This window comes from Streptomyces sp. NPDC058620 (assembly GCF_042717135.1).
GTDB lineage: Bacteria > Actinomycetota > Actinomycetes > Streptomycetales > Streptomycetaceae > Streptomyces.
In genome coordinates this window covers 170,911-220,324 of record NZ_JBHXQO010000008.1, presented here as the reverse complement: position 1 = coordinate 220,324, position 49,414 = coordinate 170,911, and the positions used below count along the sequence as shown (strand labels likewise).

The following is a 49,414-nucleotide window of genomic DNA, read 5'->3' as shown; positions in this document are numbered from 1 at the left end:
CATAAAACCACAAAAAATCTCGCCGCCCGCTCATTTTTTTTAAACCACACCCCCCCCCGCTGACCCCCCCGCCACGCCCCCGCGCGCCGGGGCCCCCCCTGGGGGGGGCGCGGGCCCCGCGGCCGTTCTAGCGTGTGCGCATGATCGAGCTGGAGGGCCTCACCAAGCGATTCGGCGACAAGGTCGCAGTCGACCACCTGTCGTGCCAGGTCAGACCCGGAATGGTGACGGGTTTCCTCGGTCCCAACGGGGCGGGCAAGTCGACCACGATGCGCATGATGCTCGATCTCGACAACCCCACCAGCGGCACGGTCCGCATCGACGGCAAGCACTACCGCGAGCTCGACGAACCCCTCAAGTACATCGGTGCGCTGCTCGACGCCAAGTCGATGCACGGGGGCCGCAGCGCGTACAACAATCTGCTCTGTCTCGCCCAGAGCAACCGCATCCCCACGAGCCGGGTCGCGGAGGTCCTCGACATGGTCGGGCTCAGCGCGGTGGCGCGGAAGAAATCGAAGGGTTTCTCGCTCGGCATGGGCCAGCGTCTGGGAATCGCTTCGGCGCTTCTCGGCAACCCCGAGATCCTGATGTTCGACGAACCCGTCAATGGTCTGGACCCCGAGGGAATTCACTGGATCAGAAATCTGATGAAGGCCCTCGCGGCAGAGGGCCGGACGATCTTCGTCTCGTCCCACCTGATGAGCGAAATGGCACTGACCGCAGATCACTTGATCGTCATCGGCCAGGGCAGGCTGCTCGCCGACACCTCGATGGCCGATTTCATTCACGACAACTCCCGCAGTTATGTACGGCTGCGTTCGCCGCAGCAGGAGCGACTGCGCGATGTGCTGCACGGGGAGAGCATCGTCGCCACCGAGTCGGGCAACGGCACCCTGGAGATCGACGGCGCCACCACGGAGGCGATCGGCGAGCTCGCCGCCCGGCACCAGATCGTGCTGCACGAACTCAGTTCCCAGCGGGCCTCGCTGGAAGAGGCGTTCATGCAGATGACCGCCGGTTCCGTGGAGTATCACGCGCATTCGGAACGCGACGGCGCACCACCGCCTCCCGCGGGTCCGCAGTGGGGCGGCGAGTGGAACCGGTCCGCGGGCGGCGTTTCCGATCACGGCAAGGGAGCATGACCACGATGGCATCGGTACCCGCGGTCCTGACCTCGGAGTGGACCAAGATCCGTACGGTCTCCTCGACCACCTGGACGCTCATCTCCGCGTTCGCCGTCACCGTCGCCATGGGCGCGGCGCTCTGCGCGTTGCTGAACTCCCAGTTCGACGATCTCTCGGACGCCGAGCGTGCCACCTTCGACCCGACCTTCGTCAGCTTCTCCGGGATGATTCTCGGTCAGCTCGCGATGGTGGTCTTCGGCGTGCTGGTGGTCGGTACGGAGTACAGCTCCGGCATGATCCGTACGTCGCTGGCGGCCGTGCCCCAGCGCGCGACGTTCCTCTTCAGCAAGATCGCGGTGGCGGGCGTCCTCGCCCTGGCGGTCGGCCTCGCGACCAGCTTCATCACCTTCTTCCTCGGCCAGGCACTGCTCGGCGACCACCGCACGGACCTCGGCGCGGACAACGTCCTGCGCGCGGTGTTCGGCGGTGGCATCTACATGGGTCTGATCGCGATCTTCTCGATGGGCGTGGCCACGATGCTGCGCAGCTCGATGCTCTCGCTCGGCATCCTGATGCCCTTCTTCTTCCTCGTCTCGCAGATCCTGTCGGCGGTCCCGGGCGCCAAGAACGTGGCCCGTTACTTCCCCGACCAGGCCGGATCGAAGATCATGCAGGTGGTTCCCGACGCCATGAACAGCGACCCCGCGCCGTACGGACCATGGGGAGGACTCGGCATCCTGCTGGTCTGGGTGGTGGCCGCGCTGGTCGGTGGATACGTCGTGCTGAAGAAGCGGGACGCGTAACAACTTGGCTGGAACCGGCAAGGCGTGGTTATCCTCCTAACTCTTACGGGGGCGTGCGGCCGGGTGGCCTGTGCCCCGACGACAGATAAGTCGATGGGGCTGGAGAATGATCGAGGCAGTCGGCCTGACCAAGCGCTACGGCGCCAAGACGGCCGTGCACAACCTTTCCTTCCAGGTGCGGCCGGGAGCCGTCACCGGGTTCCTCGGTCCCAACGGGTCCGGTAAATCCACCACCATGCGCATGATGCTCGGTCTGGACACTCCGACCGCGGGCCATGTGACGATCGGCGGCCATGCCTTCCGCAGCCTGCCGAACGCACCGCGCCAGGTGGGCGCGCTGCTCGACGCCAAGGCCGTGCACGGCGGCCGCAGCGCCAGGAACCACCTCCTCTCGCTGGCTCAGCTGTCCGGTATCCCCGCAGCCCGCGTCGACGAGGTCCTCGGCGTCGTGGGTCTCCAGGACGTGGCACGCAAGCGGTCCAAGGGCTTCTCGCTCGGCATGGGACAGCGGCTCGGCATCGCGGCGGCCATGCTCGGCGATCCGCAGGTGCTCCTCTTCGACGAGCCGGTCAACGGTCTCGACCCCGAGGGCATCCTCTGGGTGCGCAACCTCATGAAGATGCTGGCCTCGGAGGGGCGTACGGTCTTCGTCTCCAGCCACCTGATGAGCGAGATGGCGCTGACCGCCGATCACCTCATCGTGATCGGCCGCGGCCAGCTGCTCGCCGACATGAGCGTCACGGACTTCATCTCCGCCAACTCGGCCGACTTCGCCCGCGTCCGGGTCCCTTCGGACCTTCCGGAGCAGCGCGAGAAGCTCATGGCCTCGCTCACCGAGGCGGGCGGCCAGGTCATGTCGGAGCCGGACGGGGCCCTGCGGGTCACCGGTCTCCAGCTGCCCCGGATCAGCGATCTGGCGCACGGCGCCGACGTGCGGCTGTGGGAGCTCTCGCCGCACCAGGCGTCGCTGGAGGAGGCGTACATGCGGATGACGCAGGGCGCCGTGGACTACCGCTCGACCGTGGACGCCAAGGCCGCGCTCCAGCAGCAGGCTCCGACGGGCTACGGACAGCAGCCCGGCTACGCGCAGCCGCAGCCGCAGCCCGAGATGGCGCAGCAGGGCTGGTACGCCCCGCCGCCGCCCGGACAGAACCCGTACGCGGCCGCTCCGGCGCCCGCCGCGCCTCCGGCCCAGGCCCCCGCACCGGCCGCGCCCGCCGCCGCCCCCGCAGAACCGACCAAGCGCGAGACCAGCGAGGACTCCCGATGACGACGCCGGCGCCCCAGGCCCCGTACCAGCCCCCGCAGCAGGCCCCGGCGCCGCAGAACTGGCAGGGCGCTCACGGGGGCCTCTACAACTCGCCTATCCCGGTGCGCCGCGCGAGCCTCGGCGACGCGATCGCCTCCGAGTGGACGAAGATCCGCTCCGTACGGTCCACGATGTGGACGCTCGGCGTGATGATCGTGCTGCTGCTCGGCATCGGGCTGCTGTCCGCGATCGCCGTCAGCGCGTCGGACGCCGATCTCGGGAACACGCCGGTGCTCAGCCTCGGCTTCTTCGGGGTGCTCCTCGGCTCGATCTGCGTGATCACGCTCGGCGTGCTGACCATCGCGTCGGAGTACGGCACCGGCATGATCCGTACGACGCTGACCGCCTGCCCCAGCCGTTCCCGGGTGCTGACCGCGAAGGCGATCGTCTTCTTCCTGCTGTCCTTCGTGATCACCACGGTGACGACCGCGGTCGTCGGCGTCCTCCAGACGGCCATGCTGGACGGCGTGGAGCCCACGGGCGACGACTGGCTGCGCTCCACGGTGGGGGTCGGCCTCTACGTCGCGACACTCGGACTGCTCTCGCTCGCGCTCGGCGCGCTGATCCGGCACTCGGCCGGCGCGATCACCATCATGATCGCCGTGGTGCTTCTGCCGCTGGTGCTGGCGATGTTCATGTTCTCGGAGACGCTGGCCGACCTGCAGAGGGCGCTCTTCGAGTACTCGATCCCCAACCAGCTCGGCGCCTTCTACGACGCCTCGGTCACCACCTCGGGGCCGTCCGGCTGGGAGCCGCTGTGGATCATCCTCGGCGTGACCACCGTGACCATGGCCGCCGCCTACTTCACGCTGGACCGCCGCGACGTGTGATGTCCGGTGTCCTGCCCGTCGTTCAGTAGCGCGGAGCGTTCCTGGACCGCTGTACCCGTGTGGTGCGGCGGTCCCTCGCGTTCCAGCAAGCCTTGTGCCAGTGCCTGCGGTCGTCGATGCCGCCGAACTCGGGCCAGGCGACGAGATGCGGGACGCCGGACGGGATCTCCTGGTCGCAGCCGGGGCAGCGGTACCGTTTCCCCGCCGCGCTCGCTCCGCTCACCGGGCGCACCGACCACTCCTCGCCCTGCCAGCTCTCGGTGGCGCCACCTCCGCCGTACCGCTCCCCCTCAGCGAATGGCCTGCTGGTGGGGCTCTCCCCGCCTCGGGGGCGGTTGCGGCGCGGGGACACGTGACACCTCATGGGGGCAGAACGGGCGGCTTACCGTCCAGCGTAGGCCCATCGGGCCCGCCGACCGGCCCGTACGGCAGGAGACCGCGGCCCGCACCGGGAGGGAGTTACCGGAAAATCGCAACAACTTCTGCGTGGACCGTGCCTTTGGCACGTGTCAGACGTTGTTGCCTACGGGGGAGAACCGCGTCGGCCGCAAGGAGGTAACAGGCGATGCGCGTCGGAACGTTCGTACTGGCAGCCCAGTTTCCGGGCCAGGGGCAGGGTGAGGCACTGCACCGTGCCATCCGCTCCACGGAGGTCGCGGAGGAATCCGGACTCGACTCGGTCTGGCTGGCGGAACACCACTTCGTGCCGTACGGGGTATGCCCCTCCGCCGTCACACTGGCCGCGCTGCTGCTCGGCCGCACCCGCAGAATCCGGGTCGGCACGGCGGTGAGCGTGCTGCCGACCCAGCACCCCGTCGCCCTCGGCGAGCAGGCCGCGCTGCTGCACATCACCAGCGGAGGCCGGTTCTCCCTCGGGGTGGGGCGGGGCGGCCCCTGGGTGGACCTGGAGGTGTTCGGCGGGGGCCTCGCGGCGTACGAGCGGGACTTCCCCGAATCGCTGGAGCTGCTGCTCGACTGGCTGCGCAAGCCCCGGGTGGCAGGCACCGGGGAGCGGTTCGGCTTCCGCGAGGTGGCGGTCGTGCCGCGCTCCGACGAGCTCCTCACCGAGGGCCCGGCAGGCCCCGGGGGGCCGGAGGTGATCGTGGCGTGCACCTCGCCGAAGAGTGTCCGGCTCGCCGCAGCGAAGGCGCTGCCGATGCTTCTGGGCATGCACTGCGGGGACGAGGAGAAGGCCGAGATGGTGGCTCTGTGGCGTACGGCCGCCCGGGAGGCCGGTCATTCGCCCGACGTCGTGAACAGCGTCGGACATGTGTCCGCAGGGGTGGCCCAGATCGCGGACAGGCCGGCCGACGCCATGGAGACGCTCGTGAAGGCGATGCCGGGCTGGCTCAAACAGGGGCTGGACGCCCATGTGACGGTCGACGGCAGACACCGGGTGATGCGCGACCCCGTCGCCTATACGGAACTGCTGTGCGGCATGCATCCGGTGGGCCCGCCCCGCCTCGCGGCCGACCGCCTCGCGGCGACCGCGGAGCGGACCGGCATCACCCGCTTCGCGCTCCTGGTCGAGGGCTCGGGCGACCTCGCCGCGACCGAGGAGAACGTGCAACGGCTGGGCACCGAGGTACTGCCGCTGCTGACGTGATGCGTTCATTCCGGTGGTCCCGGTGGTCCAGGTAGTTCTGGTGGTGCTCATGGTGCCGGTGTGCTGGTGGTACGGGAGCTGCCGCCCCGGAGCCTGTCGCACCTCCCGCGGCCCGGAGCGGCAGCAGAAGCGTTCAGCAGTCCCGTAGTTCCGGCGACTGGTTGAGCAACTGGCCCCTCACCGAGGTGAAACGGGCCAGACGCTCGTCGACCGAAGCGTCCAGGGGGAACACCGCCAGGCGGTGGCAGTTCTGGAAGGCCAGACGCACTCCGAAGTGCCGCTGAAGTGCGCCACGTATCGCATCACTCGCGAGTGCACGCAGCAGCTGACCACGTGCCTGCTCGTCCGGCGGCGGCGTCTGGTTGTCGGCGAACTCTCCGCCGTCGACCTTCAGCTGGGCCACCAGAGAGCTGACCATCTCCCATGCGTAGGGCAGGGAGGTCCGGACGCAGTCGACGAAGTCGGCTTCGTCGACCTCGCCTCGCTCGGCCTGTTCCAACAGCGCCGGTGAGACGTCGAGCGACATGGGTTCTCCTCTCGCGACCCCGACGGTTGGCCGGGGCCTTACGGGCAGGGAAGGAGGACGGCGACGCAGCGTACACAGACGGCGACCTCCTGCTTACACGGTAAGCGCGCAGTCCGGGCCGCACCAGGAGATTGGGAACACAACCGGCCAATAACGAAGGCTCCTAAAGAGGGGCAAGACCGATGGGGCGGGTCGTGCGCATGGGGCGGACAGCCGGGGGAATCGCGTGGAGCACCCGTCGTCGAGTAGCGTTGCCGACCATGCGTCTCGTCATCGCCCGTTGCTCCGTCGACTACGCGGGCCGGCTCACCGCCCACCTGCCCTCCGCCCCCCGTCTGATCCTGGTGAAGGCGGACGGCAGTGTGTCGATCCACGCCGACGACCGGGCGTACAAACCGCTCAACTGGATGTCCCCGCCGTGCTCCCTGAAGGAGGGCGCCGACGGTGACGAAGGCATCTGGACGGTGGTGAACAAAGCGGGCGAGAAACTGATCATCACGATGGAGGAAATCCTCCACGACTCCTCGCACGAACTGGGCGTCGACCCCGGCCTGATCAAGGACGGCGTGGAAGCGCACCTCCAGGAGCTCCTGGCCGACCGGATCGAGATCCTCGGCGAGGGCCACACGCTGATCCGCCGCGAGTACCCCACCGCCATCGGCCCCGTGGACATCCTGTGCCGCGACGCGGACGGCGGGACGGTGGCCGTGGAGCTGAAGCGCCGCGGCGACATCGACGGTGTGGAGCAGCTGACCCGCTATCTGGAGCTGCTCAACCGCGATCCCCATCTCGCCCCGGTGAAGGGCATCTTCGCGGCCCAGGAGATCAAGCCGCAGGCGCGGGTCCTGGCGACGGACCGCGGCATCGGCTGCGTGGTCCTGGACTACAACGCGATGCGGGGCATCGAGGACGACAAGCTGCGCCTGTTCTGACCGACGGTTCCTGCGTCCTCAATCGCCGGACGGGCTTGATTTTGCGCCCGTCCGGCGATCTGACGACGAGGTTCAGGCAGCCCCGTCTTCGGCAGTCGTGTCCAGCGTCGGCCCACTCGCCGAGTCGGAGTTGGACGGCTGTGTCTGCGTCTCCGTATCCGTCGGGGTCGGAGTCGGTGATTCCGAAGCCGTTTCGGACGGAGTCGGGGACGACGGCGAGGGGCTGCTCGGAGACTCGGTCGGTGACTTAGTAGGCGACTTCGTCGCTGACTTGGTCGGCCCGCTCGGCGTACTCGGCTCCCCGCTCGCCGGGTCGTCCGTAGTCGGGGTCGAGCCCGGGTCCGGTTCGCCCGCGGACGGGGTGGCGTCAGCGGACGGAGTGGCCTGGCCGGACGGGCCCGGTGACCCGGTGCCCTCGGCGGGCTTACCGCTCTTGGCGGGCGCGCCGTCCGTCGGCTCCTCCGCCGGAAAGCCGTTCTCGCCGTCGTCCTCGTCGGCGGACTGCTCGGTCGTCACGTTCCGGCTGTCCGGCTCCTCGCCGCCCGAGGTCGTCCCGAGCGCGACGACCGTGCCGAGCACCGCGACCAGCAGTGCTCCCGCACCGGCCCCGACAAGATTGCGCCGGGCGCCACGAAGGAACGCGGGCCCCCGGCGCACCGGGGTGTCCTCGCGGGAGACGACCGCGGTCGTCTCGGCGGACACGGGCTGCCGGGGAAAGAGCGGCAGTGCCGCGGGGATGCCGGCGGGCGGCGAAGCCGCCTCCTCGTACCGCGCGGCCGCGAGCTCCTCGCCCGCCGGGGCACGGCCACCGGGCAGCGGTCCGCCGGAGCGGTCCGCGACGAGGGCGAGCGCCCTGCGCCCTGCCACCGCTCCGGACTTGTCGGCGAGCGCGCCGCGCATGCCGATCGAGGCTTCCAGTTCGGCCCTGGCCCGTTCGAGATGGCCGGTACAGAGCGCGAGTACGCCCAACTCGTGGTGGAAGTAGGCTTCCTCGGCCACCTCACCGGCGATCCTGGCGCCCTCCTGGCCCATCCTGAGGGCCTTCTCCCAGGCTCCCCACTGCATTCCGGCGGCGAAGGCCGGAGAGGCGCTGCGGGCCAGCAGCACGGCGACGCTGGCCTGTCCGGCACGGTCACCGGGCACCAGCTGTGCCAGCGCGGCGAGCATGGCATCGGCCTCGGCGACCACCCGCTCGGACGTGACCGAAGGATGTCCCGCCCACCAGGCGTAGTGCTGGGCGGCGGTCCTGGCGCGGTCGGCGACGCCCTCGCCGTACCCGCCGGCCTCCAGCTGGGCGACGACGCCGGCCGCGAGCCGGTAGCGGGGGCCGGCCGGGGAGAGCAGACCGCATCCGGCGAGCTCGCCGAGGGCGGCGTCCGCGTGGGTGTCCCCCACGAGCGCCGGCAGATGCGCCTGGTGCGGCACCTCACCGCCGAGCGCGACGGCGAAGCGCAGGGTTTCGCGCGCGGCCTCGCTCAGCCGGGAGGCGAGCAGCACCGCGGGGGCCGCGCCCTCTCCCAGGCTGGGCAGCGGCGGCGCGGGCACGTCCTCGGGCGCGGGGGGCGCCGCGGAGCCGTACGCGTCGAAGGCTTCGGGATCGCGCTGGAGGTCCCGGTGGCGCAGCAGCGCGCCTGCCTGAACGAAGCGCAGGGGCAGCCCCTCGGACTCGAACCAGAGGTCGCCCGCCCAGTTCGCCTCGTCCTCGGTGAGCGATCGTTCGACGACCTTCTCCAGCAGATCGATCGAGGCGCTGCGGCCGAGCCCGGTGAGGAAGAGCTCTTCCAGGTGCGAGTCGGGGCCGGGCGCGGCGACATCGGGTGTCGTGGCCAGGACGAACGCGCACTCGGGCGTGGCGTCGAGCAGTTCGTCGAGCCCGGTGCCGCCGAACTCCAGGTCGTCGAGGACGACGACGGCGCCGATGCCCCGGATCAGTCCGAGGAGTTCTTCGCGGCCTGGGCGGTGCGAGGGCGCGCGGTGGACGGCCTCGAAGAGTGCGTACTGGAGGTCCGTGGCGGTGCGCTTGTGGCCGCTGAGCCGTACGACACCGTCGGGCGCCAGGTCGGCGCAGTCGGCGGCGACGGCGTTCAGCAGGGCGGTGCGACCCGATCCGGCGGGGCCGGTCACCCGTACCGACCGTCCGCGCGCCAGCAGCCGTACCAGTCGCTCGCGGAGCTCCTGGCGTTCCAGGAGCGGGAGTTGCGGGCCGGGCGGTCCCGGCGGTACGGACGGAGCGGCGGCGCGTTCGCGGTCCGCGCGCTCGGTGGCGGTGTGCCGTACGGGTGCCTCGGGCTGCCGGCCCGGCGGGCAGGGTTCGACCTCGCTGCCGTCGACGGGATTGACCGTGAGGAGCAGGTCGCCCGCTATGAGCTGGACCGTGCGGGCCTGCTGCGGTTTCTGGAGCCCGAAGTCGGGTGTCAGCGGTTCACGGGACTGCCGTTGCGGCATGCCGTCCTCTTCGAAGCCGTCGTGGTCCCGGCCGTTCTCCTCGGGTCCCCGGTTGTTCGGGTCCATTGCAAAGTCCCCCAGATGCGTCGCGTGTCCCTCCCGGCCTCGCACGCCTCGCTGTCGCTTCTGGTCCGGTGTCCGCCCATGGGTCCGTCAGTCGGCAGACGGCCGAACCCTAAACCTTCGCACAGTATCTACGAACGGGCGGGGTGCCGCGCCGCCCGGGACATCACGGTCTCGTGAGGATTGTGCGTGCGACTCCGTCGGGTCCTGCCGGAGGAGAACTCAGACGCGCGGCAGTGACTCCGCCGCGATTCCGCCCTCGATGGCCAGGATGCGGTGCAGCCTGGTCGCGACGAGCAGGCGCTGCATCTGCGGCGGTACGCCGCGGAGCACGAGCCGGCGGCCGGCCCGGCCGGCCCGTCGGTGTGCGCCCATGATGACGCCGAGTCCGGTGGCGTCCCAGGAATCGAGCTCGGTCAGGTTCAGCACGAGATCGCCGACGCCGTCGTCGACGGCCGAGTGCAGGACCGTACGGGCGTCCGCCGCGCTTCGGACGTCGAGGCGGCCCCCGACGACCAGCTCGGCGTGGTCGCCCCTGATGTGCATATGCGCTCCCCGGGAATGCTCCGTAGCAAGGTCCGTCTGTCTTTTCTGTCTCTGCCACAACTGACTGCCGCAACGACAAGGAGGTTGCCGTCTGTAAGCGAACCGATACCGAATTCACTCCGTGGAGTGACGTCGGCCCGCTCGATGCTGACTGATCCCGGTGAACCGGACTCCTCCGGTTGACCGGGGCCCCGGGCCCGATCGACGGCAGATCGGGCGGCCCGGGACATGATCGATTCTCAGTAGGTGTAGAAGCCCTGCCCGCTCTTGCGGCCGATGTCACCTGCATCGACCATCCGGCGCATCAGCTCCGGAGCCGCGAACTTCTCGTCCTGCGACTCCGTGTAGATGTTGCCGGTGGCGTGCAGCAGGATGTCGACGCCGGTCAGGTCGGCTGTGGCGAGGGGGCCCATGGCGTGACCGAAGCCCAGCTTGCAGGCGGTGTCGATGTCCTCGGCCGAGGCGACGCCCGACTCGTACAGCTTGGCGGCCTCGACGACCAGCGCCGAGATGAGGCGCGTGGTGACGAAACCCGCGACGTCGCGGTTGACGACGATGCAGGTCTTGCCGACCGACTCGGCGAACTCCCGTGCGGTGGCGAGGGCTTCGTCGCTCGTCTTGTAGCCGCGTACCAGCTCGCAGAGCTGCATCATCGGGACCGGCGAGAAGAAGTGCACGCCGACGACCCGCTCGGGGCGCTCCGTCACGGCGGCGATCTTGGTGATCGGGATGGCGGAGGTGTTGGAGGCGAGCACGGCGTCCTCGCGCACGATCTTGTCGAGCGCGCGGAAGATCTCGTGCTTGACCTCCAGCTTCTCGAAGACGGCCTCGACGACGACATCCGCGTCGGCGACGCCGTCGAGGTCCGTGGTCGTCGTGATGCGGGCGAGCGCGGCCTCGGCGTCGGCCGCCTCCAGCTTGCCCTTGGAGACGAACCGGTCGTACGACGCCTTGATGCCGTCCAGGCCGCGGGCCAGTGCCGCGTCGGTGACGTCGCGCAGGACGACGTCCCAGCCCGCCTGGGCGGAGACCTGCGCGATCCCGGACCCCATGAGTCCGGCCCCGATGACGGCGAGCTTCCTGGCCACGTTTGCACCCCTTTGGATAACGGTTGTTCACACGCTCTCCGGCGGAGATTAGTACCCGTGAGGGGCCCTGGGGAGACGAAGAGATGCGCGTCACGTCTCAAATGACGGACATCACACTGGTACGCCTCATTCGGTGGCGCCCGACGTGCAGTTGGCCACCTGCGTCCCCACGGGGGCGGGTACGTATCTAGGCTGGCCCCATGGTCAATCTGACGCGCATCTACACCCGCACCGGCGACAAGGGCACCACGGCACTCGGTGACATGAGCCGGACCGCCAAGACCGATCTGCGGATCGCGGCGTACGCCGACGCGAACGAGGCCAACGCCGTCATCGGTACGGCCGTCGCGCTCGGACAGCTGCCCGAGGACGTGGTGAAGGTCCTCGTCCGTGTCCAGAACGACCTCTTCGACGTCGGCGCGGACCTGTCGACGCCGGTCGTCGAGGACCCGAAGTATCCGCCGCTGCGGGTCGAGCAGTCCTACATCGACAAGCTGGAGGCGGACTGCGACAGCTTCCTGGAGGAGCTGGAGAAGCTGCGCAGCTTCATCCTGCCGGGCGGTACGCCGGGGGCGGCGCTCCTGCACCAGGCGTGCACCGTCGTCCGGCGGGCCGAGCGGTCCACCTGGGCGGCGATCGAGGTGCACGGGGACGTGATGAACGCCCTGACCGCGACGTACCTCAACCGGCTGTCCGACCTCCTGTTCATCCTCGCGCGGACGGCTAACAAGGAGGTCGGGGACGTGCTGTGGGTGCCGGGCGGCGACCGCTGAGCACGGCCGGCCGGGCTTGAGGATCAGACCCCCTTGGGTGCCTGCTTCGGGAACAGGGTGTAGCTCCCGGCGACGATCAGGTTGATCCCGATCACCCACACCATCTTCTGCTGCCACATCTCCAGCGATCCGATGTCCCCGTCGTCCCCGACGTACCAGATCGCGGCCTGGAGCAGTGCCATGGCGGTCACCGCGGCGGTGGTCCAGCGGGCCGCCGTGCGCCACTCGTGGGCGGCCCGCGCCATGCCGTACTTCGGCGGCTTCACCGGCGGCGGACCGCCCGCGAAACGGTGGGCGAACCGGGCGTCCGCCCACTTGATCGCCGAGTGGCCCAGTCCCACGGTGAACCCGATGTAGACCGCGGCCAGCCCGTGCTTCCAGTCGGGTTCGGCGCCGTTCTTGAGGTCGATGGCCGTGACGACCAGCAGCACGACCTCCAGCAGCGGTTCGCACAGCAGCACCGCGGCGCCGAGCCGGGGCTTCTTCGCCAGGTAACGCAGCGCGAGTCCCGCGGCCAGCAGCACCCAGAAGCCGACTTCGCAGAGCACGATCAGAATGACGATCACGGTTCTTCTCCTCCCGGTCCCCTCCAGACTCGCGGGTGAGAGGCGCCGGGTCGTCGTCGCCAGTGACGAAGCCCGACTGCATCCTTCGATGTACCCACGGCTCCCCCGCCGCGCGGAGGTCCGCCGCGCGGCGGCCGTGTTGGATGGGAGGGTGCTCACTGTCTCCCGCCCCCACCGCCACGACGTACTGATCGCGGCCGTCGGGCTGTCCGGCGGTCTGGCCCTCTGGCTGATCGGTCTGCACATGCAGGGCCCGCGGCCGTTCGACGAGCCCTGGATGGCGCTGGTGCCCCTCGCCGTGATGGCCGGGCTCGAACTGCTGCGCAGAAGCGCCCCGCTGACGGCTCTGCTCGTCGCCGTACCGGCCCTGGTCGCCGACCAGTTCACGGTCGGGAGTCTGGCCACCGTGCTGATGTTCACGGACGTCGTGTACGCGGCCGTGGTGTACGGGTCCCCGGCCGTGGCCCGTCGTATCCCGGTGACCTCGTTCCTGGTCACGGTCGGGGTGACGATCGGCTTCCTGGCCTGGTTCCGTACGGCGGAGGCGCTGTTGATCGGCGTGGTCACCGGCCTCGTGTCCTTCGCGCCCGCCATCACCGGCGTCAGTGTGCGCAACCACCGCGACGCGGCGGAGACCGCCCGGCTGCGGGCCGACCAGACCGCGCTGCTCGCCGAGATGGACCGCGCCCAGGCGGTGACCGCCGAGCGGGCGCGGATGGCGCGCGAGCTGCACGACATGGTGGCCAACCACCTCTCCGCGATCGCCATCCACTCCACCGCGGCGCTCTCCATCGACGACCCGGGCACCTCCCGCGAGGCGCTCGGGGTGATCCGTGAGAACAGCGTCGAGGGGCTGGCCGAGATGCGACGGCTCATCGGGCTGCTCCGGCACAGCGGGACGGAGGACGGACCGAGCGCGGCACCGACCCTCGCCTCGCTGGACGTCCTCGTCGAGCAGGCCCGTACCAACGGTGCGACGAGCGGCCTGACCTGCACGCTGGAGGACGCGCGCGGAAAACCGGAACGGCTGCCCGCGCCGGTCGAGCTGGCCGCGTACCGCATCGTCCAGGAGTCCCTGACGAACGCGCTGAAGCACGCCGCTCCCGGTCCGGTGGTGGTGCGGCTCGCGCGCGAGGACGACGTGCTGTCGGTGGACGTCACCAGCGAGTTCGGGAGCCGGCCGGGGCCGCGTGCGCCCGGTTCGGGAGCGGGCCTGGTGGGCATGCGGGAGCGGGTCGCCCTGCTCGGCGGCACGATCGCGGCGGGCCCGGAGCCCGCGGCGGACGGCCGGAAGACCTGGCGGGTACGGGCCGAACTGCCCGTCGGCGAAAGGACGATGAGGTAATGACGATCCGGGTACTGGTCGCGGAGGACCAGTCGGCCGTACGCGCGGGGCTGGTGCTGATCCTGGGCAGCGCGCCGGACATCGAGGTCGTCGGGGAGGCGGGCGACGGCGAGGCGGCCGTGCGGCTGGCCAGGGAACTGCGCCCGGACGTCGTGCTGATGGATGTGCAGATGCCCCGGCTCGACGGGGTGTCGGCGACCCGGGAGGTGGTGGCGGAGAAGCTCGCGGACGTACTGGTCCTGACGACGTTCGATCTGGACGAGTACGTCTTCGGGGCACTTCGGGCCGGGGCGGCGGGCTTCCTGCTGAAGAACACCGACGCGCACGATCTGCTCCAGGCGGTCCGTACGGTGGCGCGCGGCGAGGGACTGATCGCCCCGGCGGTGACGCGCCGGCTGATCGCGGAGTTCGCCGGGGCCACCCCCGTACGCCGGGCGGACACCCCCGCTCCCCCGGGCCTGGAATCGCTCACTCGGCGGGAACGCGAGGTGCTCGGATGCCTGGGCGGGGGGCTGTCGAACGCGGAGATCGCGGTGCGGCTGTCGATGGCGGAAGCGACGGTGAAGACGCACGTCAGCAGGCTTCTGGGGAAGCTGGAGCTGCGGAGCCGGGCCCAAGCGGCGGTGATCGCTCAGGAGTTGGGCCTGTGAGGTTTGGTCCGGATCTTTGGTCTGGACCTCTTGACGATTGGTCCAGACCTTCCTAATCTCACCGAACACACTGCGGTGAGTACGCCATGACAAGGCGCACTCCGGGCGGCGCAGGGCTTGCAGTCCACGGACCACCCCCGTTAGTCGTACCTCACCCGAGGAGCACCGTTGAGCACTGAGACCCCCCCACGCCGGGCCGGATTCAGACAGAGACTCAGTACCGGCACCACCCTCCGTTCCAAGGCCGTAGCGGGCGTCACCGCTCTGCTTCTGCCGCTCGCGGCGATGGTGGGCCTGGCCAGCCCCGCCGAGGCCGCCACATCGGCGACCGCCACCTACGTCAAGAAGTCCGACTGGGGCACCGGCTTCGAAGGCCAGTGGACGGTGAAGAACACCGGCACCACCGCGCTCTCCTCCTGGACGATCGAGTGGGACTTCCCCTCCGGCACCGCGGTCGGCTCCGCCTGGGACGCCACCGTCACCGGTTCCGGCAACCACTGGACCGCCAAGAACCTCAGCTGGAACGGCTCCGTCGCCCCCGGCGCCAGCATCAGCTTCGGCTTCAACGGAACAGGCTCCGGCTCCCCCAGCGGCTGCAAGCTGAACGGCGCCTCCTGTGACGGCGGCAGCGTCCCCGGCGACAACGCCCCCTCCGCGCCGGGCACCCCCACCGCGAGCCTGATCACCGACACCTCGGCGAAGCTCACCTGGACCGCGGCGACCGACGACAAGGGCATCAAGAACTACGACGTCCTGCGCGGCGGCGCCAAGGTCGCCACGGTGACCGGTACGACGTACACGGACACCGCCCTCACCGCGGGCACCGACTACTCGTACACCGTGCAGGCCCGCGACACCGCGGACCAGACCGGCCCGGTCAGCGGCTCCGTCGCGGTCCGCACCACCGGTGGCGGCACCACGCCCCCGCCCGGTGACAAGATCAACCTCGGCTACTTCACCAACTGGGGCACCTACGGGCGCAACTACCACGTGAAGAACCTGGTCACCTCGGGCTCCGCCTCGAAGATCACGCACATCAACTACGCCTTCGGCAACGTCCAGGGCGGCAAGTGCACCATCGGTGACGCCTACGCCGACTACGACAAGGCGTACACGGCCGACCAGTCGGTCGACGGTGTCGCGGACACCTGGGACCAGCCGCTGCGCGGCAACTTCAACCAGCTGCGCAAGCTCAAGGCGAAGTACCCGAACATCAAGGTCCTCTGGTCCTTCGGCGGCTGGACCTGGTCCGGCGGCTTCGGTGCCGCGGCCCAGAACCCGGCCGCGTTCGCCCAGTCCTGCCACGACCTGGTCGAGGACCCCCGCTGGGCCGATGTCTTCGACGGCATCGACATCGACTGGGAGTACCCCAACGCCTGCGGTCTCACCTGTGACACCAGCGGCCCGGCCGCACTGAAGAACCTCGCCTCCGCGCTGCGCACCAAGTTCGGCGCGAACAACCTCGTCACCGCCGCCATCACCGCGGACGGCTCCGACGGCGGCAAGATCGACGCCGCCGACTACGCGGGCGCCGCGCAGTCCATGGACTGGTACAACGTGATGACGTACGACTTCTTCGGCGCCTGGGCGGCCAAGGGCCCGACGGCCCCGCACTCGCCGCTCACCTCGTACACCGGCATCCCGCAGGCCGGCTTCACCGCCGCCGACGCGATCGCCAAGCTCAAGGCCAAGGGCGTCCCCGCCAAGAAGCTGCTGCTCGGCATCGGCTTCTACGGACGCGGCTGGACCGGAGTCACCCAGTCCGCCCCGGGCGGCACGGCGACCGGAGCGGCCCAGGGAACGTACGAAGCGGGCATCGAGGACTACAAGGTCCTCAAGAACAGCTGCCCGGCCACCGGCACCATCGCCGGCACCGCCTACGCCCACTGCGGCACCAACTGGTGGAGCTATGACACCCCGGCCACCGTCGTCTCGAAGATGACGTGGGCGAAGAACCAGGGCCTCGGTGGCGCCTTCTTCTGGGAGTTCAGCGGTGACACCGCCAACGGCGAACTGGTGAGCGCGATCAACAGCGGTCTCCGGTAATCCCCACGCCGTAGCACCACCGCACGACCCGCACAGCCCCGGAAATACGACCGGGGAGACAGGTCCGCCCCCTGTCTCCCCGGTTTTCCGCTGTCCGCGTGGGGGCCCTCTCAGGCCACGTTCACCCGCTGGCCGGGCGGCGCCGCCTCCAGCCAGGCGAGGAAGCCGGTAAGGGCGTCCTCGCTCATCGCCAGCTCAAGGCGGGTCCCGCGGTGGAGACAGCCGAGCACGACGGAGTCGGACAGGAGTGCGAGCTCTTCCTCGCCTTCGGGCAGCCGGCGGGCGACCACCTCGATCGAGGCGCGCTCCAGGGCCCGCCGCGGACGGGGATCGTAGGAGAAGATCCGGAACCAGTCGACCCGGTCACCGCTGTAGCGGGCCACGCCGTACACCCAGCCCTTGCCGGTGGGGTCGGGTTCCTTGGAGACGTCCCAGCGCAGACTGCAGTCGAAGGTACCGCCGGAGCGCTGGATCAGCCGGCGGCGCAGGCCGAACACGAACAGACCCAACAGGACCAGTACGACGACCAGACCGCCAACCCACAGAGCGAGGACCATCTCCACCGACCTCCTCGCATCGTCGATTACGGATATCCGGGCCGAACTGCATCTGCATTGCCTCAGCCGCGGCACGGTCTGGAGAATTCCAGATCGGGCCGCGGCTGAGTAAAAACATCTGTCGGCGGGGGTGCTAGCGCACCGCCACCGCACGCAGTCGCACATCGGCGCGCCGCTCGGCGGCGGCGTCCGTGTCCGACTTCGCGCGCTCCAGCGCACGCTCGGCGCGCTGGACATCGATCTCGTCCGCCAGCTCGGCGATCTCCGCCAGCAGCGACAGCTTGTCGTCCGCGAACGAGATGAATCCACCGTGCACAGCGGCGACGACGGTGTCGCCCCCACTGGTACGGATAGTCACCGGGCCCGATTCCAGCACACCGAGAAGCGGCTGGTGACCGGGCATGACGCCGATGTCGCCGGACGTGGTACGCGCGACGACCAGGGTGGCCTCGCCGGACCAGACACTGCGGTCCGCGGCGACCAGCTCGACATGCAGCTCAGCAGCCAAGGGTGGCTCCTCGGGTCACCACCCGGCGGTCGAGCCGGGTGTTGGGTCAATTCTACGGGGCGTGGTGAGGGGGGCGGGACACGCCCACCCCCCTCGGTGAGCCGAAGGCTCAGGAGACGCCGAGCTCCTTGGCGTTGGCCTTGAGGTCCTCAATGCCACCACACATGAAGAACGCCTGCTCCGGGAAGTGGTCGTACTCACCGTCGCAGATCGAGTTGAACGCGGCGATCGACTCGTCGAGCGGCACGTCCGAACCGTCCAGGCCGGTGAACTGCTTGGCGGCGTGGGTGTTCTGCGACAGGAAGCGCTCGACGCGACGGGCACGGTGGACAACGAGCTTGTCCTCTTCGCCCAGCTCGTCGATACCGAGGATCGCGATGATGTCCTGGAGGTCCTTGTACTTCTGCAGGATTCCCTTGACACGGGTAGCCGTGTCGTAGTGGTCCTGCGTGATGTAGCGCGGGTCCAGGATGCGGGACGTGGAGTCCAGCGGGTCCACGGCCGGGTAGATGCCCTTCTCGGAGATCGGACGGGAAAGAACCGTCGTCGCGTCGAGGTGGGCGAACGTGGTGGCCGGGGCCGGGTCGGTCAGGTCGTCCGCGGGGACGTAGATCGCCTGCATCGAGGTGATCGAGTGACCACGCGTCGAGGTGATGCGCTCCTGGAGCACACCCATCTCGTCGGCCAGGGTCGGCTGGTAACCCACCGCGGACGGCATACGGCCGAGCAGCGTGGAGACCTCGGAACCGGCCTGCGTGAAGCGGAAGATGTTGTCGATGAAGAGCAGCACGTCCTGCTTCTGCACATCGCGGAAGTACTCCGCCATGGTCAGGGCGGACAGGGCCACGCGAAGACGCGTGCCCGGCGGCTCGTCCATCTGACCGAAGACCAGTGCGGTCTTCTCCAGAACGCCCGAGTCCGTCATCTCGTCGATGAGGTCGTTGCCCTCACGGGTGCGCTCACCGACGCCGGCGAACACCGACACACCGTCGTGCAGCTTCGCCACACGCATGATCATTTCCTGGATGAGGACCGTCTTGCCGACGCCCGCACCACCGAACAGACCGATCTTGCCGCCCTTGACGTACGGGGTCAGCAGGTCGACGACCTTCAGGCCGGTCTCGAACATCTCGGTCTTGGACTCGAGCTGGTCGAAGGCCGGGGCCTTGCGGTGGATCGGCCAGCGCTCGGTGATCTGAGCTTCGGCCTCCGGCTCGTTCAGGATCTGACCGAGGGTGTTGAACACCTTGCCCTTGGTGATGTCACCGACCGGCACCATGATGCCCTTGCCCGTGTCGGTCACCGGGGCCTGGCGGACCAGACCGTCGGTGGGCTGCATCGAGATCGCACGGACCACGCCGTCACCCAGGTGCTGGGCGACTTCGAGGGTCAGCGTCTTGCGAGCGCCGTCCTCGGCCGGGTCGTCGACCTCGACGTGCAGGGCGTTGTAGATCTCCGGCATCGCGTCGACGGGGAACTCCACGTCGACGACCGGGCCGATGACCCGGGCGACGCGGCCCGTGGCAGCGGCCGTCTCAACAGTGGTCGTCATTACTTGTCACTCCCCGCGGTCGCGTCGGCCAGAGCACTGGCACCGCCGACGATCTCGCTGATTTCCTGGGTGATTTCGGCCTGGCGGGCCGCGTTGGCAAGCCGGGAGAGGCTCTTGATGAGATCCCCGGCGTTGTCGGTCGCCGACTTCATCGCGCGGCGGCGGGCAGCGTGCTCGGAAGCAGCGGCCTGCAGCAGTGCGTTGTAGATACGGCTCTCGACGTAGCGCGGCAGGAGGGCGTCGAGGACGTCCTCCGCCGACGGCTCGAAGTCGAACAGCGGAAGGATCTCGCCCTTCTTACCGCTCTCCTCCGCACCCGCGGCGGTAGCCGCTGATGTCACAGCGTCGAGCGAGAGGGGCAGCATCCGGTTGTCCACCGGGTTCTGCGTCATCATCGACACGAACTCGGTGAAGACGATGTGCAGTTCGTCGACGCCGCCCTCGGCCGAGTCCTTCTGGATGGCCTCGATCAGGGGCGCGGCGACGTTCTTGGCATCCCCGTACGCCGGGCTGTCGGTGAAGCCGGTCCACGACTCCGCGACCTTGCGCTCGCGGAAGCCGTAGTAGGCGACACCCTTGCGGCCGACGATGTACGTGTCGACCTCCTTGCCCTCACCTGCGAGCCGCTCCCGGAGCCGCTCCGCCGCCTTGATGGCGTTGGAGGAGTAGCCGCCGGCCAGACCGCGGTCGCTCGTGATGAGCAGGACCGCGGCACGGACCGGGGACTCGGCTTCGGTGGTGAGCGGGTGCTTGGTGGAGGAACCCGTCGCCACCGCGGTCACCGCACGGTTCAGCTCGGTCGCGTACGGCATCGAAGCCTGCACCTTGCGCTGCGCCTTGACGATGCGCGAGGCGGCGATCATCTCCATCGCCTTGGTGATCTTCTTGGTCGCGGTGACGGCTTGGATGCGGCGCTTGTAAACGCGAAGCTGAGCGCCCATCGATCAGCCCTCGCCCAGAAGCTTGCCGTCCGAGGTCTCGAACTGCTGCTTGAAGGTGGCGATCGCGTCAGCGATCGACTGCAGCGTGTCGTCGGACATCTTGCCGCCCTCGGCGATGCTGGTCAGGAGGTCCTTGCGCTCGCGGCGCAGGTACTCCAGCAGCTCGCTCTCGAAGCGACGGATGTCCTCGACCGGGACGTCGTCCATCTTGCCGGTGGTGCCGGCCCAGACGGAGACGACCTGCTCCTCGACGGGGAACGGGGCGTACTGCGGCTGCTTCAGCAGCTCGACCATGCGCTTACCGCGCTCCAGCGAAGCCTTGGAGGCCGCGTCCAGGTCGGAACCGAAGGCGGCGAACGCCTCCAGCTCGCGGTACTGGGCGAGGTCCACACGAAGACGGCCGGAGACCTGCTTCATGGCCTTGTGCTGGGCGGAGCCACCGACTCGGGAGACCGAGATACCGACGTTGAGCGCCGGACGCTGACCCGCGTTGAACAGGTCGGACTCCAGGAAGCACTGGCCGTCGGTGATGGAGATGACGTTGGTCGGAATGAACGCCGACACGTCGTTCGCCTTGGTCTCGACGATCGGGAGACCCGTCATCGAGCCCTTGCCCATCTCGTCGGAGAGCTTGGCGCAACGCTCCAGCAGACGCGAGTGCAAGTAGAAGACGTCGCCCGGGTACGCCTCACGGCCCGGCGGGCGGCGCAGCAGCAGCGACACGGCGCGGTAGGCGTCGGCCTGCTTCGACAGGTCGTCGAAGATGATCAGGACGTGCTTGCCGGCGTACATCCAGTGCTGGCCGATGGCCGAACCGGTGTACGGCGCCAGGTACTTGAAGCCGGCCGGGTCGGACGCCGGGGCGGCGACGATGGTCGTGTACTCGAGCGCGCCGGCCTCTTCGAGGGCACCGCGCACCGAGGCGATGGTGGACCCCTTCTGACCGATGGCGACGTAGATGCAGCGCACCTGCTTGTTCACGTCGCCCGAGCGCCAGTTGTCGCGCTGGTTGATGATCGTGTCGACGGCCAGAGCGGTCTTACCCGTCTGACGGTCGCCAATGATCAGCTGACGCTGGCCGCGGCCGATCGGCACCATGGCGTCGACGGCCTTGTAGCCGGTCTGCATGGGCTCGTGCACCGACTTGCGGACCATGACGCCAGGGGCCTGCAGCTCGAGGGCGCGCCGGCTTTCGGTCGCGATCTCGCCGAGACCGTCGATCGGGTTGCCGAGCGGGTCGACGACGCGGCCGAGGTAACCCTCGCCGACGCCGACGGAGAGCACCTCACCGGTGCGCTGCACCGGCTGGCCCTCTTCGATTCCGCTGAACTCGCCGAGGACGATCGCACCGATCTCGCGCTCCTCGAGGTTGAGGGCGAGACCGAGGGTTCCGTCCTCGAACTTCAGCAGCTCGTTCGCCATGGCGGAGGGCAGACCCTCCACCTTCGCGATGCCGTCGCCGGCAACGCTGACCGTACCGACCTCCTCGCGCGAGGCCGCGTCCGGCTTGTACGACTGGACAAAGTTCTCCAGTGCGTCCCGGATCTCCTCCGGCCGGATCGTGAGCTCCGCCATCTGGGTTCCCTGCTCTCCTTGTTGGGCCCGAAGTTTCTTAAGGGGGTCTGGGGGCGACCCCCAGGAATCTTCTGCAATTTCTGCACGGCCCAACCGGGCCGCTGTTCTTGCTCGTTCAGGTGGTACTTGTGCGCTGCGCGCTGTCAGCCGGCCATCCGGCGGGTGGCCTCTTCGAGGCGCTCCGCGATCGTGCCGTTGATGACCTCGTCACCGACGCGCACCGAGATCCCGCCGAGGACCGTGGGGTCCACGTCCAGGTTCAGGTGCATCTGCCGGCCGTAGATCTTCGCCAGGGCGGCGCCGAGGCGCTGCTTCTGCCGATCGGACAGCGGTACCGCCGAGGTGACGACGGCGACCATGCGGTCCCGGCGCTCCGCGGCGAGCTTGGACAGGGAGTCGAGTCCCGCCTCCAGGCTACGTCCACGGGGCTGGGTCACGAGGCGCGTGACGACTCGCTCGGTGACGGGCTGCGCCTTGCCACCGAGCAGGCTGCGGAGCAGCTCGCTCTTGGCGGCGGTGGGCGCGGTCCGGCTGGTCAGGGCGGAACGCAGTCCCTTGTCGGAACCGACGATCCGGCCGAACCGGAAGAGCTCGTCCTCGACGTCGTCGAGTGCACCCGCGCGCTGGGCCGCGGTGAGGTCTGCGGTGTTCGCCAGCTCCTCGACCGAGTCGACCAGGTCACGCGACTGCGACCAGCGGGAACGGACCATGCCGGAGACCAGGTCCACGGCTTCGCCGCCCACCTGACCGCTCAGCAGCCGCCCGGCCAGCTCGGCCTTCGCCTCGCCGCCCTGCGACGGGTCGGTGAGGACCCGGCGCAGCGATACCTCGCGGTGGAGCAGCGCGGTGACGGCTGCCAGCTCCTCTGCGAGCTTCGCCGCGTCGACCGACGTGTTGTCGGTCAGTGCGTCGAGACGCTCACGTGCGGCAGCCAGCGCCTCGCGGCTCGCTCCGTTCATCGGACGGCCTCGGCCTTCGCCTCGAGTTCATCGAGGAAACGGTCGACGGTGCCGCTCTGCCGGGCGTGGTCCTCGAGGGACTCGCCGACGAGCTTGCCGGCCAGGGCGGTGGCGAGCGTGCCCACGTCCTGACGCAGCGCGGAGGCCGCGGCCTTGCGGTCGGCCTCGATCTGGGCGTGGCCGGCGGCGACGATCTCTTCGCGCTGCCGCTGACCTTCCGCCCTCATCTCCTGGATGATGACGACGCCCTGCTCCTGCGCCTCCTGGCGCATGCGAGCGGCTTCGTGGCGGGCCTCGGCGAGCTGAGCCTTGTACTGCTCAAGAACGCTCTGGGCCTCGGTCTGGGCCGCATCGGCCTTTTCGATACCGCCTTCGATGGCCTCGCGACGCTCGTCCAGAACCTTGTTGATGTTCGGGAGGAGCTTCTTGGCGAGGAAGCCGAAGACGATGAGGAAGGCGATGAGGCCGATGACGAGCTCTGGAATCGGCGGGATGAGGGGATTTTCCATCTCCTCAGCCGCGACCGTAAGCAGCTGGCTCACATCAGTGCCTTTCGTCTCGGTTGCTGTTCGTCCGGCCTGAAAAATCAGGAGCCGTAGACGAACGGCATAACCAGACCGATGAGGGCGAGCGCCTCACAGAAGGCGAAGCCGAGGATCTGGTTGGCGCGGATGAGGCCGGCAGCCTCGGGCTGGCGGGCGAGGGCCTGGGTGCCGTTACCGAAGATGATGCCGACGCCGACGCCGGGACCGATCGCAGCGAGGCCGTAACCGATGGAGCCGAGAGCCTTCAGGTCGCCAGAGACAGCGGCGAGGGTCTGGGACATGCCAGTCTTCCTTCTCTTTCAAGGACCGGTGGGGGTTGGCCACCGGACGAATAAGGGTCGGGTGCGCGATGCTCAGTGGTGCTTGGCGAGCGCGCCCTGGATGAAGGTGCAGGTCAGGAGTACGAAGACGTACGCCTGAAGCGCCTGGACAAAGAGCTCGAACGCGGTCATCACGATGACCATCACGAACGAGACGCCTGCGTAGGCGATACCGATGCCGTTGAGCAGGTACCAGCTGGCGATCGTGAACAGCAGCAGCAGGGTGTGACCGGCGAACATGTTCGCGAACAGTCGCACCGCGTGCGTGAACGGCCGGACCAGCAGGTTCGAGAAGAACTCGATCGTCATGGCCAGCGGCAGCACCGCGCCCAGCGACTTGTCGTATCCGGTGATGTTCTTGAAGCCGCCGACGAAACCGTGGCGCTTGAAGGTCAGGCTGACCCACAGCACGTAGACGATCAGTGCCAGCACGATCGGGTACGCGATGATCGACGTCACCGGGAACTGGGCGACCGGAATGATCGACCAGAGGTTCATCATCCAGACGAAGAAGAACAGCGAGACGACGAGGGGGACGTACTTCTCACCCTCGCGCTTGCCGATCGTCTCGTAGACGATGCCGCGGCGGATGAAGTCGTAACCCATCTCCGCGATCGACTGCAGCTTGCCGGGGACCATCTTGGGCTTGCGGAAAGCCGCCCAGAAGAAGCCGACGATGATGATCGAGCCGAGGAGCGCCAGCAGCATCGGCTTGTTGAAGTACAAGTTGCTGTCCGGGTCACCCCACAGCGGCTCGAACAGGAACGAGTGCAAGCCGGGTGCCGGGAAACCACAACCGTCGAAGATGTGGCAATCGGTCTCGAAGGCGAGCACCTGTGTCGGGTCAGCACTCACCGCGGGCTCCTTCAGCGTGGCGCATAGGTACGGCAACCTCGTTGTGTCGGCGCGGCGCGCAGCCGCGGTTCGGCACTGGACTGGTGTTACGGATGTGTGAGCGGCAGTCAGGCATTGAGCCTCGCGATCGAGCAGGCGTCAGCTCACATGCCCGCGCCCGCAGTGCCGCAGTTGGAACCGGACGATAGCAGGGTCCCGAACCTGTGCTTATTCCGCCCCTACCCTTCACGTCGAAGACCCCGTGTTCTTGGGCTTGTCACCCTTGTCGGAGTCGGGTTCGACGTAAAGGATCTTGGCCTTCATGTGCGCACGCGCCTGTGCGCCGATCCACGCGAGAGTCGTCGCGACCAGCGTGATCGCGAAGGCCTTCGGGTTGAACACCTCGGTGTTCTTGAACGCGGCGACGAAGATGAACAGCAGCAGGAGCTGTGCCGTGTACAGCATCAGCCCCATCGCCTGGAACAGGTGCGGGAGGGACCTGGCGGTCCGTTGCAGAACGACCAGCCCGATCCCCATGAAGAGGATCACCACCAGCGTCGCAACGACCGCACCCAGGGCTCCCTTGCCGCCGGCGACCACACCGCTGATCGCGGCGGCGACAGCGCCGACGGCAGCGGTGGGTACGGCGGTCTGGAGGAGAGTCCGGACGTCGTTGGACGGCATGGCGGCAACTCCGCTTTGCAGGGGGTGGGCAGTGGTGTCGTCATGGACGAGCGTAGGCCCGGCGCGAGTCGATGCTCAGCCAATGGACCCTCTTACCAAGGTCCTTCGGCTCTATCACCGGGTCTCGTGAACGGTATCACAAACTATTTGATGAGGTCTTTACCTGAAAAGTGTGCCAACTGTCACACATGAGAGTGACCCTGCGCGTTTGCGCGGGACATACCAACGCATTGCGGGGTAATGGGCATTGGCGTCCGAAACGTCAACGCGATGAGTCAGCCCTGCGCCGCTCGTGCGTACGCGCGCGGGAGCCGATCGCCGTCGCCCCGTTGACGCCCGAGACCCCGACGGCCACCGGGGTCCGCTCAGGGGCCTCCGGCGCCATGTGCGGGTCACCCGGGCCCTGTTGCCCGTACCCGACCACCCGTTCCGACCTGGCGGCGTGCCTGCGGCGCCGGTAGCGGGGCGGTACGAACGAGTCGGCCCAGTCCGGGGTGCGGGGCGTGAAGCGGGGCATCAGCAGCAGGATCAGACCCACCGCGCTCGCCCCCATGATCGTGAGCACGATCCACATGGACGCCGAGTGGACCGAGTACCCGACCGCACCGAAGGCGATCAGCGCGGACCAGAAGTACATGATCATGACGGCCCGGCTGTGCGAGTGGCCGATCTCCAGCAGCCGGTGGTGCAGGTGCCCGCGGTCGGCGGCGAACGGCGACTGACCGTTCCAGGTGCGGCGCACGATCGCCAGCACCAGGTCGGCGGCCGGGATCGCGATGATCGTCAGCGGCAGGAGCAGCGGGATGAAGACAGGCAGCATCGCGTGGGTCGCCTGCCGCTCGCTGCCCTCGAACAGCTTCATCGTGTCCGGGTCCACCTGTCCGGTGACGGAGATCGCGCCCGCGGCGAGCACCAGACCGATCAGCATCGATCCGGAGTCGCCCATGAAGATCCGCGCCGGGTGCATGTTGTGCGGCAGGAAGCCGAGGCACATGCCCATCAGGATCGCCGCGAAGAGCGTCGCGGGGGCGGCCGCCTCGATCCCGTACCCGTACCAGAGCCGGTAGGTGTAGAGGAAGAACGCCGCGGACGCGATGCACACCATGCCGGCCGCCAGGCCGTCCAGGCCGTCCACGAAGTTGACCGCGTTGATGGTGATGACGACCAGCGCGACCGTGAGCAGCGTGCCCTGCCACTGGGTGAGGGCGACCGTGCCCACGCCGGGGATCGGCAGCCACAGGACGGTGAGGCCCTGGATGACCATGACGGCGGCGGCGATCATCTGCCCGCCGAGCTTGATCAGCGCGTCGAGTTCGAACTTGTCGTCCAGGACGCCGATCAGCCAGATCAGCGCGGCGCCGGAGAGCAACGCCCTTGGCTCGTTGGAGAGTTCGAAGACATCCGTGAGGTTGTCCAGATGGGCGGCGACGATCAGCCCCGCACACAGTCCGCCGAACATGGCGATGCCACCGAGCCGCGGTGTCGGTTCTCGGTGTACGTCACGCGCACGGATCGCGGGCATGGCCCCGATCGCGATGGCGAACTTACGCACCGGCCCGGTCAGCAGATAAGTAACTGCGGCCGTGACACAGAGCGTCAGCAGGTAATCACGCACGGGCTGCCCCACAGAAATCGCCGGCCATCTCAGCCCCACACCCTAGCCTCAAGAACAAGGACTCCACGGTACGGGAGACGGTTGCACCCGCTTCGACTACCCCGGATAGGGCGGATTCCTCACCGTGAGTTCCCGCACGTCCGCCAGCAGATGGCCGGCGTCGCCGGTCTCCCGGACCGCCGCACCGAAGAGCACCGCGATCCGCGCCATGTCGGCTTCGTCCATGCCCTGAGTGGTGACGGCGGCCGTGCCCAGCCTGATGCCCCGGGCGTCGCCGTAGGGCAGGGCGCAGGTGTCCAGGACCATGCCCGCAGCCGCCAGCCGCTCGCGGGCGGTGCGTGCGTCGACTCCCAGAGGGGCCGGGTCCGCGACGATCAGATGGGTGTCGGTGCCCTCGGTGGTGACGTCGAAGCCCTCGGCCTCAAGACCGGCCGCGAGCACCCGCGCATGGGCGACCACCTGGTGGGCGTACAGCGCGAACGCCGGGGTCGCCGCCTCGCCGAAGGCGACCGCCTTCGCCGCGACCGTGTGCATCTGGGCACCGCCCTGGGTGAACGGGAACACCGCGCGGTCGATCCGCTCCGCCAGTTCCGGGCCGCACAGGATCATGCCGCCGCGCGGCCCCCGCAGCACCTTGTGCGTGGTCGCGCAGACCACGTCCGCGTACGGCACGGGGCTGGGCGCCGCTCCCCCGGCGATCAGGCCCATCGGATGGGCGGCGTCGGCGATCAGATAGGCGCCGGCCTCGTCGGCGATGTCGCGGAACAGCTCGTAGTCGGGGTGCCGCGGGTACGAGATGGAACCGCACACGATCGCCTTGGGGCGCCGTGCCCTGGCCAGGGCGCGGACCTGCGTGTAATCGATCAGACCGCTGTCGGGTTCCACGCCGTAGCCGACGAACTCGAACCAGCGGCCTGAGAAGTTGCCGGGTGAGCCATGGGTGAGATGTCCCCCGTACGGGAGTCCCATGGCCAGGACGGTGTCGCCCGGTCGCAGCAGGGCGGCGTAGGCCGCGAGGACGGCCGAGGAACCGGAGTGCGGCTGTACGTTGGCGTGCTCGGCGCCGAAGAGCGCCGTCGCCCGCTGGATCGCGATGCGTTCGGCGGCGTCGGCCTGCTCGCAGCCGCCGTGGTGACGGGCACCGGGGTAGCCCTCGGCGTACTTGTTGGCGAGCGGGGAGCCGAGCGCGGCGAGGACCGCGGGCGAGGTGAAGTTCTCGGCGGCGATCAGCTGGAGGGTGTCCGCCTGCCGGTTCGCCTCCCCGAGCAGCACGTCGGCGATCTCCGGGTCGTTCCGGAGCAGGGCGCCGAAGTCCTGCGGGAGGGCTGTGCGCGAGCGGGACGCGGGTGCGGGTGCGGCTGGAGTGGTGACCGGCATGTGACGGCTCCGGGCCTGGGGAGGGGTGGGCTCTCAAACCAATGTAGGCCCGTGCGTGGACCACTGCCCGCTGCCGGACGGCCCGCTACGCCGGTCGGCCTCACGGCCGGTGCGCCATAGGGATCAGTGCGGGGTCTGTACGCCTGTCAGCGCGGTGACGACGGGATCGAGGGCCTGGTTGATCTCGTCGCCGACGGAGCGGAAGAACGTGATCGGGGCGCCGTACGGGTCGTACACCTCGTCCGCCTCGACCGTGGGGGCCAGCAGCCAGCCGCGCAGGGCCGCCGCGGCGCGCACCAGGGCGCGGGCACGCTCGACGACGCCCTCGTCGCGCGGGTCCGGGAGCGTGGCGGGGTCTATGGCCCGGACGAGCCGGGTGAACTCCTTGAGCGTGAACGTCCGCAGCCCGGCCGAGTGGCCCATGGAGATCACCTGGGCCCGGTGGTCGCGGGTGGCGGTGAGCACGAGGTCGGCGCGGATCACGTGCTCGTCGAGCAGTTCGCGGCCGACGAAGCCGGTGGCGTCCGCGCCGAAGTCGGCGAGGACGATCTCGGCGTTGGCCTCCATGGGGGCGCCTTCGTGCCCCCAGGTGCCCGCGCTCTCCACGATCAGGCCGCCACTGAGCGGATCGCCGAGGCGGTCCACCAGGGCATGACGGGTCAGCCGCTCGGTGATCGGCGAGCGGCAGACATTGCCGGTGCTGACGTGGAGGATGCGGAAAGTGTCGGTCTGCCCCGCTATGCCACGCCCCTCAGGGGCGGTCAATTGGCCACCTCGAGGTCTGGTACCACCTTGCGCAGCTCCTCTACGGAGAGCGCGCCGGCGCGCAGCAGAACCGGGATCGCGCCCGTGACGTCGACGATCGAGGACGGCACGATGCCGGGCGTCGGACCGCCGTCGAGGTAGACGGAGACGGAGTCGCCCAGCATCTCCTGGGCGGCGTCGCAGTCCTCCGGCGAGGGGTGTCCCGTGAGGTTGGCACTGGAGACGGCCATCGGGCCGACCTCGGTGAGCAGCTCGATGGCCACCGGGTGCAGGGGCATCCGGATGGCGACGGTGCCCCGGGTGTCGCCGAGGTCCCACTGGAGCGAGGGCTGGTGCTTGGCGACGAGGGTGAGCGCGCCGGGCCAGAACGCGTCGACGAGCTCCCACGCCTGCTCGGAGAAGTCCGTGACCAGGCCGTGCAGGGTGTTCGGGGAGCCGATCAGCACGGGTGTCGGCATGTTGCGGCCGCGGCCCTTGGCGTCGAGCAGATCGCTGACGCCCTCGGAGCTGAAGGCGTCCGCACCGATCCCGTACACGGTGTCGGTGGGCAGCACGACCAGTTCGCCGCGGCGGACGGCGGACGCGGCCTCACGCAGGCCGGTCGTACGGTCGGTCGCGTCGTTGCAGTCGTATCGCCGTGCCATCAGCCGGCCTCCTCAAGCATGTACGGGTATGGCGGGTACGGGTCGTGCGGGTCCTGATCGCCGGTCACGGCATGGCCTTGCGGGCGGTCGCGAAACGGGGCCGGTTGTTCAGGTCGGGGTGGTCGGCCGCGTCGGCCCAGCCCCGCTCCTCGGTGAAGATCCACGGGACCTGGCCGCCCTGGGTGTCGGCGTGCTCGATGACGACGAGGCCGCCGGGGCGCAGCAGGCGGTGCGCGGTCCGCTCGATGGACCGGATGGTGTCGAGGCCGTCCTCGCCGGAGAAGAGGGCCATCTCCGGGTCGTGGTCACGGGCCTCGGGCGCCACGTACTCCCACTCGGTGAGCGGGATGTAGGGCGGGTTGGAGATGACCAGGTCGACCTGGCCGTCGAGCTCGGGAAGGGCCGTTGCGGCGTCTCCCCGGTGGACGGTGACCCTGGACCCCTCGGCGTTCTTCCTGGTCCATCTGAGGGCGTCCTCGGACAGCTCCACGCCGTGCACACGCGCGCGCGGCACCTCCTGCGCCATGGCGAGGGCGATGGCACCGGATCCCGTACAGAGATCGACGATGAGCGGTTCGACGACATCCATCGCGCGGACGGCGTCTATGGCCCAGCCGACGACCGATTCGGTCTCCGGACGGGGCACGAAGACGCCGGGGCCCACCTGGAGCTCCAGGTAGCGGAAGAAGGCGCGGCCGGTGATGTGCTGGAGGGGTTCGCGGGCCTCACGGCGGGCGATGGTCTCCCAGTAGCGCGCGTCGAAGTCCCGGTCCGGCACGTTGTGCAGCTCGCCCCGCTTGACGCCGTGCACGAAGGCGGCGAGTTCCTCGGCGTCGAATCGCGGTGAAGGGACACCGGCGTCGGCCAGCCGCTGGGTGGCCTGGGCCACCTCGGCGAGCAGCAGGTTCATCGCGGTTCTCCGTACGGGGGTTACGGGCGGGGCGGGCGTGGTTACGCGTTGGCGAGCTTGGCGGCCGAGTCGGCGTCGACGCATGCCTGGATGACGGCGTCGAGCTCACCGTCGAGCACCTGGTCCAAGTTGTACGCCTTGAAGCCGACGCGGTGGTCCGAGATCCGGTTTTCCGGGAAGTTGTACGTACGGATCTTCTCGGACCGGTCGACGGTGCGGACCTGGCTGCGGCGGACGTCGGAGGCTTCCTGCTCGGCCGCTTCCTGGGCCGCGGCGAGGAGCCGGGAACGCAGGATGCGCATGGCCTGCTCCTTGTTCTGGAGCTGGCTCTTCTCGTTCTGGCAGGAGGCGACGACACCGGTCGGCAGGTGCGTGATGCGGACCGCGGAGTCGGTCGTGTTGACGGACTGGCCGCCGGGACCGGAGGAGCGGTAGACGTCGATGCGCAGGTCGTTGGCGTGGATCTCGACGTCGACCTCCTCGGCCTCGGGGGTGACGAGCACCCCGGCGGCGGAGGTGTGGATGCGGCCCTGGGACTCGGTGGAGGGCACGCGCTGCACGCGGTGGACGCCGCCCTCGTACTTCATCCGGGCCCACACGCCCTGGCCGGGCTCGGTGGCACCGTTGCCGCCCTTGGTCTTCACGGCGACCTGGACGTCCTTGTAGCCGCCGAGCTCGGACTCGGTGGAGTCGATGATCTCGGTCTTCCAGCCCACGCGCTCGGCGTAGCGCAGGTACATGCGCAGCAGATCGCCGGCGAACAGGGCGGACTCGTCGCCGCCCGCGCCGGCCTTGATCTCCAGGAGCACGTCCTTGTCGTCGCTGGGGTCGCGCGGGACGAGGAGGAGGCGAAGCTTCTCGGTGAGTGCTTCGCGCTGCTTCTCCAGGTCCTTCACCTCGGCGGCGAAGTCCGGGTCGTCGGCGACGAACTCGCGAGCGGTCTCGATGTCGTCGCCGGTGCGCTTCCAGGACAGGTACGTGGAGACGATCGGGGTCAGCTCCGCGTAGCGCTTGTTGAGCTTGCGCGCGTTGGCCTGGTCCGCGTGGACCGACGGGTCGGCGAGCTTCTTCTCGAGATCGGCGTGCTCACCGATCAGTTCCTCGACCGCCTCGAACATCGGGGGCTCCTGGTTAGTTACGTCAACGGGCCTGCTGGAGGGCGTGCTGCCCGGGGCACCCGGGGGCGTCCCCCGGACGTCCGGCCGGAAAAAACGCCGGTCCCGACGCCCCCGAAACGAGGGCGCCGAGAACCGGCGCAGTGGCTCGCTACTTGCTGGCGGAGCCGGCAGCCTTGCCGAAGCGGGCCTCGAAGCGGGCCACACGGCCACCCGTGTCGAGGATCTTCTGCTTGCCCGTGTAGAACGGGTGGCACTCGGAGCAGACGTCGGCGCGGATGGCGCCGCTGCCGAGGGTGCTCCGGGTGGTGAACGACGCACCGCAGGTACAGCTGACCTGGGTCTCGACGTACTCGGGGTGAATGTCGCGCTTCAAGGTGTCTCCTAGTTTCGGGAGGGCTCCGGGTCGTCCGCGCGGATTGCGCGTCCGTGAACCGGGGCCGACGTACCAGTCTGCCAGGACTGGGCGTATCTCCCAAAACCGGGGTCCGGCCCCACGTATTCCCGGCCCTCCGGAAACGGCGCCGACGGACGGGGCTGCGTCACTGGACGACCTGTCCGGCCGTCCCCTTGTCTCCCGCGGATTTCACGGTGGCCGACGCGGGGATCACCCGGTCCTCCTTCAGGGCCGCCCAGACCTGCCGGGCGGCCTTCTCCATGGGGATGACGCGGTTGGGGTCGGCGGGGTCGTACCGCACGGGCATCGTGACCATATGGACGTTCTTCGAGCCGAGGCCCTTCAGCCCGTTCGCGAATGACGTGAGTTCCTTCACCGAGCCGAGGCGGGAGTCCGTGGTGACGGCCTTCGTGGCCGCGTCGGCGAGCCCGAGGAGTTTCTCCGGGCTGGAGAACACACCGACGCTCTTCGCCTGTTCCATCAGCGCCTTCACGAACGCCTGCTGCAACTGGATACGGCCCAGGTCGCTGCCGTCGCCGACACTCTTGCGGGTGCGGACGAGCCCGAGCGACTCCTCCCCGTCGAGCCTGTGCGTGCCGGGCTTCAGATGCAGATGGCTCTTGGAATCGTTGATCGCCTGCTCGGTGGTGATGTCGACACCGCCGAGCTCGTCTATCAGCTTCTTGAAGCCGGTGAAGTCGACCTCGACGTAGTGGTCCATGCGAATGCCGGACATCGCCTCGACGGTCTTCACCGCGCAGGCCGGCCCCCCGACCTCGTACGCCGTGTTGAACATCGCCCGGTCGTCCGCGGCCACCGGCTCACCACTGACATCGCCCGTGCAGGCGGGGCGCTCGATGATCGTGTCCCGGGGGATGGAGACGACCGAGGCCGAGGTGTGGCCCTTGTCGACGTGCACCACCATCGCGGTGTCCGAGCGGGCGGCGCCCTCGTCCGCGCCGTACGCGTCGTTGGCTCCGGAACGGGAGTCGGAGCCCAGCACCAGGATGTCCTGGGAGCCGTTGTCGACGTCGTCGGGCCGGTCGGCGCCCAGTTCGGCGTCGATGTCGATGCTGGAGAGGTTGCCGTCCAGCTTGAAGTAGACGTAACCGGAGCCCGCGCCGCCCAGCACCACGGCCGCGGCGAGCACCCACGCGGACACGCGCAGCGCCGTGCGCCGGGGGCCGCGCTCGGGGAGCTTGCGGCGGCGGCCCGTGGCGCCTGCGCGCCGCGGGCCGGTCCGCGCTGTCTCGCTCGTGTGGTCCGGCATCTGCTCACATTCCGTGATGGGGTTTGCGGCTGGAAAGACTTACATATCGTTGTTCCAATACGCAAAGAACCCCCGCGTCCGAGGACACGGGGGTTCTTGATCAGAACTGCTGCGGGCCGGTGATCAGCCGAACAGGTTGTAGCCCGCCGCTCCGGTGCCCAGCAGCTTGCGGGCGCCGAAGATGTTGCTGTTCCCCTGACCGGTGCCCGGGTAGAGGTACAGCTCGCCGGTCTTCACGCGGACGATGATGTCCGCGACGCCGTCGCCGCTGAAGTCACCCGTGGTGACGAGCGCGTTGGCGACGTCCCAGGTCCTGACGAGGACCTTGGAAGCGAACGGGGCGCTCGCCTTGCCGGTGCCCGGGAAGAGATAGATCTTGCCGCCGCTGGCGCGGGCGATGATGTCGGCCTTGCCGTCGTTGGTGAAGTCGCCGCTGCCGCGGACCATGGAGTAGGCGAGCCCGCCGCCACCGATCTTGACCCGGCTGCCGAACGAGCCGTTGCCCTTGCCGGGGTACAGCCAGAAGACACCGGCGGAGTCCGTCGACAGGATGTCGGGGTGACCGTCACTGGTCAGGTCGCCGGGCGCCAGGATCTGCTTGCGCGAGCCCCAGCCGGTGGCGATCCGCTTGGACTCCCACTCCTGCGTCGCCGGGTTGATCCAGTCCCAGTAGAGGCTGCCGTCGCTGCCACGGACGAGCAGGTCCTGGTAGTCGTCCCGGTTGAGGTCCGTCTGGAGCAGGACGTTGATGCCGTTTCCGGTGCCGAAGTCGCCCTTGGTCATGCCGCTGCCGGTCGAGATGAACTCGTACAGCGTGTTCGTCGACGCCTTGCGGGCCAGCAGGTCCGCGCGGTGGTCCCAGTTCTGGTTGGTGTCGTACGCCCGCGCGTTGATCGCGGGGACGTAGGTGCTCACCTTGGTGAAGACGCTGTACGCGCCCTTTCCGACACAGTCCGTGATGCCCCACGACACGATGCCGACCAGCTTGCCGCCGACCACGAGCGGGCCGCCGGAGTCGCCGTTGCAGGCGCCGGTCGTCTCGGCGTCGGTCGCGCCCGTCTTGCCGGCGCACACCATGTGGCCGGCCTTGAAGTCGCTCCCGTACGAGTTGGCGCACGTCGCGTCCGAGACGATCGGAAGCGTCGCCGTGCGCAGAGTCGTGGAGATCTCGTTGTCGGTCGAGCTGGTGCGGCCCCAGCCGTAGACCTTGGCCTGCGTGCCGGCCGCGTAGAGAGCCGTGTCCGTCTTCGACATCACGGGCAGCGGCTTGACGGTGACCGGGTTGAACAGCGTGAGAACCGCGATGTCGTTGTCGGCAGCCCCTGTGGCGCCGTTGTACAGCGGGTGGGTCCACTGACGGTAGGCCCAGTTCTCCTCACCGGTGCCGATCGCCTCGGTGGAGCCGGCTCCCGTGACGACCGTGCCGTTCGCGGCCCAGTCCAAGCCCTTGACGCAATGCGCGGCTGTGGCGATCTTGGTGGGCGCGATCACCACGCCACCGCAGAAGAAGCCCCCGGTGCCGTCGTTGTACCAGAGCTGCGCCATCCACGGGGCGGTGGAGATGGACGTCTCCGTGCCGCCGATGACCATCGGGGCCGGGACCGGGTCGTCGCCGGCGTTGAGCTTGGACGGTGCGAGGGCCTTGCGGTCCGCCTGGGCCGCGTTGACCACACGCTCGCGCAGTTCGGCATCCGACGGGGCGGTGGGCCGCTCCACGGCTCCGGCCTTCACGGTCAAAACCGGCTCTTCGGCCTGGGAGCTGGACATCGTGAGCCCCGCGCCCACGAGGGCGAGGACGGTGACAGCTACGGCCGGAACGGCGAGCTTGAGCCGGCGGGAGTGCTTGCCACCCCTGGTGCGTATGTGCACGCGGCGATCCTTCGTATCGGAACCGACGGTGCGTGAAGCCCCGCCGGATCGTGGGACGGCGGGGGCTCGGCAGAACAACTGCCCGCAGCAGGGCAGCACAAAGAAGGGGCTTTCGCCCTCTGCGGTGCTGCCGGGATGGCCCCCCACCTCAACTGACGCAGATATTACGCCAGGTTCAACAAAAGGGGGACTATGGAGGAAGGTAAAAAGAATCCGCCCCGTCACCGAAGTAACGGGGCGGATTTCAGGGACGGTTGAACTGTCCCGATTCAGCTATTTGTTCAGTCGTTCCCATTGCCGCTGCCGGGAGTCGTCTTCTGAATCTGCAGAAGGAACTCGGCGTTGGACTGGGTCTTCTTCATGCGGTCGAGCAGCAGCTCGATCGCCTGCTGCTGGTCGAGTGCGTGCAGCACCCGGCGCAGCTTCCAGACGACTGCCAATTCGTCGGTGCCGAGAAGGATTTCTTCCTTACGGGTGCTGGACGCGTCGACGTCCACCGCCGGGAAGATGCGCTTGTCCGAGAGCTTCCGGTCGAGCTTGAGCTCCATGTTGCCGGTGCCCTTGAACTCCTCGAAGATCACCTCGTCCATGCGCGAGCCGGTCTCGACGAGCGCGGTGGCCAGGATGGTCAGCGAGCCGCCGTCCTCGATGTTGCGCGCGGCACCGAAGAAGCGCTTCGGCGGGTAGAGCGCGGTCGAGTCGACACCACCGGACAGGATGCGTCCGGACGCCGGCGCCGCGAGGTTGTACGCGCGGCCCAGACGGGTGATCGAGTCGAGCAGGACGACCACGTCGTGACCCAGCTCGACGAGACGCTTGGCGCGCTCGATGGCCAGCTCGGCGACCGTGGTGTGGTCCTCGGCGGGGCGGTCGAAGGTCGAGGAGATGACCTCGCCCTTCACCGACCGCTGCATGTCGGTGACCTCTTCCGGACGCTCGTCGACCAGGACGACCATCAGGTGGCACTCGGGGCTGTTGACCGTGATCGCGTTGGCGATGGCCTGCAGGATCATGGTCTTACCGGTCTTCGGCGGGGCCACGATGAGCCCACGCTGGCCCTTGCCGATGGGGGCGACCAGGTCGACGATCCGGGTGGTCAGGATGTTGGAGTCGGTCTCCAGGCGGAGCCGGTCCTGCGGGTACAGCGGCGTCAGCTTCTGGAACTCCGGGCGGCCGCGGCCGGTCTCCGGCGCCATGCCGTTGACCGAGTCCATGCGGACCAGCGCGTTGAACTTCTCGCGGCGCTCGCCGTCCTTGGGCTGGCGGACCGCGCCCGTGACGTGGTCACCCTTGCGCAGGCCGTTCTTGCGGACCTGTGCGAGCGAGACGTACACGTCGTTCGGACCGGGCAGGTAGCCGGAGGTCCGGATGAACGCGTAGTTGTCGAGGATGTCCAGGATGCCCGCGACGGGGATCAGGACGTCGTCGTCTGCGACCTGTACGTCGGGGGCGAAGGTGTCCTCGCGGCCACGACGGCCACGGCGGTCACGGTAACGGCCCCGGCGGCCACGACGGCCGCCCTCGTCGTCGAAGCCGTCGTCCTGGGGGCCGCCACCCTGCTGGCCCTGCTGGCCCTGGCCGCCCTGGCTCTGGGTCTGCCCCTGGCCCTGGCGCTGCGGCCGCTGGCCGCCGCCGCCCTGCTGGCCCTGGTCGTCGCCCTTGCCGCGGCGGTCACGCTGACGCTCGCGACGGTCGCCGCGGTCACCTCGGTCCCCACGCTCACCGCGGTCGCCACGCTCACCGCGCTGGCCGCGGTCCTGACGGTCGCCGCGGCGGCCCTCGGCGTTGTCGACGGCGGACTCGGCCTTGGCCTCGCCCTTCGCCTCGCCGCGGTCCTCGCCACGGGCCTCACTCTTGGGCTCGGCCTGCGGTTCCGTCTTCACGTCGGTCTTGGTGTCGGGGCTGCCCGCCTGCGCGGTCGCGCGGCGACGACGACGCTCGCCCGTGGGCTGGTCGTCATTGGCCGGCTGACCGGGGATGTCGATCTGCTGCTGGGCCGTGGCCTTGCTCTCGGGCGAGGCGGCGGCCTCGTCCCCGGTGCGGGCCTTGGACGTGGCACGCCGCTTCGGCTTGCTCTCGGCGTCCGTGCCGGCGGAGGCCGCAGCGGCCTTGGAGGCAGTCTTGGGTGCGGAGGAGCCCCCGGCCTGCGCCTCCTTGATGACCTCGATCAGCTGGCTCTTGCGCATCCGCGCAGTGCCCCTGATGCCGAGGCCGGACGCGACCTGCTGCAGCTCGGCCAGGACCATGCCATCGAGGCCGGTGCCGGAGCGGCGGCGCCGTGCGGTGGTGCCAGTGGCAGCACCTTCGGCGGGCGCGGCGCTGTCGACGCTCTTGTCGGCAGTCACGCCCATCAGATCGGTGGTGTCGCTCACGAAGGGTCCTTCCCTGGAGCGGACGTCGGCCTTCTGGCTCGGCGACCGGTTGTGCTGTCCGACTGCGGTCTGTGATCTTTCGATCGCGGACCTTGCCGGGGCGGTGGTCCGCCGGGTACGGCGGAGAGATGAATGTGCGGGGTCCGGCGCGAGATCCCCCTGCTCGGCCCACTCCTGGACATAGCGAGGGGGTGTCGTGCCGGTTCCGGAGCGTGCTCGAAACTGCTCAGGCAGGCTGCTCAGGCAGTTGGGGAGGCTCCCGGAAGAATGGTGGTCCCGGACGGGGACACGAAGCAACGCGCCACAAAGACGTCGGTTGCAGACTTGAGGTTAACACTACCGGCTCCAACAAACATTCCCCCTCTCACTCACCGGTAATCACATGTGACTACGAGGCGAGCGGCAGCACGCTCGCACCCGTGGCGTCGAGAGCGAGACGGTTCGCCGCCCATCCCTCGCCCGCCAGCCGGGCGACCTTGTCGGCCGAACCCTCATCCGTCAGCGCGAGGACCGTGGGGCCCGCGCCGGAGATGACAGCAGGGACGCCGTCGGCCCGCAGACGGTTGACCAGTTCCAGGCTCTCCGGCATCGCGGGCGCCCGGTACTCCTGGTGGATCCGGTCCTCGGTGGCGGCGAGAAGGAGCTCGGGACGCCTGGTCAGGGCCTCGACGAGGAGGCCGGCACGACCGGCGTTGGCCGCGGCGTCCACGTGCGGGACGGTGCGCGGGAGCAGACCGCGGGCGGTCTCCGTCAGGACGGGTTTGCCCGGCACGAAAACCACCGGAACGACGGAATCCGCGGGGTCCATCCTGATGGCCCTGGCGGCTCCGCCGTCCATCCACGCGAGTGTGAAGCCGCCGAGCAGACAGGCGGCGACGTTGTCGGGGTGGCCCTCGATCTCGGTCGCCAGCTCCAGCAGGGCCGCGTCGTCGAGGCGGGCGTCGCCACCGGTCGTCACGGCGCGGGCGGCGACGATGCCGGCGCAGATGGCGGCGGAGGAGGAACCGAGGCCGCGGCCGTGCGGGATGCGGTTGGCGCAGACGATCTCGAGGCCGCGGGGCTGTCCGCCGAGCAGGTCGAACGCGGTGCGCAGGGAGCGTACGAGGAGGTGGCGCTCGTCGCGGGGCAGCGTTTCGGCGCCCTCACCGGCGATGTCGATGTGCAGTCCCGAGTCGGCGACCCGGACCACGACATCGTCGTACAGCCCCAGTGACAGGCCCAGGGCGTCGAAACCCGGGCCCAGATTGGCACTGGTCGCGGGGGTGCGCACCCGGACGGCGGCAGCTCGGAACGCGGGACCGGCCATCGGCTGGACGACTCTCCTTGTAAGGCGGCGGGGATGTGGTGCGTGGTGGATCGGCGTGCGGGGGTGGGGAACGGGGCGGCTGTGGGGGTCGTGGTGCGGGTGAGGCGATATCCGGTGGCGGACCCGACGGCCACGACGGCAACGGCGCCGCGTCGACTACGACGGAGCGTGTAGGTACAGCTTATCGAAGGAAGGTTCTGTCGCGACATAGGGCGCACAGGAGGCGCACGATGCGTGTCGCACGCCTCCTATGCGCTCTCCGCCCCGAAAAGGGGCGGTTGAGCTGGGTCTTGCCGCTGTTCCCCCGCTTCGCCGTACCGGCTAGACGAGGCCCAGCTTCTCGGCCGCGGTGACCGCGTCGACCGGGACCGTGACCGGCTGCGGGGCACCCGCGACGGCCCAGTCGGGGTCCTTGAGGCCGTTGCCGGTGACCGTGCAGACGATCTTCTGGCCGGGGTCGACCTTGCCCTCTTCGGCGGCCTTGAGCAGACCGGCGACCGAGGCGGCCGAGGCCGGCTCGACGAAGACGCCCTCCTGGGAGGCCAACAGGCGGTAGGCGGACAGGATCTGGCGGTCCGTCACCTCGTCGATGAAGCCGCCCGACTCGTCCCGTGCGGCCAGCGCGTACTGCCAGGACGCCGGGTTGCCGATCCGGATCGCGGTGGCGATGGTCGAGGGGTCCTTGACGATCTCGCCGCGCACGATGGGCGCGGAACCGGACGCCTGGAAGCCCCACATGCGCGGGGTGCGGGCGGCCATGCCGTCCGCCGCGTATTCGGTGTAGCCCTTCCAGTACGCGGTGATGTTGCCCGCGTTGCCGACGGGCAGGACGTGGATGTCCGGGGCGTTGCCGAGCGCGTCGACGATCTCGAACGCGGCGGTCTTCTGGCCCTCGATACGGACCGGATTGACTGAATTGACCAGCGCCACCGGGTAGTTGTCCGAGAGGGAGCGGGCCAGGGTGAGGCAGTCGTCGAAGTTGCCGTCGACCTGGAGGATCTTGGCTCCGTGGACCAGCGCCTGGCCCATCTTGCCGAGTGCGATCTTGCCCTGCGGTACGAGGACGGCACAGACCATGCCGGCCCGCACCGCGTAGGCGGCGGCGGAGGCGGAGGTGTTGCCGGTGGAGGCGCAGATGACGGCCTTCGCACCCTCCTCCTTGGCACGGGTGATCGCCATGGTCATGCCGCGGTCCTTGAACGACCCGGTGGGGTTGGCGCCCTCCACCTTGAGGTGCACCTCGCAGCCCGTGCGCTCGGAGAGGACCTGAGCGGGGACGAGCGGCGTGCCACCCTCACGAAGCGTGACGACCGGCGTCGTGCTCGTGACCGGAAGGCGGTCCCGGTACTCCTCGATGATGCCGCGCCACTGGTGGGTGCCCTTGGTGGTCATGGGTCCTTACTCCCCTTCAACACGCATGATGCTGGCGACACCGCGCACGGTGTCCAGCTTGCGCAGCGCCTCGACGGTCGCCGAAAGGGCGGCGTCGGGCGCGCGGTGGGTGACGACGACGAGGGAAGCCTCGCCGTCTCCGTCCTGTCGGCTCTGCTGGCGGACCGTATCGATGGATACGCCCTGTTCGGCGAAGACCGTCGCGACCTGGGCGAGTACGCCAGGCTTGTCGGCCACGTCGAGACTGATGTGGTACCGCGTGACGACCTCGCCCATGGGGCTGACCGGCAGACGCGTGTACGCGGACTCACCGGGGCCGGTGGCCTCGCTGAGCTTGTTGCGGCAGACCGCGACCAGGTCGCCGAGGACCGCGGAGGCGGTCGGCGAGCCACCGGCGCCGGGCCCGTAGAACATCAGCTGACCCGCCGCGTCGGCCTCGACGAAGACCGCGTTGTACGCCTCGCGCACGGAGGCCAGCGGGTGGCTGAGCGGGATCATCGCGGGGTGCACGCGGGCGGTGACGGACCTGCCGTCGGCGGCGCGCTCGCAGATGGCCAGGAGCTTGACGGTGCAGCCCATGCGACGGGCGGACGCGATGTCCGCGGCGGTCACCTCGGTGATGCCCTCGCGGTGCACCTCACCGATCTTCACCCGGGTGTGGAAGGCGATGCCGGCGAGGATCGCGGCCTTCGCGGCGGCGTCGAAGCCCTCGACGTCGGCGGTCGGGTCGGCCTCGGCGTACCCGAGGGCGGTGGCCTCGTCGAGCGCCTCGGAGTATCCGGCCCCGCTCGTGTCCATCTTGTCGAGGATGAAGTTGGTGGTGCCGTTGACGATGCCCAGGACCCGGTTGACCTTGTCCCCCGCGAGCGATTCGCGCAGCGGACGTACGAGCGGAATGGCGCCGGCCACGGCCGCCTCGTAGTAGAGATCCCGGCCCTGGCTCTCCGCGGCGGCGTGGAGTGCGGCGCCGTCCTCGGCGAGCAGTGCCTTGTTGGCGGAGACGACGCTGGCGCCGTGCTCGAAGGCGGTCGTGATCAGCGTCCTGGCCGGCTCGATGCCGCCGATGACCTCGATGACCACGTCGATGTCACCCCGTTTGACCAGGGCGGTCGCGTCCGTGGTGATCAGTGCGGGGTCGATGCCCTCCCGCACCTTGGAGGGTCGGCGGACGGCGACACCGGCGAGTTCCACCGGTGCGCCGATGCGCGCGGCGAGGTCGTCGGCATGCGTCGTCATGATGCGCGCCACCTCTGAGCCGACCACTCCACAGCCCAGCAGCGCCACCTTCAGCGGACGCGTACGCATCATCCGACCTCGTTTCTCATACATGCTCATGTGTGGACCAGTCTCACTCACCGGACGGGAGTTTCCGCCACCCGTCCGGATCCTGAGATAACTATTTCATCAGCCGACATCGAGTGACAGAAGATCTTCCTCTGTCTCCCGTCGGACGATCACGCGCGCCTGTCCGTCCCGCACGGCGACGACCGGCGGGCGCAGGGCATGGTTGTAGTTGCTCGCCATGGAGCGGCAGTACGCGCCGGTGGCGGGTACCGCGATCAGGTCGCCGGGAGCGAGGTCGGCCGGCAGGAACGCGTCCTTGACCACGATGTCTCCGCTCTCGCAGTGCTTGCCGACGACACGCGCGAGCATCGGCTCGGCATCGGAGCTGCGGGAGACGAGCGCGACGCTGTATTCGGCGTCGTACAGCGCGGTGCGGATGTTGTCCGACATGCCGCCGTCGACGCTCACATACGTACGGAGCCCGTCGAGGGGCTTGATGGTGCCGACCTCGTACAGCGTGAACGCGGTGGGTCCGACGATGGCGCGGCCCGGCTCGACGGAGATCCGCGGGGTGGCGAGGCCGGACGCCTCGCACTCGCGGGTGACGATGTCGCTGAGTGCCTTGGCGATCTCGTGCGGCTCGCTCGGGTCGTCCTCGGAGGTGTAGGCGATACCGAGCCCGCCACCGAGGTCGATCTCGGGCAGCTCCACGCCGTGCTCGTCGCGCACCTCGGCGAGCAGCTGCACCACACGCCGCGCGGAGACCTCGAAGCCGGCCATGTCGAAGATCTGCGAGCCGATGTGCGAGTGGATGCCGATGAGTTCGAGGCCGTCGAGGGTGAGCGCCCGGCGGACGGCCTCCGCGGCCTGTCCCCCGGCCAGCGCGATGCCGAACTTCTGGTCCTCGTGGGCGGTGGCGATGAACTCGTGGGTGTGGGCCTCGACGCCGACGGTGACGCGGATCTGGACGCGCTGGCGCTTGCCGAGGCGCTGGGCGACGTCGGCGACCCGGACGATCTCCTGGAAGGAGTCGAGCACGATCCGCCCGACGCCGACGCCGACAGCGCGCTCGATCTCGGCCAGGCTCTTGTTGTTGCCGTGGAAGGCGATGCGCTCGGCGGGCATGCCGGCGTCCAGCGCGGTGGTCAGCTCGCCGCCGGAGCAGACGTCAAGGTTCAGTCCCTCTTCCTGGAGCCAGCGCACGACGGCACGCGACAGGAACGCCTTGCCCGCGTAGAACACATCGGCGTCGCGCCCGAAGGCATCGGCCCAGGCGCGGCACCTGGCCCGGAAGTCGCTCTCGTCGAGGAAGTAGGCCGGGGTACCGAACTCCTCGGCGAGCCGGGCGACTTCGATCCCGCCGACGGTGAGCGCGCCGTCCGCGTCGCGGGTGACGGTACGGGACCAGACCTTCTCGTCCAGGGCGTTCAGGTCGGCGGGCGGCGCCGCGTAGTGCCCCTCGTGGAGGACATCGGCGTGACGGGGTCCGGCGGGGTGGGCGGATCGGCTCATCGTGGTGTTCTGCTCTCTCGGGTCTCAGAGGTGTTCGGGCGCGCTGATGCCGAGCAGGTACAGGCCGCCTGCCAGCACCGTCCCGGCGGCTTCGGCAAGGGCCAGCCGGGAGCGGTGGGCGGCCGAGGGTTTCTCGTCGCCGACGGGGAGCGGCGAGCAGGCGTCGTGGAAGTCGAAGAAGGCGTGCGCCACCGTTTCGAGGTGCCGGGCGATCCGGTCGGGTGCGTGGAGACGGGCCGCCGCAGCGAGGACACCGGGGTGGTCGGCGAGTGCGGCGTGGAGTGCGGGCGCCTCGACGTCCTCGTCGTACGCGCCGGAGAACCCGAGCCGCGCGGCGCCGCGGGTCAGCGCGCGGGTGCGGGCGTGGGCGTAGCGGACCAGGAAGAGCTGGTTGGCCTCGCCCTGGACGAGGAGGTCGTCGCCGAGCGGGGCACGGTCGTGACCGGCCGGCCGGAGCAGTCCCCACAGGGCGGCGTCGCGGCCCAGCCGCGCAAGGAGCTCACCGGCCGGGGCCCCGGCCGGTACGGGCCGGAGTTCGACGCTCCCGGCGGCCCCGTCGTGCGGGCCGACGGAGATCCGCAGGTGCTCCCAGTCGGGATCGGCCGTTCCGGTGCAGCCGGTGCGCACCTGGCCGCCCTGCGTGCGCAGGACGCGCGCCACGGTCTGGGAGACCGCCGCCGCCCTGACCTCTCCCCGGTGGTGCAGCCGGTGGAGCTGTCCGGTGTCCGCGGTGACCCGCCCGTACCGGAGCCCCCGCTCCCGGACCTCGCGGACGAGGGCGGCGCGGGCCGCGGCATCGGCCGAGGCGTCGAGCGTGAAGTTCAGGAAACCGGGCCCGGTGATCTCGATCCGGCCGATCCCGGGCGTACCGGCGACCCGGTCGCGCAGGATCCGTGCCACCTCCCGCGGGGCCAGCGCGGCGGGACCGGCCAGCTGGAGGGCCACGGCGCAGGCGTAGTCGCCGCTGCCTCCGGGCCTGGTCCTCTCCACTCGCACGCGCGCGGGCACGGGCGCGCGCAAGGCATCCTCGTCGACCGCGCGCCGCACGGCGTGCAGCACGGTTCGGGAGAGATCTGCCGGGGTCACAGGACAAGCGTATGGGAGGAGGGGGGGCACTTCGCGACCCGGTTTCGCCATGCGGTCAGCCCGCCGGGCTCCCCGCCCGCCCGGCACCGTGTCTGCCGTCGACCGACGGCGGGTCCTCCGGGTGCATCAGACGACGGACCATCCGCACCAGCTCACTGGGCTCGAACGGCTTGGCCAGGAAGGCGTCCACCCCTGCGGCGACCCCCGCGTCGACCTCGTACGGCGTGCACGCACTGATGATCGCGACGGGCAGATGGCTCGTCCGGGGATCGGCGCGCAGCCGGGCGGCGGTCTGGACTCCGTCGAGCCGGGGCATCACCACATCGAGTGTGATCACATCCGGACAGACCCTGTGCACCAGATCCAGGCACTCGGCACCATCGGCCGCGGTCACGACCTCGAAGCCCTCCAGCTCGAGATTGACCCTGATCAACTGCCGTATGACCTTGCTGTCATCGACAACAAGCACGCGGCCGGACGCGCCAGACACTCTTCGAGGGTAGGTCGGCCGGAGGGGCTGCGTCCGGGTTTTGCCCACTTCCGGCCGCGGGCGTACGCCGCGAGGAGCGGCGCGGGCCGGGCTCGTCCGGACGCGGATCCGTCTCCGGTACGACATCCGGGGACCCGTGAATACCTGTTCACGGACAGCCCGCGGAAGCTGGTAGGGTTTCACTCGTCGCCGCACAACACAGCGACACGCCCCCGTAGCTCAGGGGATAGAGCATCGGCCTCCGGAGCCGGGTGCGCAGGTTCGAATCCTGCCGGGGGCACTTCAGTCCGGACAGCGTGATCAAGCCGCTGGCCAGCTGAGGCGCCAAGTACAGAGGGTCGGACCCAGTCACGCCGGGTCCGACCCTCTGTCGTTTGTGTGCCACTGACCTGGAGTGCGCGGCGAGTGGGTCCTTGTCCACGTCCGTCGGCGTATGGCGACGGTGAGCGCTTCGCGCGGTGGCTTGCCGACCAGACCGGACAACAGGTCATCGGGCCCATCCAGCAGGCCGTCGCCTCTTCGTTCTACCGGAGCTGCTACCAGCGCCTGAGCGAAGGGAAATCCTCGTCGGTGCTGTCAGTGACCTCTGTTAGCTTCATGCGACTTGTGTGATCCACGAGTTCAAGCGCTCACAGGGGAGGGACATTGACCAGGTTCGGAAGGACGGGCAGATGCAGACGGGCGGTGGTGGCGGGCTGCGCGGTGGCGCTGCTGGCCACGACTGCCGGTACGGCGCACGCGGTGGACAACCTGCCGCCGAAGCAGCCGTTGGTCCAGGATCTCCAGTCGCAGTACGAGGTCTGCGCTACCGGCGACGACACGCCATACGTGCCGGAGTCACCCAGGCTCAGTGCCATGCTGTACGACCCGGAGGAGGACAACCAGCCCTCCGAATTCAGCCCGGTCAAGGGCGAGTTCGAAGCCTGGTGGACGGACGCAGCAGGAGTTGAGCAGCGTCGTGCCTACACCACCATCACCTCGTCGTCGGGGGCGCGCTTCTACTGGTCGATGCCGGACGACATCCCGGCGAACACAGTCGTCTCCTGGCACGTCCGCGCGAACGACGGCGAGGCGACCTCGGCATGGAGCGATGCCGGCGACGGCTCGGTCTGCTCGTTCGTGTACGACGACGTGAACCCCGGGAAGGCGACAATCAGCTCCCCCGAATACCCCAACCCCGAGGACGTGTTCTGGGTGGACGGGGTGGGCGTCTACGGCCACTTCACCATGGACTCGCCCTCCGACGACGTGGCGTCGTACACGTACGGATTCCTGGGCGGCCCTTATGGGACCGTCTCCGCCGAGCGGCCGGGCGCGGCCGTGACCATTCCGTACCTGCCGCTCACTGCGGGGCCCAAGTCGCTGACGGTCCGCGCGATCGACCGGTCGGGACGAAGCAGCGGGGAGTCGTCGTACGACTTCAACGTGCAGTCCGGGCGTGCTCCTGTCGCCCGCTGGAAGCTGGATGACCCGGCGGGCTCCCGCTCGGCCTCTGCCGAGACGGGCACCGTCGCCCGTGCCGGCACCGGCGTGGCCTTCGGCGGCCCGGCGCCCGCAGGCGCCGGAGCCACCTCCACAGTCAGCCTTGACGGCAGCGGACACGGCTTTCTCACCACGGACGCCCCGGCGACCGACATCCGTAAGACCTTCGCCGTCAGCGCCTGGGTGCGACCCGCCGCAACCGGCCGGAGCATGACCGTCGCCAGCCAGGACGCGGACGGGAAGCCCGGCTTCAGCCTCGGGCTGCGCAGCCCGGCCCCCGGCCCTGTCTGGTCGTTCGCGATAGCGGGCGCACGGGTCTCCGGTGGCGCGCCCGAGACAGGCGAGTGGGCCCATCTGCTGGGCCTGTACGACGCGGAGACAGGTCGCGCGCACTTGTACGTCAACGGCCATGAGGCCGGCACCGCGGCAGAGGCGACTCCCGCCGAGGCGGCCGGCGCGTTCCAGATCGGACGCGCCCGTGGGACCACGGGCTACCGTGACCGGTGGCACGGTGACATCGGTGACGTACAGGTCCACGACCGGGTCGTAGTACCGGACGAGGTAGCTGCACTGGCACTGCGCAAGCCGAGGCTGCTCGGCCACTGGTCGATGGAGAACGCGGCGGACGGCGCGAGTCCCGAGCAGTCGGACGGCGCGCCGCTGCGGCTCGGCACGGGAGCTTCGATCTACCGGGGCTCCGATGATTCCTGTATCCCGGAACTCGACCCCGACTGCACCTACGTGCCGCCGGCGCTCGTCGGTGACGGACACCTGCGCCTGGACGGCGAGACCGGGTACGCCGCTGCCGACGGGCCCGTCGTGGACACCGGGGACAGTTTCACCCTCGGCGTCGTCGTGCGCCTAGCGGACTCCGAGCCGGCCCACCCGATGACCGTGCTCTCGCAGGCCGGCGAGCACACCGACGCGTTCAAGGTGCGCTACGAGCCGTCCACGCACACCTGGCAACTGGTGATGCCGGAGAAGGACGAGGTCGGAGCCCCCGAGAAGGTGGTGTCCCGGATCACGGGCGCGGACGGCGGCAAGGGCGGGGGGCAGCGTCTCGCCGTGGTCTACGACGACGGGACCGATACGATCAAGCTCTACCTCGACGGTTACACCAACTCTGGGGCGACCGCGGCCCTCCCCAACGGCTGGCACAGCACCGGCGCCCTCCAGATCGGCCGCGCCAAAGCCGGTGACGGCTGGGGCGAGTACCTCCACGGCGATGTGGACGAAGTGCAGGCCTACTCCGGTGCGCTGCGGGACGAGGACGTACCCGGCCTCGGCTGGGGTACGGAGCCCTGCTTGTGCTGATCCATCCGCGCTGACTCCATACCGGAGCCCCGCCAGCCGCCGAAACAGGTTCTACGGGCCGTCGGGGCTCCGGCCCAACCGCCACGCATTCACCACCAGGATCTACCGCAGCACTACCGGGCCGCAGGCGCCGGAGGTGCTTCCCAGGACGTTCACGGGACGTGGTGAGTGAGTTGACCACCGGCGTGCGCCCGCGTGGATGCCGCCCGCCGGCGGCTTCCGCTCAGAGCAGGCTGCGCACGGCTTCGGTGATGGCGCGGCGCCGTTCGTCCGGGGTCGGGCCCGAGGTCGTGGAGGCGGGCATCGACGTGGCGTTCGTGGGGCTCCAGGCCGTCGCGATGGCCAGGACCAGGGTGAGGAGCTCCGGGGCGGAGAAGCCGGGGGCGATGCCCGTCTCGGCCTGCACCTTGGCGAGGGCTTCGAGCTTGGCGTCGCGGGTCGGGGAGACCAGGGCGGGGTCGCGGGTGTCGGTGTCGCCGCGTTCCAGGCGGTGCCAGGCGGCGAGCCGGATGACCTCGGGGTGCTCCAGACAGAAGTCGAACAGCCGGCCCGCATAGCCGGGGAGGTCCTCCGGAGTGAAGGGGACCATGTTCAGGCCGTGCGCGACGTGGGCGTCGAAGACGGCGTCGAAGAGCTGGTCCTTGCTGCAGAAATAGACGTAGATCAGGTTCTTGTTCGCCGAAGCCGCGGAGGCGATCCGGTCGACCCGAGCTCCGGCGATCCCGTGCGTGGCGAACTCGTCGGTGGCGGCCTGCAGGATGCGGAGCTTCGTGGCCTCTGCTCGGGACATGTGGGAATGGTATCGGTGGACCAGCCGCTCGTGACCACCGCCGGATTGACGAGGACTCAGCCGAATCCGAAGGCGTCGAAGGCGGCGTCGGACGCGACCAGCATCACGGTGCACCAGAGCGTGACGCCGACCATCAGCCAGCTGAGCAGCCGCCACCGGGGAACACCGAGCGCCGCGCCCAGCAGTGCGGAGCCCCAGGTGCCGAAGAGGGCGGGACCGATCACGCCGAAGCCGATGGCGCCGTAGCGGTCCACCACCCGCCGCGCCCGCACCCCCGCCTTGCCGGAGAGCCGGTCCTTGCCCGGCGCCACGTCGGCGTCGCCCCGCCTGCCCGCACGCCACAGCTGCCAGCGGGCCCGCGCGCGCTCCATCGCGAACACCGCGAAGAGGAGGCAGCAGGCCGAGCCTGTGAGCACCGCCAGGAGGGCCACGGGCGCCGGCAGCGAGAGCGAGAGGCCGAAGGGGACGGCCGGGGTTCCGAGGACGAAGCCGGCGAGTACGGCCCAGGCGAATCTCACCATGCAAGGACTCCTCATGGGGCGGGTGGACGACTGCCTGTCGACGTGTCAGACGCACCCTAATTGACTAACCGGTTACTCTACGCCCATGACTCAATCCGGCACACAGCTGGCCCAGTTGGCGGCAAGCAAGTATCTGCTCCTCACCACCTTCCGCAAGGACGGACGGGCGGTTCCGACCCCGGTATGGGTGATGCGGGACGGCGACTCCCTGGCCGTGTGGAGCCCGGCGGACTCGGGCAAGGTCAAGCGGATCCGCAACAGCGGAAGGGTCACGCTCGCGCCGTGCGACTGGCGGGGCAAGGTGAGCGGGGAGGCGGTGGCCGGCATCGCCGAGCTGCCCGGTGCGGACGGCACGCGGCACTACCTCGACCTGATGAAGCGCAAGTACGGCCTCGTGGCGAGGGTGGGGCTGATCGGCAGCCGGCTGCGTGGACGCCAGGACAGCAACGTGGGAATCCGGGTACGCCTCGCCGGATGAAGGGCGCTGGCCGTCATCGGACTGGCACAGTTGATGAGTCGGCCTGGTCGGCTTCGCCGTCGCGTCCGTCATCGGCGGCGCCGCCGGGAACTTCGTCTTCTTGACCTCGTGGTGGAACGTCACCCCGTCGAGCACCTGACTGGCGCGCTCGATCCGTACCGTGATCATCGCCTCCACCTCCTCGGCGGCCCCCGGTCGCCCTGAGCAGACCGCGTACCGTCTCGGCGCCCTCGGCGTCCAGCGCAGGATCGCCGACCAGGGACCGGCCTTCGCCTGCCCGGCATCCGCGTTGCGCAGT

General features: G+C 69.4%; 46 protein-coding genes and 1 tRNA gene. 13 read left to right on the top strand and 34 right to left on the bottom strand.

Annotated elements, in window-relative coordinates; translation table 11 throughout:
* Positions 1 to 140: 140 nt before the first annotated feature.
* From ACFWSK_RS11835 to ACFWSK_RS11820, 4 genes are all read left to right on the top strand, one after another.
* Positions 141 to 1,142 (top strand): ATP-binding cassette domain-containing protein, encoded by a 1,002-nt coding sequence (locus ACFWSK_RS11835; RefSeq protein ID WP_383783724.1) that lies wholly within the window; start codon positions 141 to 143, stop codon positions 1,140 to 1,142.
* A 5-nt stretch (positions 1,143 to 1,147) separates the two neighbouring features.
* Positions 1,148 to 1,927 (top strand): ABC transporter permease subunit, encoded by a 780-nt coding sequence (locus ACFWSK_RS11830; RefSeq protein ID WP_383783723.1) that lies wholly within the window; start codon positions 1,148 to 1,150, stop codon positions 1,925 to 1,927.
* Between the two features lie 106 nt (positions 1,928 to 2,033).
* Positions 2,034 to 3,197, top strand: a complete 1,164-nt coding sequence (locus ACFWSK_RS11825) for an ABC transporter ATP-binding protein (protein WP_383783722.1) — start codon at positions 2,034 to 2,036, stop codon at positions 3,195 to 3,197.
* Positions 3,194 to 4,066: an ABC transporter permease subunit gene (locus ACFWSK_RS11820; RefSeq protein WP_383783721.1), complete on the top strand. Its 873-nt coding sequence runs from the start codon at positions 3,194 to 3,196 to the stop codon at positions 4,064 to 4,066. The genes ACFWSK_RS11825 and ACFWSK_RS11820 overlap by 4 nt, the downstream gene beginning before the upstream one ends.
* A gap of 22 nt (positions 4,067 to 4,088) precedes the next feature.
* Here ACFWSK_RS11820 and ACFWSK_RS11815 read toward each other — a convergent pair whose 3' ends face one another.
* Complete coding sequence (locus ACFWSK_RS11815) at positions 4,089 to 4,418, bottom strand: ATP/GTP-binding protein (protein WP_383783720.1); 330 nt, start codon at positions 4,416 to 4,418, stop codon at positions 4,089 to 4,091.
* Positions 4,419 to 4,631: 213 nt separating this feature from the next.
* Here ACFWSK_RS11815 and ACFWSK_RS11810 point away from each other — a divergent pair, with 213 nt between their 5' ends.
* Positions 4,632 to 5,672: an LLM class flavin-dependent oxidoreductase gene (locus tag ACFWSK_RS11810; RefSeq protein WP_383783719.1), complete on the top strand. Its 1,041-nt coding sequence runs from the start codon at positions 4,632 to 4,634 to the stop codon at positions 5,670 to 5,672.
* A gap of 133 nt (positions 5,673 to 5,805) precedes the next feature.
* Here ACFWSK_RS11810 and ACFWSK_RS11805 read toward each other — a convergent pair whose 3' ends face one another.
* Positions 5,806 to 6,198 carry an SCO5389 family protein gene (locus ACFWSK_RS11805; protein WP_383783718.1) on the bottom strand — a complete coding sequence of 131 codons (393 nt, stop codon included), beginning with the start codon at positions 6,196 to 6,198 and terminating at the stop codon, positions 5,806 to 5,808.
* Positions 6,199 to 6,458: 260 nt separating this feature from the next.
* Here ACFWSK_RS11805 and nucS point away from each other — a divergent pair, with 260 nt between their 5' ends.
* Positions 6,459 to 7,130, top strand: a complete 672-nt coding sequence (nucS, locus tag ACFWSK_RS11800) for an endonuclease NucS (RefSeq protein WP_383783717.1) — start codon at positions 6,459 to 6,461, stop codon at positions 7,128 to 7,130.
* A gap of 72 nt (positions 7,131 to 7,202) precedes the next feature.
* Here the strand turns inward: nucS and ACFWSK_RS11795 are convergent, their stop codons facing one another.
* From ACFWSK_RS11795 to ACFWSK_RS11785, 3 genes are all read right to left on the bottom strand, one after another.
* Complete coding sequence (locus ACFWSK_RS11795) at positions 7,203 to 9,641, bottom strand: ATP-binding protein (RefSeq protein WP_383783716.1); 2,439 nt, start codon at positions 9,639 to 9,641, stop codon at positions 7,203 to 7,205.
* A gap of 219 nt (positions 9,642 to 9,860) precedes the next feature.
* Complete coding sequence (locus tag ACFWSK_RS11790) at positions 9,861 to 10,184, bottom strand: STAS domain-containing protein (protein ID WP_185298421.1); 324 nt, start codon at positions 10,182 to 10,184, stop codon at positions 9,861 to 9,863.
* Between the two features lie 239 nt (positions 10,185 to 10,423).
* Positions 10,424 to 11,272 carry a 3-hydroxyacyl-CoA dehydrogenase family protein gene (locus ACFWSK_RS11785; protein ID WP_383783715.1) on the bottom strand — a complete coding sequence of 283 codons (849 nt, stop codon included), beginning with the start codon at positions 11,270 to 11,272 and terminating at the stop codon, positions 10,424 to 10,426.
* A 200-nt stretch (positions 11,273 to 11,472) separates the two neighbouring features.
* Between ACFWSK_RS11785 and ACFWSK_RS11780 the strand changes: the two genes are divergently transcribed.
* Positions 11,473 to 12,045: a cob(I)yrinic acid a,c-diamide adenosyltransferase gene (locus ACFWSK_RS11780; RefSeq protein ID WP_383783714.1), complete on the top strand. Its 573-nt coding sequence runs from the start codon at positions 11,473 to 11,475 to the stop codon at positions 12,043 to 12,045.
* A gap of 23 nt (positions 12,046 to 12,068) precedes the next feature.
* Here the strand turns inward: ACFWSK_RS11780 and ACFWSK_RS11775 are convergent, their stop codons facing one another.
* Entirely contained in the window at positions 12,069 to 12,611 is a 543-nt protein-coding gene (locus ACFWSK_RS11775) for a hypothetical protein (protein ID WP_383783713.1), read from the bottom strand.
* Positions 12,612 to 12,762: 151 nt separating this feature from the next.
* Here ACFWSK_RS11775 and ACFWSK_RS11770 point away from each other — a divergent pair, with 151 nt between their 5' ends.
* The 3 genes from ACFWSK_RS11770 (at position 12,763) to ACFWSK_RS11760 (ending at position 16,652) form a co-directional block, all read left to right on the top strand.
* Positions 12,763 to 13,956, top strand: coding sequence for a sensor histidine kinase (locus ACFWSK_RS11770; protein ID WP_383783712.1), 1,194 nt, complete (start codon positions 12,763 to 12,765; stop codon positions 13,954 to 13,956).
* Positions 13,956 to 14,606: a response regulator gene (locus ACFWSK_RS11765; protein WP_383783711.1), complete on the top strand. Its 651-nt coding sequence runs from the start codon at positions 13,956 to 13,958 to the stop codon at positions 14,604 to 14,606. The genes ACFWSK_RS11770 and ACFWSK_RS11765 overlap by 1 nt, the downstream gene beginning before the upstream one ends.
* A 168-nt stretch (positions 14,607 to 14,774) precedes the next feature.
* Positions 14,775 to 16,652, top strand: a complete 1,878-nt coding sequence (locus tag ACFWSK_RS11760) for a glycosyl hydrolase family 18 protein (RefSeq protein WP_383783710.1) — start codon at positions 14,775 to 14,777, stop codon at positions 16,650 to 16,652.
* Between the two features lie 110 nt (positions 16,653 to 16,762).
* On the opposite strand, the gene ACFWSK_RS11755 is transcribed toward ACFWSK_RS11760, so the two are convergent.
* The 26 genes from ACFWSK_RS11755 to ACFWSK_RS11630 all read right to left on the bottom strand — a co-directional run bounded on the left by ACFWSK_RS11755 (position 16,763) and on the right by ACFWSK_RS11630 (position 44,531).
* Positions 16,763 to 17,209, bottom strand: a complete 447-nt coding sequence (locus ACFWSK_RS11755) for a DUF2550 domain-containing protein (RefSeq protein ID WP_383783709.1) — start codon at positions 17,207 to 17,209, stop codon at positions 16,763 to 16,765.
* A 133-nt stretch (positions 17,210 to 17,342) separates the two neighbouring features.
* A complete protein-coding gene (locus ACFWSK_RS11750; protein ID WP_383783708.1) occupies positions 17,343 to 17,717 on the bottom strand; it encodes a F0F1 ATP synthase subunit epsilon in 375 nt (124 codons plus the stop codon).
* 109 nt (positions 17,718 to 17,826) lie between these two features.
* The gene (gene atpD / locus ACFWSK_RS11745) at positions 17,827 to 19,269 is read right to left on the bottom strand and encodes a F0F1 ATP synthase subunit beta (protein ID WP_362835161.1); all 1,443 of its coding nucleotides are present in this window, start codon (positions 19,267 to 19,269) and stop codon (positions 17,827 to 17,829) included.
* Positions 19,269 to 20,210 carry a F0F1 ATP synthase subunit gamma gene (locus tag ACFWSK_RS11740; protein ID WP_383783707.1) on the bottom strand — a complete coding sequence of 314 codons (942 nt, stop codon included), beginning with the start codon at positions 20,208 to 20,210 and terminating at the stop codon, positions 19,269 to 19,271. Before ACFWSK_RS11740 ends, atpD begins: the two co-directional genes overlap by 1 nt.
* A gap of 3 nt (positions 20,211 to 20,213) precedes the next feature.
* On the bottom strand, positions 20,214 to 21,785 hold the full coding sequence (gene atpA, locus ACFWSK_RS11735) for a F0F1 ATP synthase subunit alpha (RefSeq protein ID WP_383783706.1): 1,572 nt from the start codon (positions 21,783 to 21,785) through the stop codon (positions 20,214 to 20,216).
* A 143-nt stretch (positions 21,786 to 21,928) separates the two neighbouring features.
* Positions 21,929 to 22,744 (bottom strand): F0F1 ATP synthase subunit delta, encoded by an 816-nt coding sequence (locus ACFWSK_RS11730; protein ID WP_383783705.1) that lies wholly within the window; start codon positions 22,742 to 22,744, stop codon positions 21,929 to 21,931.
* Positions 22,741 to 23,286 (bottom strand): F0F1 ATP synthase subunit B, encoded by a 546-nt coding sequence (locus tag ACFWSK_RS11725; RefSeq protein WP_383783704.1) that lies wholly within the window; start codon positions 23,284 to 23,286, stop codon positions 22,741 to 22,743. The genes ACFWSK_RS11730 and ACFWSK_RS11725 overlap by 4 nt, the downstream gene beginning before the upstream one ends.
* A 44-nt stretch (positions 23,287 to 23,330) precedes the next feature.
* Positions 23,331 to 23,570, bottom strand: coding sequence for a F0F1 ATP synthase subunit C (locus ACFWSK_RS11720; RefSeq protein WP_383783703.1), 240 nt, complete (start codon positions 23,568 to 23,570; stop codon positions 23,331 to 23,333).
* A gap of 72 nt (positions 23,571 to 23,642) precedes the next feature.
* Positions 23,643 to 24,479, bottom strand: coding sequence for a F0F1 ATP synthase subunit A (gene atpB / locus ACFWSK_RS11715; RefSeq protein WP_383783734.1), 837 nt, complete (start codon positions 24,477 to 24,479; stop codon positions 23,643 to 23,645).
* Between the two features lie 210 nt (positions 24,480 to 24,689).
* Positions 24,690 to 25,127: a hypothetical protein gene (locus ACFWSK_RS11710; RefSeq protein ID WP_383783702.1), complete on the bottom strand. Its 438-nt coding sequence runs from the start codon at positions 25,125 to 25,127 to the stop codon at positions 24,690 to 24,692.
* A 262-nt stretch (positions 25,128 to 25,389) separates the two neighbouring features.
* Entirely contained in the window at positions 25,390 to 26,754 is a 1,365-nt protein-coding gene (locus tag ACFWSK_RS11705; protein WP_383783701.1) for an MraY family glycosyltransferase, read from the bottom strand.
* An 84-nt stretch (positions 26,755 to 26,838) separates the two neighbouring features.
* Entirely contained in the window at positions 26,839 to 28,119 is a 1,281-nt protein-coding gene (glyA, locus tag ACFWSK_RS11700) for a serine hydroxymethyltransferase (RefSeq protein WP_383783700.1), read from the bottom strand.
* 123 nt (positions 28,120 to 28,242) lie between these two features.
* Entirely contained in the window at positions 28,243 to 28,884 is a 642-nt protein-coding gene (locus ACFWSK_RS11695; protein ID WP_383783699.1) for a protein-tyrosine-phosphatase, read from the bottom strand.
* On the bottom strand, positions 28,881 to 29,528 hold the full coding sequence (locus ACFWSK_RS11690) for an L-threonylcarbamoyladenylate synthase (protein ID WP_383783698.1): 648 nt from the start codon (positions 29,526 to 29,528) through the stop codon (positions 28,881 to 28,883). Before ACFWSK_RS11690 ends, ACFWSK_RS11695 begins: the two co-directional genes overlap by 4 nt.
* Before the next feature lie 64 nt (positions 29,529 to 29,592).
* The gene (gene prmC, locus ACFWSK_RS11685) at positions 29,593 to 30,438 is read right to left on the bottom strand and encodes a peptide chain release factor N(5)-glutamine methyltransferase (protein ID WP_383783697.1); all 846 of its coding nucleotides are present in this window, start codon (positions 30,436 to 30,438) and stop codon (positions 29,593 to 29,595) included.
* A 41-nt stretch (positions 30,439 to 30,479) separates the two neighbouring features.
* Positions 30,480 to 31,556: a peptide chain release factor 1 gene (gene prfA, locus ACFWSK_RS11680; RefSeq protein WP_383783696.1), complete on the bottom strand. Its 1,077-nt coding sequence runs from the start codon at positions 31,554 to 31,556 to the stop codon at positions 30,480 to 30,482.
* 148 nt (positions 31,557 to 31,704) lie between these two features.
* A complete protein-coding gene (gene rpmE, locus ACFWSK_RS11675; protein ID WP_383783695.1) occupies positions 31,705 to 31,929 on the bottom strand; it encodes a 50S ribosomal protein L31 in 225 nt (74 codons plus the stop codon).
* A 166-nt stretch (positions 31,930 to 32,095) separates the two neighbouring features.
* Complete coding sequence (locus ACFWSK_RS11670; protein ID WP_383783694.1) at positions 32,096 to 33,220, bottom strand: LCP family protein; 1,125 nt, start codon at positions 33,218 to 33,220, stop codon at positions 32,096 to 32,098.
* Between the two features lie 123 nt (positions 33,221 to 33,343).
* Positions 33,344 to 35,089, bottom strand: coding sequence for a trypsin-like serine protease (locus ACFWSK_RS11665; RefSeq protein WP_383783693.1), 1,746 nt, complete (start codon positions 35,087 to 35,089; stop codon positions 33,344 to 33,346).
* Between the two features lie 281 nt (positions 35,090 to 35,370).
* Positions 35,371 to 37,461, bottom strand: a complete 2,091-nt coding sequence (gene rho / locus ACFWSK_RS11660) for a transcription termination factor Rho (RefSeq protein ID WP_383783692.1) — start codon at positions 37,459 to 37,461, stop codon at positions 35,371 to 35,373.
* Positions 37,462 to 37,849: 388 nt separating this feature from the next.
* Positions 37,850 to 38,767 (bottom strand): homoserine kinase, encoded by a 918-nt coding sequence (gene thrB / locus ACFWSK_RS11655; RefSeq protein WP_383783691.1) that lies wholly within the window; start codon positions 38,765 to 38,767, stop codon positions 37,850 to 37,852.
* A 321-nt stretch (positions 38,768 to 39,088) separates the two neighbouring features.
* On the bottom strand, positions 39,089 to 40,159 hold the full coding sequence (gene thrC / locus ACFWSK_RS11650; RefSeq protein WP_383783690.1) for a threonine synthase: 1,071 nt from the start codon (positions 40,157 to 40,159) through the stop codon (positions 39,089 to 39,091).
* Positions 40,160 to 40,165: 6 nt separating this feature from the next.
* Positions 40,166 to 41,464 carry a homoserine dehydrogenase gene (locus tag ACFWSK_RS11645; protein WP_328911517.1) on the bottom strand — a complete coding sequence of 433 codons (1,299 nt, stop codon included), beginning with the start codon at positions 41,462 to 41,464 and terminating at the stop codon, positions 40,166 to 40,168.
* 99 nt (positions 41,465 to 41,563) lie between these two features.
* Positions 41,564 to 42,955 carry a diaminopimelate decarboxylase gene (gene lysA, locus ACFWSK_RS11640; RefSeq protein WP_383783689.1) on the bottom strand — a complete coding sequence of 464 codons (1,392 nt, stop codon included), beginning with the start codon at positions 42,953 to 42,955 and terminating at the stop codon, positions 41,564 to 41,566.
* Between the two features lie 24 nt (positions 42,956 to 42,979).
* Positions 42,980 to 44,041 (bottom strand): ArgS-related anticodon-binding protein NrtL, encoded by a 1,062-nt coding sequence (nrtL, locus tag ACFWSK_RS11635; RefSeq protein WP_383783688.1) that lies wholly within the window; start codon positions 44,039 to 44,041, stop codon positions 42,980 to 42,982.
* A 55-nt stretch (positions 44,042 to 44,096) separates the two neighbouring features.
* Complete coding sequence (locus ACFWSK_RS11630; protein WP_383783687.1) at positions 44,097 to 44,531, bottom strand: response regulator; 435 nt, start codon at positions 44,529 to 44,531, stop codon at positions 44,097 to 44,099.
* 208 nt (positions 44,532 to 44,739) lie between these two features.
* Between ACFWSK_RS11630 and ACFWSK_RS11625 the strand changes: the two genes are divergently transcribed.
* Both ACFWSK_RS11625 and ACFWSK_RS11620 read left to right on the top strand, forming a co-directional pair.
* A tRNA-Arg gene (locus ACFWSK_RS11625) sits at positions 44,740 to 44,811 on the top strand.
* Between the two features lie 404 nt (positions 44,812 to 45,215).
* On the top strand, positions 45,216 to 47,327 hold the full coding sequence (locus ACFWSK_RS11620; RefSeq protein WP_383783733.1) for a LamG-like jellyroll fold domain-containing protein: 2,112 nt from the start codon (positions 45,216 to 45,218) through the stop codon (positions 47,325 to 47,327).
* Between the two features lie 223 nt (positions 47,328 to 47,550).
* Here ACFWSK_RS11620 and ACFWSK_RS11615 read toward each other — a convergent pair whose 3' ends face one another.
* Both ACFWSK_RS11615 and ACFWSK_RS11610 read right to left on the bottom strand, forming a co-directional pair.
* Positions 47,551 to 48,117, bottom strand: a complete 567-nt coding sequence (locus tag ACFWSK_RS11615; RefSeq protein WP_383783686.1) for a TetR family transcriptional regulator — start codon at positions 48,115 to 48,117, stop codon at positions 47,551 to 47,553.
* A gap of 56 nt (positions 48,118 to 48,173) precedes the next feature.
* Entirely contained in the window at positions 48,174 to 48,638 is a 465-nt protein-coding gene (locus ACFWSK_RS11610) for a hypothetical protein (protein ID WP_383783685.1), read from the bottom strand.
* Positions 48,639 to 48,723: 85 nt separating this feature from the next.
* On the opposite strand from ACFWSK_RS11610, the gene ACFWSK_RS11605 reads away from it, so the two are divergent.
* Positions 48,724 to 49,116, top strand: coding sequence for a PPOX class F420-dependent oxidoreductase (locus ACFWSK_RS11605; RefSeq protein ID WP_383783684.1), 393 nt, complete (start codon positions 48,724 to 48,726; stop codon positions 49,114 to 49,116).
* Positions 49,117 to 49,414: the final 298 nt, after the last annotated feature.

Bases quoted from the DNA above. Each gene is read 5' to 3' on its own strand.
- nucS (WP_383783717.1), top strand. From the start codon at position 6,459: ATGCGTCTCGTCATCGCCCGTTGCTCCGTCGACTACGCGGGCCGGCTC.
- ACFWSK_RS11605 (WP_383783684.1), top strand. From the start codon at position 48,724: ATGACTCAATCCGGCACACAGCTGGCCCAGTTGGCGGCAAGCAAGTAT.
- ACFWSK_RS11690 (WP_383783698.1), bottom strand. From the start codon at position 29,528: ATGGCACGGCGATACGACTGCAACGACGCGACCGACCGTACGACCGGC.
- ACFWSK_RS11730 (WP_383783705.1), bottom strand. From the start codon at position 22,744: ATGAACGGAGCGAGCCGCGAGGCGCTGGCTGCCGCACGTGAGCGTCTC.
- atpD (WP_362835161.1), bottom strand. From the start codon at position 19,269: ATGACGACCACTGTTGAGACGGCCGCTGCCACGGGCCGCGTCGCCCGG.
- ACFWSK_RS11755 (WP_383783709.1), bottom strand. From the start codon at position 17,209: ATGGTCCTCGCTCTGTGGGTTGGCGGTCTGGTCGTCGTACTGGTCCTG.
- ACFWSK_RS11795 (WP_383783716.1), bottom strand. From the start codon at position 9,641: ATGGACCCGAACAACCGGGGACCCGAGGAGAACGGCCGGGACCACGAC.
- ACFWSK_RS11645 (WP_328911517.1), bottom strand. From the start codon at position 41,464: ATGCGTACGCGTCCGCTGAAGGTGGCGCTGCTGGGCTGTGGAGTGGTC.
- ACFWSK_RS11805 (WP_383783718.1), bottom strand. From the start codon at position 6,198: ATGTCGCTCGACGTCTCACCGGCGCTGTTGGAACAGGCCGAGCGAGGC.
- ACFWSK_RS11830 (WP_383783723.1), top strand. From the start codon at position 1,148: ATGGCATCGGTACCCGCGGTCCTGACCTCGGAGTGGACCAAGATCCGT.
- thrC (WP_383783690.1), bottom strand. From the start codon at position 40,159: ATGACCACCAAGGGCACCCACCAGTGGCGCGGCATCATCGAGGAGTAC.
- ACFWSK_RS11765 (WP_383783711.1), top strand. From the start codon at position 13,956: ATGACGATCCGGGTACTGGTCGCGGAGGACCAGTCGGCCGTACGCGCG.
- atpA (WP_383783706.1), bottom strand. From the start codon at position 21,785: ATGGCGGAGCTCACGATCCGGCCGGAGGAGATCCGGGACGCACTGGAG.
- ACFWSK_RS11615 (WP_383783686.1), bottom strand. From the start codon at position 48,117: ATGTCCCGAGCAGAGGCCACGAAGCTCCGCATCCTGCAGGCCGCCACC.
- glyA (WP_383783700.1), bottom strand. From the start codon at position 28,119: ATGCCGGTCACCACTCCAGCCGCACCCGCACCCGCGTCCCGCTCGCGC.
- ACFWSK_RS11825 (WP_383783722.1), top strand. From the start codon at position 2,034: ATGATCGAGGCAGTCGGCCTGACCAAGCGCTACGGCGCCAAGACGGCC.
- thrB (WP_383783691.1), bottom strand. From the start codon at position 38,767: ATGGCCGGTCCCGCGTTCCGAGCTGCCGCCGTCCGGGTGCGCACCCCC.
- ACFWSK_RS11720 (WP_383783703.1), bottom strand. From the start codon at position 23,570: ATGTCCCAGACCCTCGCCGCTGTCTCTGGCGACCTGAAGGCTCTCGGC.
- ACFWSK_RS11710 (WP_383783702.1), bottom strand. From the start codon at position 25,127: ATGCCGTCCAACGACGTCCGGACTCTCCTCCAGACCGCCGTACCCACC.
- ACFWSK_RS11810 (WP_383783719.1), top strand. From the start codon at position 4,632: ATGCGCGTCGGAACGTTCGTACTGGCAGCCCAGTTTCCGGGCCAGGGG.
- prmC (WP_383783697.1), bottom strand. From the start codon at position 30,438: ATGAACCTGCTGCTCGCCGAGGTGGCCCAGGCCACCCAGCGGCTGGCC.
- ACFWSK_RS11790 (WP_185298421.1), bottom strand. From the start codon at position 10,184: ATGCACATCAGGGGCGACCACGCCGAGCTGGTCGTCGGGGGCCGCCTC.
- ACFWSK_RS11780 (WP_383783714.1), top strand. From the start codon at position 11,473: ATGGTCAATCTGACGCGCATCTACACCCGCACCGGCGACAAGGGCACC.
- ACFWSK_RS11740 (WP_383783707.1), bottom strand. From the start codon at position 20,210: ATGGGCGCTCAGCTTCGCGTTTACAAGCGCCGCATCCAAGCCGTCACC.
- prfA (WP_383783696.1), bottom strand. From the start codon at position 31,556: ATGTTCGAGGCGGTCGAGGAACTGATCGGTGAGCACGCCGATCTCGAG.
- ACFWSK_RS11835 (WP_383783724.1), top strand. From the start codon at position 141: ATGATCGAGCTGGAGGGCCTCACCAAGCGATTCGGCGACAAGGTCGCA.
- lysA (WP_383783689.1), bottom strand. From the start codon at position 42,955: ATGAGCCGATCCGCCCACCCCGCCGGACCCCGTCACGCCGATGTCCTC.
- ACFWSK_RS11610 (WP_383783685.1), bottom strand. From the start codon at position 48,638: ATGGTGAGATTCGCCTGGGCCGTACTCGCCGGCTTCGTCCTCGGAACC.
- ACFWSK_RS11820 (WP_383783721.1), top strand. From the start codon at position 3,194: ATGACGACGCCGGCGCCCCAGGCCCCGTACCAGCCCCCGCAGCAGGCC.
- ACFWSK_RS11670 (WP_383783694.1), bottom strand. From the start codon at position 33,220: ATGCCGGACCACACGAGCGAGACAGCGCGGACCGGCCCGCGGCGCGCA.